We start from the raw sequence: 57671 nt of genomic DNA, 5'->3' as shown, positions 1-57671 counted from the left end.
CCGGCAGAATGCCCAAAACCAGCTTCGATGAAATTCATGATTTACAGGAGGTACACAGTATGCTTTCAGAACGTGTCAAAGATTGGACCAAAGACTGGAAACAACAGGGAATTGAGGAAGGCAAACAGATAGGTATCCGTGAAGGACGACAAGAAGGGCGATTGGAAGGACGACAGGAAGGACGATTGGAGGGCGAAGCAGAATTTTTCTTGAAGCTGCTGGAGCGAAAATTTGGTCCGGCAGATGAAATTACCCGAGCTCGTATCAGATCTGTAGATTCACGGACCCTGTTGCACTGGGGTGAACGAATATTGACAGCACAAACCATTGAAGAAGTGTTTGCTGACTGATAACCACTTCATTCTCCTTTCTCCGTTTGCCACTATCCTGGATCGCCATGATCCCAAGGGTCTCGCGATGAACTGTCCAGCCTTGTGGGTAGGTTGGAAAAGGGCGATTCGTATTGCGAGCAGCCTTGATGGCCAAAGATGAACCTGGTCTCTATCCCTTCTCCTCCTCGACTAAAATACGTCTACTCCAGATGAAGGTTCAAGCACAGGATGACGAAGGGGGAGCAGGGTAAGAGGGTGTGGCGGTGGGGTATTGGGTGAGCGTATAAAAAAAGCGCCGGTTGTCCGGCGCTTGAGTTTTATTAATAGTTACTTATTTTTGTAATTGTTCAGGCCTGTTTACGACGGCGATTCAGGCCAAATCCCAAAAGTCCGGCACCAAACAGCAGCAGGCTGGCGGGTTCGGGTATTTCGCTTCCACCGCCACCACCACCACCACCACCACCATTCTTGCCTGTGTCATAAAAGGTAAGATGTGACAGACCATAATTCTTATCATTTTTAGGGTTGATTGGCGTGCTCCAAGTACCTGTATTGTCACCACCCTCATTCTGGAACAGGTTAAAGAAACTCCCGCCTTTGGCTACAAAGAATGTGATGACCGGGTTGCTTATGCCGGGAGCATATGACCATGTTCCAGTTCGCCCTTCTTTGCTACTGTCAAATGTAAAAGAGAACTCATCACCCGTAATGCTGGGAAATAAATCTGTATTAACTTCAGTTGTCCATGTAGCCTTTCCTTTATCATCAAATTTGATAATAACAGGTGATTGCTTGGAGTCATATTTTTCTGGAATCTTGCAATTTTTGAATCCTTATCCAAACACCCCCGAACAATCGTTGCCTGCAATTTTTTCTCCTATTAATGGTTCAGCATTTACTGTTGAAGAAAACGCTCCCCCCCCAGCAAACCAACCAGTACTAACTCATATAGTCTTTTCATTAATTTTCCCTGATTAACTTTTAACTTTAAAATATCAAATATAATTAAGCAATAATCGTGCCAAAAAAATAACCATCTGATTGATAGTTATTTTTCTGGAACTGGAGCGGAATGATGTATGTGATTGTAAAATTTTTCGACAAAAACGCCCTGCGGGAGTAGGGCGCTGAATGCTGAGAATCAAAGGTAAGAAAATGATCAGGATATTTTTATCCTGGTATTACGAGACCCTCCAGGCCGTGGCGATTACCAACGCCGCTGGATTACTGCCTGCTTCTCTGCGCTCGCAGTCACAAAGACGATAGTAGCGGCGCCGGATTGCCTTAATCCTGCAGATTGTGTCAGGACAGGATTAAGGTTATACAGCCTCCCTAATTTCTGACGCTGACAGTTTGGCTGACAAATTCACCATCCACGTTACCAGCTTCCACAGTAACAGTAAGCGTGCTGCCGCGCGGGGAACTTTCCCAGGTATTCCAGCGGTAATTCAACGAGTTGCCGTCAATAGTGGTAAGGATGTTGCCATTCACTTTCAGATTGATTTTGCGGGTGTTGTTGTCGGCTTTCACTTTGACGTTCTCAAAAAGGCTGACTTTCTGTCCATCCTTGAGATTGAACTGGTTAATTCTGGGTAAAGGCGCTTTCTGTGGATTGTTGTCGGAATTTTTTACACTGACCACCACCGGTGAGGAAGTGCCCCGATTACCGGCAGCATCAAACGCATACGTCACCAGGGTATAGTTGCCATCCGCCAGCGTGGTGGTATTCCAGGTAAAACGGTTGCCCGGTTCGGTGTCTTCCATCGTCTGCTTGCCGTTAATGTGCAGTTCTGTACGTGCCACGCCGATGTTGTCGGAAAAATTTACACTTACGGGTACGTTACCGGAGACTGTGCCACCAGTGGGAGAGGTGATGCTGATGGTCGGCGGTGTGGTATCTGCCGCCGTATTTTTTACGGTGACTTTAACCGGGGCAGAGGTGCCCTGGTTACCGGCAGCATCAAACGCATACGTTACCAGGGTGTAGCTGCCGTCCGCCAGTGTGCTGGTATCCCAGGCGAAGGCGAAAGGCGGCTGGGTATCTTCGATCGCTTTTCTGTCGTTGACGTACAGCTCTACACGCACCACGCCCTTGTTGTCAGAATAATTGACATCCACCAACACATCTCCCAACACTGTGCCTCCAGTGGGGGAAGTGATGTTGATAACCGGCGCAATGTTATCTACGTTAAATTGTGCATAAGCAGCATTCACCGCGCCGGCAGCATTAATACGCCCGTGGCCGTAGTAGGCATCATGGCCGGGATCACCGAGATCGAGAGAGGTAGTTTTGAGTATCTGATCGACATCTGCCGGGGCCAGATCCGGATTGGCAGAGAACATCAGTGCAGCGGTGGCAGCGACAATCGGGCTGGAGAAGGACGTGCCGGAAACGGAGCCGTACCCGCTGCCGCGCGTAGTGGTGTAAATACTTGCTCCCGGTGCAGCAACATCCACTGCGGGGCCGTAGCTGGACCAGCTGGCGCGTGTATCGTTACTGCCTGTTGCCGAGGCAACGATCAGCGCATCGCTGGGGGCATAACTGATATATCCGCTGGAATTGCCTGCGGAAACGACCACCACTCCTCCTTTGCTGCGCATATAGTTGGCAGCAGATTGCACAGTCAAGCTGCCGGCTGCGCCTTCATAGCTGATGTTGGCAACACGCGCGCCGTGATCAGCCGCCCAGCGAATGCCATCCGCCATGGCGCTGAAATAGGCGTAAGCGTTGGGATTGGCAATGCGTATTGGCATAATGCGTGCATTCCAGGCTACCCCAGCGCTGCCAATACCGTTATTGGCCGCTGCTGTCGCTGAACCGGCCACTTTGGTGCCGTGGCCATGTACATCGCTGGCATCGTCGTTACCATTGTAAATATTCCAGCCGGGAACCATGTTGGCGGCCAGATCAGGATGGTTACTGTCCACCCCGGTATCAAGAACAGCAATGGTTACGCCATCGCCAGTAGCAATATCCCAGGCGATAGGTGCCTGGATTTTGGGTAGCGCCCAACTGCTGTTGAATGCGGGATCAGAAACCATTTGCGCTGGGCCAACCAGTTGATCCAGCTCAACCGCCTTGAAACGGCGATCTTTTTTGAGCTTGTTCATGACCTTGATTTCATCCACGCCATCGGGCAATTCGTAAATATGCGCACTTAGTCTGCTGAGTTTACGTTTGGATTTGATGCCATGCGGTCTGATGGCCTTATCAAACTCTTTTGCGGTCAAACCGGCACGCGGAATGAGCAGCAGACGACCTTTTTTCCAATGGGAGGGAGAAGCGGCGGTTTTACTGGTTGATTCAGATCTGGCAGCTTCCAGAATATCCTTGCTTGGATTGGCATGGCTATTGCTGGAGAAGATGATCAGGAGAAACAGAAGAATTGAAAAACTGAAGCAATGATATAAGTGATCTGAAAATGGCGAATGAATTAATCTTGCATTTGACATGCGCGGCTCCTTGGAAAGATGGGTTATAACGAAGCCGACCCGCAGTACGCATACCTGTATGAAGAAAGGGAGTGGATGCGAACTTCGGCAGTCCCGCTTTCCTGATGCAATCAGGATCGGAAACTTTGCGCCCCTGCTTCACGACAGGTTGGCCTTTGTCGGTTCTACATGATGCAAGACTGGATAACGACAGTTTCAGCGCTACTCTTTATACACATTGTGCTTGGCCAGTGTTGCACTGTGCTGGATTGCTTTGCACTGCCGTGCTCGCAAAGAGCGGGGTGGAATACCCATATCAATAAATGCATACCCTACGAATTATAATTTTGGTGGTTTCGTACCAGGTTGCTTGCTGTTGCCCGCAAAATAGTGTGGAATATGCTGCATGAAAAACGACCAAAAATACAACATCAAAGTGCAAGTGCGTACTACTTATCTGCAGGATCAATCCGATCCCGCGCAGGAGCAGTATGTGTTTGCTTATACGATTACGATCAATAATATCGGCAGCGTGGCTTCGCAGCTGGTGAGCCGTCACTGGATAATCACTGGTGGCGATGGGGAGACGCGGGAGGTGCGCGGGTTGGGTGTGGTGGGAGAGCAGCCGCTACTTAAACCCGGCGAAAGTTTTGAATACACCAGCGGCACTGCGATTTCCTCAATAGCGGGTTCCATGAAAGGTTCTTATCAGATGGTGGCCGAGGATGGTTTTCATTTTTCGGTGGAAATTCCTGAATTCATTCTGAGTGTGCCGCGCGTGCTGCACTGATTTACAAACATCATGCCTGCAGACGTTATGCCTTACGGTACGCTATATCTGATCCCGACCCCGTTGGGGGAAGGCGATCTTAGCTGGATACTCCCTGCCGGAGTTCAGCAGCGAATCAGCCTGTTGGGGCGATTCATCGTCGAACATCCTAAAACAGCGCGTCATTTTCTTAAACAGGTAAATCCACTGTGCGTTGTGCAAACGCTCAAACTGGAAGTGCTGGATGAGCATACTCCCGCCGCTGAGTTGGAGGCACTACTGGCGCCATTGCTTGCCGGGGAGGATATTGGTTTGTTGTCCGAGGCAGGTTGTCCGGCGATTGCTGATCCCGGTGGGATGCTTGTCCGGCTGGCGCATCGCAGGCAGATTCGGGTGGTGCCGTTTGTTGGTCCTTCTGCAATTTTGCTGGCGTTGATGGCTTCCGGGCTGAACGGCCAGCGCTTCCGCTTTCATGGCTACCTGCCGGTTGCCCCAGAGGTGCGCAATAAAAAGATTATCCAGCTGGAAAAGGCATCCATCGCGGCGGATGAGACCCAGATTTTTATCGAAACACCTTACCGCAACCGGAAATTGCTGGAGGCGCTGGTGCAGCAATGCCATGTGGAAACGGATTTATGTGTGGCCTGTAATCTGACCCAGGCAGATGAGGTTGTCCTGACGCAAATGATCAGTGAATGGCGGCCAAGCAGCAACTGGCCGGATCTGCACAAGAAACCGACGGTATTTCTGCTGCACGGGCGGAGATAAAGAAAGCTCTGAAGTTGCTGGATCGCTTTGGCGTGCCGCTTCGGGTGTTTAGGGAATCTCTGCACGGTGATTTTCGCCTGCTTTTTAAGCAGATCTGCTTTTCATCCAGCGCTCCATAATGACGACAGCGGTGAGATCGCCTGTGACGTTGATAGTCGTGCGGCACATGTCAAGGATACGGTCAACGCCGAAAATAATACCGATACCGGCGGGAGGTACGCCGATGCCGGATAAAATGGTGGCCAGCACGACAATGCCAACGCCAGGGGTGGCGGGAGTGCCGATTGATGCACCCACGATGACGCACATCAGCAAGGCCATCTCGGTAAAACTCAGATCCACGCCGAAGATCTGACACAGGAAAATAGTAGCTACAGCCTGATAAAGTCCGGTGCCGTCCATGTTGATGGTTGCACCAATGGGGATGACGAAGCGACTGATATCTTCACTGACACCCAGGTTGTTTTCTGCGGTACGGATGGATACTGGCATCACAGCTGCCGAGCTGGAGGTTGAAAAGGCCAGCAGTTGCACTTCACGGATCGCTCGTAAAAAAGTAGTTGGTGAATGGCCACCAAATACGGTTGCTCCGAACAGATACAAACTGAGAATAATGGCCAGCCCCGATAGTACAGAGGTCATATACCAGCCAATGGCGCTGAGGGCGTCAAAGCCCAGGTGAATCATGGCGTCGGTCATCAGGCCAAATACGGCATAAGGTGCTAATGCCATGGCCCAGTCGATAATTTGCATCGCGGCGCCTTGCCCGAACTGACATAGTGCCTCAAATGGTTTTACGATCTCGCGCGGCATGGTCAGCGCGGCAACACCAAAAAAGATGGCGATGATCACAATTTTGAGCATGTCGACGTGCAAAGCTGCTTCGACAAAATTGGAAGGAATCAGACGGGTAATGCGTTGTGGAACAGTCAGTTCATCCAGTATCGGTGTGCTGGAGGTCGATATTGCATCCGTTGCCATTGCATGGGCACTGGCACCCATCATGTGTCCCGGCTGGATAAAGAGAGAGAGTGCCAGGCCGATTGTGACTGCTACAAAAGAAGTCGCTATGAAATAGGGCACGATAAATGTACCCATCTTCTTTAGCTGCCGGGGTGAGCCGCTGCTCAGAATGCCCAGTACGATGGAGCAGATGATTAGCGGAATTACTACCATTTTCAGGATTTCCAGAAATACGGTACCGGGCAGGGCAATCCATTCTGCTGCAGTGAGTGCGATTTCATTTTCCAGCAATGCAAAGCCGCCGGGGGATAATGCAAGCCCTGTGATCGTGCCTAATCCCATCCCCAATAAGATCCTTGCCCATAGCTGCTGGGCAAGCAAAGAGCGGATGGATGTGAACATTTGCTGGTATCTGGAAAATATCACGGCTAGCTTAGAATCTGTTCAATATCTCACTGGAGGGCGTATTACGGCGTTGAAATTGAACTCAAAATGTTCACTCACATACTTCAAGTATGCTCTGCTTTCTCGTTCAATTTTGCCTTGCACTGCATCACTTGATCGAAACCTTAAACAGGTTCTTACAACATTGGTTGAATGATTGTTTCGATTTGCCGTTTTTTGATTCGCCCCAGGTGGGTATCGACGATCGTGCCATTGCGATCAATTGTGACGGTAAAAGGCAGGGCGCCTTGCGGGTTGCCCATAGCTTCTGTCAGGGTAAAGGCATCGAATTCTCCGACCAGTACGGGGTAGTTAATGTTGAATTCCTTGCTGAACGCGGTTACTTTTTCGGCATTGTCTATGGCAATTCCAACGATAACCAGATCTTTCTGGTGGTATGTTGCATAGGTATCAATCAATTCCGGAATTTCATCCCGACAGGGCAGGCACCAGGTTGCCCAGAAATTGATAACAATGATTTTTCCCCGCCATTGCGACATGGCCTGGGGGATACCTTCCGGGGTGGATAACGTTGTGTTGAAGAATGTTTCTGCTGCAGCTTTCTTGACGTTATCCGGCAGGGAGGTTGTGATACCCATTTCTCTGGATTTGTAGGCAATACCAGCGGCCAGTGAAAGAATGGCAACAATAATGTAGAACGAAAACTTGTTGGGCTTGGACATAAAGGATTCCGGAAAGAAGTAGATATTTACGCGGTACAACAGATACCGGATCAATTTGGCATTTGCTGTACCGGCGCACTCAAGACGCAGCGAGTATCGCTATGTCTGCAAAATGGTGTAAGTGTGGCTGGTTGCTGTCTGGTTGTCAGAGCAGTATTGCATCCAGCACGGTAACAAAGTCTTTTTTGTCGAGGTAGCCAATAATCTTGATGTCAGGAATCTCAACTCCCTGCTTATCAAAAAACAGAATTCCAGGTGGACCGAAGAGTTTGAAACGCTTGAGCAGTTCGGCGTCATCTGCTGTTCCTTCGGTTACGTTGATCTGAACCAGTTCGACATTCTTCAAACGCGCCTGGACCTGTGGATCGGTAAAGGTGAAGCGTTCCATTTCCTTGCAGGAAATACACCAGTCGGCGTAAAAGTCGATCATGACGTAACGTCCCTGCGATTGGCGGATGAGTTCATCCAGCTCTGCAACTGTTTTTATTTGCTTGAATGGCAGGGGAGCATTCGTGCCAGCCGGGGATTCAGCAAGCTGTGCGGAAGGGGGGGATGCAGTCAGGTTAAATTTCGACAAGGGTTGCAGGACATCCCGACTGCCGGAAAGTACGCCGATGAGTAATGCCACACCGGTCAGTAATGCAATAACGCCGATCCCCTTGAGAAATTTACTGAAGCCAGAGGCCTGATTGGGTAGTGGATCAAGCGCATGCAGGTAGATGGCTGAAATGATCAGTAACGCTGCCCAGAGCAGCATGTGGACGACTTCTGTAATTACGGGAGAGATCAGCCAGATGGCCACGGCCAGCAGCAGGACACCAAAAAATTGCTGAATGGATCTCATCCACGCCCCAGCTTTAGGCAATAGCGCGCCCGCAGAAACACCGAGCAACAGCAGTGGAACGCCCATCCCCAATGCCATGACAAACAGGGCGGATCCACCTAACACTACATCACGAGTCTGGCTGATATAGATCAATGCGCCAGCCAGTGGGGCGGCAACACAGGGGCTGACGATCAGTGCGGACAGTGCGCCCATCCCAAACACGCCAGCTAGTTGGCCACCCTTGAAATGACTGGTTTCTTCCATCAGCTTGTTTTGTATGAAAGCAGGCATTTGCAGTTCGTAGAAACCAAACATGGAGAATGCCAGTGCAGTAAAGATGAGTGCGAATGTTCCCAGTACCCAGGCATTTTGCAGTGCGGTGGATAGCATGGCCCCGGATAAGCCTGCGGCAGCACCAGCTGCGGCATAAGTGATCGACATCCCCAGTACATAGGCCAGTGCCAGTATGAAGCCGCGTGTTTTCGACATTTGCTGTCCTTTGCTGGCGATGATTCCGGACAGAATTGGCAACATGGGGAATACGCAGGGCGTGAAAGCGAGCAGCACGCCAATGCCAAAAAAGCCACTCAGAATCAGCCAGAAATTGCCGCTGGCGAACAGGCGTTCTATTTTGTAGGACTCTGTTTCAAATAATGGAGCAGGTTTGGCAGGTGGTTGAAATAATTTGGCAGTGGAATCTGTGCTGGCTGCTTGTACATTGCTGCTGATGGCACTGGCGGCTGTGTCCACCATGGCCTTCAGGGCGGGCAGCAGTAGTTCATTTTCCTTGTTGATCGGCGCATAGCACACACCGATTGGTTCGTTACAACCCTGGTAGGTAGCAGAGAGGGATAGCTGCTCCGGAGCAGATGATTCGCGGCGCAGTGTGATAACAGCTTCCAGTGGCTGGTAGTACACTTCAGTATTGCCAAAGAGCTGGTCATTCTTCATTTTCCCTGATGGCAGGGTGACTTGCTCGATGTGAATCCCTTCACTCTTTGATTCAAAAACAATCTTGTCACGATAAAGATAGTAATCCCTGGCTGGTGCCAGGCGGGCAATCAGTGTGTGATCATCCTGTACTTCGAGGGACAGCTTGAATGCCTCATCCGGTGGCAGTAATTCCTGCTCGGTCTGATCGGTACTCATCCCCAGTCGTTGCAAAATACTCATCAACCCCCCGGCCTGGCTTTCTTCGGCCATGGTGTGCGTACTGATCAGGCATAGTGACAGCAAAATCAAAATGAATTTTATCCAGCGCATTGGTTATCCCGGTTAGATATCTGTTTCGGTTGTTTCATTAGCTATCCACTGTAAGTAAGCGGGTAGCCCGCTATCGAGAGGGACAGCAATAATTTCGGGGAGTTCGTAGGGGTGTTGTGATTTGATCGTTTGTTCCACGTCTTGGTATCGTTGTCGGGTAGTTTTAATCAGAACCGGTATTTCACTGGCTGTTTCAATTTGACCCTGCCAGCGATAAATTGAAGTGCATCCCTGCAAGATATTGACACATGCTGCCAGCTGCTGGTCAACCAGTATTTTTGCCAGCTTCCTGGCGCTTGCTTCATCCGGGAAGTTGGTCAGAATGAGTAAAATCCGAGATGATTCGGTCATTTCATGTGGCTTTGGGTATTGCCGCCCCGACATAATGATCTGAGTTTCTATGATATTCTATTGTAGTGTAAATGCGGTTTCTCGTGGCAATGAGCAAGATAGTGTGAGACAGTACAATGAAGAATCTGTTTTTGTTACTCCAATCCTTAATGATCATTTTTCCGATTGGTGTTTTCTTTACCTATATCATTATGGATGAAGGTGATCAGTTTACCTATGAACATTATCTGATGACGACACTGAGTTCCCTTCCCTTTTTTCTGGTGCTATTGATTAAATATTTCATATCGGGATTTGATGACAACAAGTAGCGTTAGCGTTTTCAGATCAGATTCGTATGAAAACCGGATGTTCCGGCATGCGTTAACGATGGCCGTACTATTTTGTTTCCGGAACCAGCCACTATAAGTGAAATGAGTAGACTTACCCATCTTCTGATTATTTTTGTCGTTTTTGTGTGTGTATTGCCATTGGCGGCTCAGGCTGAAAAAGGCTATGCCAGTGATCAGGTGGAAGTGTTAGTACGGACAGGCCCCAGTCATAAACATGCAATTGTGAAGGTATTGAAAAGTGGCGCTGAGCTAGAAGTACTGGAGCGCGACCGGAGCAGTGGGCATGCCAGGGTCAGGACAGCTGGCGGTGCTGAAGGATGGGTGTTAACACGGCACCTGATGACTGAACCGGCAGCGAGAGTGCTGCTCGAAGCATTAAGCAATCAGTTTTCAGGCGATGAGAATCGCCCGGATAATCCGCGTGCACAGGCTGATCTTATCAGGCATGAGTATGAAACACTGATGCAGCGGGCAACGATGCTTGAGAAGAATAACAAGCAGCTGGCGGCCGAGTTATCCAAAATAAAGCAGCTGGCTGCCAATGCTGTACAGCTTGATAATCAGAATCAGGAACTGCGACAACAAACAGATGTTTTGACGGCAAAACTGGGCAAACTCGAGCAAGAAAACCAGACGCTGGGCAAACAGGTCGAGCGAGAATGGTTTTATGCTGGAGGATTGGTACTGTTTGCCGGTTTATTTCTGGGACTGATTATTCCACGTATTCAATGGCGCAAACGGTCACGCTACAGTGATTTTTCTTAAAGGTGCCTCATCTGAAAACCAATTTTCAGAAGTGCTCTTAATACAGAATCAATGCACTCGGATGCTGAATGCGTATTGAAAAATGGTTTTTCTTGCGTGATACCCAGCCACGTACCTCCAACGGCTTATTCAGATAAGTTTCCAGACGTGGGAACAGGGCCAGATCCTGGTTGGCAATAGTGAGGTCGATATTTTTGCCGATGATAAGGCGGCTGAACCGGCGGTTACGTTTGAGTGCTGTGACTTTTACCCGGTAGCGCTGCCAGCCAAATGGTTTTTCGGTTAGTTTGACCAGTTGACGTGGCTGGTATTGCTTCATTGACCAGACCCCGAGTTTCTTTGCTTCTGCCCGTTGCTGCGCCTTGATCAGGGTATTAGCATGCAGCAGATTGGGAGATATCAGCGTGACAACAGCCAGCCCTTTTTCCACCAGAGACAGGTTGATATGTTCTCCATCCGCAAGATATAGATGAGCAAGCATTCTTTTATAATGATCTTGCGTTTGCCGATCATGTTCCAGATAAACACTGCGCCCTTGTAGTTTCCCTTGCAGCCATTTTTTTGCTTCGATCCCGCCTGGTTCTGCCGGACGAAACCGGTTCTCGATCTCGGGTGCATTCACGCCCAGCAATCTTACCCGTTTGTTATTCTCAAGCACGACAGTATCGCCGTCGATAACCCTGGCGACTCGATATTTGCTCCGTGCTGGCTGGGCGGCAAGTTGCAGAGGTTTTGCGGTTGGGGTGGGGATATCAGAATAGAGAGTTCGACCATGGGGATCGGTAGAGCGATAGATGGTGTCGGCCAGCCCCGGTTGGGTGTGCACAACAATCAGAAAGATTGTAAAAAGACAAAATTTCAGGAAAGAGAGTGACGGGTTGGGTGGTATCCGGGGGGCTCTGGTAAAATGCATGAATTGGATTATGTCAGGGGAATGTTCGGGTTGGAATATCTGTGTGGCCAGCACTGGAATCGGGGCACAACCTTGGAGATGTTACGCATGTCACTGAAATTTTGGAAGTTAAAAGACAGAAACTGATGGTTACCAGTCCATTGATTGAATTCAGGAACGTTAATTTTGCCTATGGCACCCGGCCAATTCTGAAAGGTGCTGATATGAGCATATCGCGCGGGCAGGTGGTTGCCATCATGGGAGGGAGTGGGTCAGGAAAAACGACTCTGCTGCGGCTGATTGGAGGTGAAGTCAGGCCTTCGATTGGATCTGTCAGTGTAGCGGGGCAAGTTGTACATGAGCTCGGCCGGAATGAATTATTCAAGTTGCGACGTAAAATGGGCATGCTGTTCCAGTTCGGTGCATTGTTTACCGATTTGTCAGTGTTTGATAATGTTGCTTTTCAGATGCGTGAACACACGAATTTGCCTGAATCAATGATCCGGGATCTGGTGCTGATGAAATTGCACGCAGTTGGTTTGCGCGGTGCCCAGCACCTGATGCCGGCGCAACTTTCTGGCGGAATGGCGCGGCGCGTGGCACTGGCGCGTTCTATTGCACTGGATCCTATGCTGATGATGTTCGACGAACCGTTTACTGGTCTGGATCCAATTTCATTGGGCGTGATTGGCGGTTTGATTCGCCGCCTGACCGATACACTCGGCATGACTTCCATTATGGTGACACACGACATTCAGGAGTCGCTGCGGATTGTTGATTACGTTTATTTTCTGGCCGATGGGGTGATTGCTGCGCACGGAACGCCTGATGAGGTACGTGAATCAAAAGTACCATTCGTACACCAGTTCGTTCATGGTGAAATAGATGGCCCGGTGCCCTTTCATTATCAGGCACAGCCTTATTCTCAGGATTTGGGAGTAGGCGCTGGAAGCGATGTCTGACCGGATATTGTCAGCATGAATACAGGGAGTGATCAGTTTGCTTAGACGGATCAGAATCGTTATCGAGTCGATCGGGCACAGGATGGTTGATAGTATCTGGCGACTTGGATGCGCGACCCATTTTATGCTGTTGGTATTGCTGAAATCTGTTCCCGGTTTTCTGCGTTTTCGTTTGATTACGCGTGAGATCTATTATGCCGGAGTGATGTCGCTGATTATTATTCTGGTATCCGGGCTGTTTGTTGGCATGGTGCTGGGATTGCAGGGTTATGAAACGCTGCAGAAATTTGGTTCCGAATCGGCAGTGGGAACATTGGTGGCGTTATCTCTGGTGCGCGAATTGGGGCCAGTGATTGCTGCCTTGCTGTTTGCCAGCCGGGCAGGTTCGGCCATGACTGCCGAAATCGGGCTAATGAAAGCAACCGAGCAACTGGCCGCCATGGGCATGATGGCAGTGGATCCGATCGCACGCATCGTTGCGCCGCGATTCTGGGGTGGAGTTTTTTCAATGCCGCTGCTGGCAGCCATGTTTTCTGTGATGGGTGTGTTTGGCGGCTATCTGGTGACGGTGATTTTTATCGGTGTGGACGAAGGCTCTTTCTGGTCGCAGATGCAAAGCTCGGTTGATTTCCGTTATGACATTGTAAACGGTGTCATCAAAAGCTGTTTTTTTGGTGTGGTAGTGACGGCCATTGCCGTGTTTGAGGGATTTGATGCACCGCCAACGGCAGAGGGGGTATCGGGTGCAACGACTCGTACAGTGGTCACTTCCGCGCTGGCAATTCTGGGCCTGGATTTTGTTTTAACTGCATTTATGTTCAGAGGGGTAAGCTGATGCAACGTACCATGATGGATTTTTGGGTGGGCCTCTTCGTCATGGCGGGGATTGGTGCATTGCTGATTCTGGGGTTGAAAGTAGGTAACCTTATGGATTTTCAGGCAGATAAAAGCTATGTACTGGTCGGTAATTTCGAGAATATCGGTGGTTTAAAGGTGCGTGCCCCCGTTAAAAGTGCGGGTGTGGTGGTGGGGCGTGTCACAGATATTCAGTTTAATGTGCAGACCTATGATGCGGTGGTAACCATGAAGGTGGATACACGCTACCGGTTTCCCAAGGATACATTTGCCAGCATTCTGACATCAGGGTTGTTGGGGGAGCAGTACATTGGATTGTTACCAGGCGGGGATGAGGAGATGCTCACAGATGGTGAAAAGATTATGAAAACCAACTCGGCGATTGTGCTGGAGGAAATGATCGGGCGTTTCTTGTTCGATAAGGCGTCAGAGAAAAAAGATTCGGATTCCGAAATTTGAAACAGGCGATAAAACATGAAACTATTATTTAATAAGATTATTTTTCTGGTATTACTGGTTATTGCATTCCCTGCAGCAACACAGGATGTTTCACCTGATACGCTGATCAAAAATACAGTTGATGAAGTGATTACCATACTCAATCAGGATGATGGTATCAGGGCGGGCAACCAGGACAAGGTATTGAATCTTATCCGGGAAAAAATATTGCCGCATTTTAACTTCATACGCATGACCCAGCTGGCGATGGGTAAAAACTGGTCACTTGCAGGTCCAGATCAGAAAAAATCTCTGGTCAAGGAATTTCGCACGTTACTGGTGCGAACCTATTCCATTTCGCTGACCAGCTATCGTGATGAGATCATCAAGGTCAGCCCAAGTAATGTCAACCCGCAGGATACCAGGGCAACAGTCAAGACTCAGGTGATCCAGGGGAGCGGTAAACAGCCGGTGCCGATCGACTATTCCATGGAAAAAAGTAGTAATGGCTGGAAGGTTTACGATGTAACTGTTGCCGGTGTCAGCCTGGTAACCAATTATCGGGGCACCTTTAACAGTCAGATCAGAAACGGTGGCGTGGATGGTCTGATCACAACACTTGTGGAGAAAAATACATCCATGCAGGGCAAGTAAACAGGCATGGATACGGAAACCGGCATGCGCGTGGAGGAAGGCCGTCTTTTTGTTCGTGGTCCGGTAACTTACGATAATGTAGTTGGAATCACTCGTGCAGGTGTGGCGGCAATCAAGCTGGACAATGGGGTGATCAACCTGGCGGAGGTTACCCAGGTGGATTCTTCAGCTGTCAGTATGTTGCTTGAGTGGGTGCGTGCTGCCCAGATACACGGCCGGAAAATTGAATTCATCAACCTGCCGGCAAATCTGGCTGGCCTTATCGAGTTATATGACGTAGACGCTTTAATTCCATCCGGCTGTACAGGTAAATCCGGTTGATTGGGTAGGTGCTGCCGTTCCTTTGTTTTGTTCAATAAATTCTGATTGTTTCCCGTGATGAGATGACCCCGGCTATCGAGATACAGCGGCTAGGCAAGTGCTATGGTGCGCTGGTTGCGCTGGATAATGTCGATCTGGTTATTCAACCAGGTGAGTTCTTCGCGTTGCTGGGCCCTAATGGTGCAGGTAAAACCACATTGATCAGTATCCTGGCTGGTTTAACCCGTGCAAGTCATGGAACTGCCAGTGTTATGGGGTACGATGTCTTGTCCGATTATCGTGAAGCGCGAAAAAGGCTGGGTGTGGTTCCACAGGAACTGGTGTACGATCCCTTTTTTACTGTGCGTGAGACGCTGGTGATCCAGTCAGGCTATTTCGGCCTTAAGCAAAATGATGTCTGGATTGATGAAATTCTGCACCATCTTGATCTCACAGAAAAAGCACATACGAATGTACGCACCTTGTCAGGTGGCATGAAGCGGCGTTTGTTGATCGCACAGGCGCTCGTACATAAACCTCCGGTGATTATTCTTGATGAACCGACAGCGGGCGTAGATGTGGATTTGCGTCAAAGTTTGTGGCAATTCATCCAGCAACTTAATCTCCAGGGCCATACGATTGTTCTGACTACGCATTATCTGGAAGAGGCCGAAGCCTTGTGTAATCGTGTGGCAGTGCTCAAGCAGGGAAAAATTATCGCACTTGATAGTATGCATAACCTTGTGCACAGCACGCGAGGTTACACACTGGAGTTTCGTTTGTCTTCGGAGGAATTGCCATCCGGTTTGCAGGCATGGCCAGGTAAACAGGAAGGCTGTCTGCACAGCCTGAAAATAAAGGACAGTTCAGAGATCGAGACGGCATTGTCAATTTTACGAAAATCTGGAATACAAGTGCTTGATATTAAACTGCTTCAACCTGACCTTGAGTCGGTATTCATGAAGCTTATGGAAGCTGATTCGGCAGGTGGCGCGTGACCGGTTTTTATACTCTGTTTTACAAGGAATTATTGCGTTTCTGGAAAGTCAGCTTGCAGACGATACTGGCACCAATCTTGTCCAGCCTGCTTTATCTGCTAATTTTTTCTCATGTACTTGCTAATCGGGTGCAAGTTTATGATGGTGTTACTTATGCCGTATTTCTGATTCCCGGGCTGGTAATGATGACGGTTTTGCAAAACTCCTTTGCCAATTCATCTTCCAGCCTGATCCAGTCGAAAATAACCGGAAATCTGGTCTTTATCCTGCTGTCGCCACTTTCTTACCTGGAGATTTTTCTGGCCTATGTTAGCGCTTCAACATTGCGCGGATTGATTGTTGGCTCAGGGGTATATGCTGTTGCTCTCCTGTTTTATCCATTGCCGCTGCAGTCGTTGCTCTGGGTGATATTGTTTGCGTTGCTTGGCAGTGCTCTGCTGGGGGTATTGGGCGTCATTGCCGGGATTATGTCTGACAAGTTTGACCAGCTGGCTGCTTTCCAGAATTTTATTGTGCTGCCGCTGACTTTTCTTTCTGGTGTGTTTTATTCCATCCATTCCTTGCCGCCGATATGGCAGTTCCTGTCGCATCTGAATCCGTTCTTTTACATGATCGATGGTTTCCGCTATGGTTTTTTTGGCACTTCTGACATTTCACCTTATATCAGCATGAGCGTTGTGCTGTGCTGTCTCATTGTGATTTCAGGGTGGGCATTGTGGATGCTAAAAAGTGGCTACAAAATTCGCTCATGAGTAGGATGACAACTTTTATATTATTACGAATAAAGGAGTAGTTGTGGTTACAGCAGAGTCAATCGAACATTCAATTAAAACCGGGCTGCCTTGTACCTGGATCAAGGTAATAGGGGATGACGGCCATCATTTTAGCGCTGTGATCGTCAGCGAGCAGTTTCAGGGAAAGAATATCGTCAAGCAGCATCAACTGGTTTATCAGGCGCTTGGTGACCGGATGCGCGAAGAAATCCATGCGTTATCCATGAAAACCTACACGCCCGAACAGTGGGAAACTGCAAAAAAATCAGCTGATTGATTGTATAGCTGTTTCTGATTGTGTCAGTCCGCCCAAGGTGGATAACATGGTTTCCTCAATCATCAAATAACGGGCTGGCCGGGTATTCCAGTGCTTCCTTCATGGCTACCAGTGACAATACCGCTTCGCGTCCGTCGATGATGCGATGATCGTAGGAAAGTGCGAGGTAATTCATTGGCCGGATGACAACCTGGCCGTTCTCAGCAACAGGGCGCGGTTTGGTGGCATGGATACCCAGAATGGCGCTTTGTGGCGGATTGATGATCGGCGTGGAGAGCATTGATCCGAATACGCCGCCGTTGGTAATGGAGAAGGTACCACCTGTCAGCTCTTCTATTGTCAATTTTCCATCTTGTGCCCGCTTGGCCAGATCAGCAATTTGTTTTTCAATTTCGGCAAAGGTGAGTTTGTCGGCATCGCGAATGATCGGCACAACCAGGCCGCGCGGGCTGGCCACGGCAATACCGATATCGTAATACTCATGATAGATGATGTCGTTTCCATCCACCGATGCGTTGATGATGGGGAATTTTTTAAGCGCTGCAACGGCTGCCTTGACGAAAAATGAAGTAAAACCGAGTTTGATACCGTGTTCTTTCTCAAAACTGACCTTGTAACGGGCACGTAAATCTAGAACTGCCTGCATGTTGACTTCGTTGAATGTCGTCAGAATGGCAGCTGTGGACTGGGACTGTACCAGCCGTTCAGCGATACGTATGCGCAGGCGGGTCATGGGTACGCGCTTTTCTTGTCGTTCCGATTTTTCTGCATGAATTGTACTGACGGCTTGATCAACCTGTGAATCTGGTTGCTGATTGGTGCTGGCAGCAGCGCTACTCTTCTTGTTTGCAATGTGATTTAGTACATCTTCCTTGATAATCCGCCTATCACGGCCAGTGCCTTGTATGGCTGTTATTTCCTCGGTAGTCAGATCATTTTCGTCTGCAACTCTTTTTGCAGCCGGCATAAGCGGGCGGCCTGGTTGTGGTGACACGTCGTCGGTCTTATCAGCTGCTGGCTGTTCAGGATCGGTAGCGGATTCAGGCTGAGCGGTTTGTACGGCTTGCTGTGGGGCTGTTTTCGAGCCTTTTGCTGCAGTGTCGATACGGGCGATAATTTCTCCACTGGTGACGACAGATCCATCATTTTTGACGATTTCAGCCAACACGCCTGATTGCGGGGCGGGGAGCTCCAGAACAACCTTATCTGTTTCAATATCAATCAGATTTTCACCGCGTTCAATATGTTCTCCCTGTTTTTTAAGCCAATTGATCAGCGTACCTTCTGTCACTGATTCTGAAAATACGGGGACTTTGACTTCTATCAGCATGATAATTTCTCCATAACCTTGTCAGATTGTGTCGCGAAATGCTGCTTCAATTAATTCTTTTTGCCTGAATCTGTCCATTGCAAGATACCCGACCGAGGGGGAAGCAGATGAGGGTCGGAGTGCGTACCCCAGTTTTTGATCTGATCGCATGTGACGCAGCAAGTAGTGTTGGATACGGTGCCAGGCACCCTGGTTACCCGGTTCTTCCTGGCACCAAAGAATTTCTTGCGTGTATGCATAGTGATTGATTTCCGCCTGAAAATCCTCGTGCGGGAACGGGTAAAGCTGCTCCAGCCGGATGATGGCCATATTGGTGATGGCATGTTCACGTCTATAGGCGATCAGCTCATAGTATATTTTTCCGCTGCAGACGATCAGACGCTTTATTTTCTCTGCTGCAAATGTTTCTGTTTCGGAGATAATCGGCTGAAATTGGTCGTTTGCCAGTTCTTCCAGAGATGAAACTGCTTCCTTGTGACGCAGCATACTTTTTGGGGTAATGACGATCAGCGGTTTACGTATCGGCCGGATCATCTGTCGCCGGAGTAAATGAAAGATCTGTGCTGGTGTGGAGGGGATACATACCTGGATGTTGTATTCAGCACACAGCTGCAGAAATCGTTCCAGGCGTGCAGAGGAATGTTCTGGCCCTTGTCCTTCATAACCATGCGGCAATAATAAAACCAGCCCGCACAGACGCCCCCACTTGGCTTCACCTGAAGCGATGAACTGATCAATCACAACCTGAGCGCCGTTAGCAAAATCTCCAAACTGCGCTTCCCAAATGACAAGTTCATCCGGACGTGCCGTGGCATAACCATATTCAAAACCCAGCACTGCTTCTTCTGAGAGGATTGAATCAATCACAACAAAATCAGATTGTTGGGGGGTGATATAGCGCAGAGGAATATATATGCCATCTTCCCATTGATCTTGTTCACGGTTCTGATCATGCAGGACGGCATGGCGGTGAAAAAATGTGCCTCGTCCGCTATCCTGTCCGGAAATACGCACCGGATAACCTTCTTTCAGCAAAGCGGCATAGGCCAGGCTTTCGGCCATCCCCCAATCAAGCGGTAAGCTACCTTCACCCATTTTTCGCCGATCTTCAATCACTTTTTCAACCCTGGGGTGTAATTGGAACGTGGCTGGAATAGCGGTTAGGCGCTCCGATAGATGTTTCAGATCTTCGATAGGTACACCGGTTTTTACCGGTTGATTCCATTTTGTGGGAGATACGAAAGGCGCCCAGTTGGCTGTATTGGGTGATTTGTAGTCGTAGCAGATCGTGGTGTTAGGGTTGCGGCCTTCGTCCATGGCATCCTGATAGGATTGCACCATGGCTTCTGCATCGGCTTCCTCAATGACACCCTGTTGGATGAGCCGGTCAGCATAGAGTTTACGAATGCCCGGGTGTTGATGAATAACACGGTACATGGAGGGCTGGGTGACCATGGGCTCATCTTGCTCGTTATGGCCCAGTTTGCGGAAACAAACCAGATCAATTGCGATGTCTTTGCGGAACTGCATACGAAAATCAAGCGCTATTTCAGTTGCCAGTATGACTGCGTCCGGATCATCTCCGTTGACATGCAGAACCGGCGCATCAATCATCTTGACGACATCTGTGCAATACAGCGTGGAGCGGCTATCACGCGGATCTGAGGTAGTGAAACCAATCTGGTTATTGATGACGATGTGAACCGTTCCGCCTGTACCGTACCCCCGTGTTTGTGACAGATTCAGTGTTTCCATGACAACACCCTGTCCGGCGAAAGAAGCATCACCGTGGATTAGCACCGGAACAATCAGATCGCCATTTTTATCACCAATCCGATGCTGACGTGCGCGTGCGGAGCCTTCCACCACCGGATTGACGATTTCGAGGTGTGACGGATTGAATGCAAGCGCCAGGCGCATAACACCACCCGGCGTCATAACCGCGGAAGAAAATCCCTGGTGATATTTGACATCGCCGGAAGTCAGCTCCTGCGGTTGTTTGCCTTCAAATTCCTGAAACAGCTCGGAAGGCATTTTTCCTAGCGTATTGACCAGTACGCTTAAGCGTCCGCGATGAGCCATTCCCATGACAATTTCCTGTACACCTGCTGTTCCTGCGTGTTGCAGCAGTTTATCCAGCATCGGGATAAGGCTTTCATTGCCTTCCCCGGAAAAGCGTTTCTGGCCAACGTAACGAGTGTGTAGATATTGCTCCAGACCTTCTGCAGCGGTCAATCGCTCAAGAATATGGCGCTTGTATTCCGGGGTGAAATTGGGCTGGGAGCAGACGGATTCAAGCCGGTTTTGTAGCCAACGCTTTTGTTTCACATCCGTGATGTACATGTACTCCGCGCCAATGCTGCCACAATAGGTTTGCTGCAATCTATGTAAAATTTCCCGCAAGGTGGCATGTTCCGGGCCGACAAGAGAACCGGTATGAAATACCTTGTCCATGTCTACGTCAGTTAGCCCATGAAATTCCGGGTCAAGCTCGGGAACATCCTGTTTTTGCTGCAAATTGAGCGGGTCAAGGTTAGCCCTGCGCACACCCAGGAAGCGGTAGGTGTTGATCAGTTGCAGAACAGCAATTTGTTTACGTTCCTGTACTTCAAAGTCAATAGCTTGCTGTTCTGTCTGTTTTGAGGGGGTGCCAGAAAGGGAAGATTCATGTCGTGCAGCAGATCGAATCAGTGACTCGATAACCGGAGTATGGGAAATGTCCCGGATGGAAATACTTTCTGTTGGCTGCAGTGAGTCGAAATACAAGCGCCATTGATCCGGTACGCTGGTTTGATCTTCCAGATACTGGTCATAGAGCATTTCGATGAATGCTGCATTGGTACCGAACAGTTTTGAATCTTCTAAAAGTTGTTTTATCACGATAGCCACCTGAAGCCTGTGAAATTACCGCAACATATTTTCCGGGGGGCAAAGAAAAAGACAAATGGCGAGGTATGGGTAATCTGCTGCTTGTCTTTTATTCTTGCCAGCTGTAGCCGTCAGGCTTGTAAGTTTCCTGTTGATCAGATATGGCCATGGTTATTATGGTACATCTCTGCGCGGGGTTCCAACGTACAATTGGCGGGGTCTGCCTATTTTCTGTTCCGGATCAGAGATCATCTCGTTCCACTGTGCAACCCAGCCAACGGTACGTGCGGTAGCAAAAATGGCAGTAAACATGGATGTTGGAATACCCAGTGCTCGTTGTACGATTCCCGAGTAGAAATCAACATTGGGGTACAGCTTTCTGGTAATAAAGAAATCATCTTCCAGGGCGATTCTTTCCAGCTCCAGTGCAAGCTTGAACAGCCGGTCATTATGCAGCCCCAGTTCATCCAGTACTTCGTGGCAGGTTTCGCGCATCAGTGTGGCGCGCGGATCAAAGTTTTTGTAGACCCGGTGGCCAAAGCCCATCAGGCGGAAAGGATCATTCTTGTCCTTGGCGCGGGTGATATATTCATTGATGCGTGAAACATCTCCGATTTCTTCCAGCATATTGAGGCAGGCTTCATTCGCACCACCATGTGCCGGACCCCATAAGCAGGTAATCCCGGCAGAGATGCAGGCAAATGGATTGGCACCGCTTGAGCCCGCCAGACGGACTGTTGATGTGGAAGCATTTTGTTCGTGATCCGCATGCAGAATCAAAATACGATCCAGTGCCCTGACAATGACCGGGTTGGGAACATATTTCTCGGCTGGTGTGGCAAACATCATGTGCAGGAAGTTTTCCGTAAAGTCCAGATCATTACGAGGATAGATGAAAGGTTGACCGATATTATATTTATAGGCAATTGCCGTAATGGTTGGCAGTTTGGCAATCAGACGAAATATAGATTGTTCGCGATGTGGTGCATCAGAAACATCCATGGCGTCATGATAAAAAGCAGACAATGCACCCACCACACCAACCATGACAGCCATGGGATGCGCATCGCGGCGAAATCCGCTGAGAAACTTGATCATTTGCTCATGCAGCATCGTATGGTTTTTGATGTTATTGACGAATTGCTTTTTTTGGTCAGCTGTAGGCAATTCTCCATTCAGCAGCAGATAGCTGACTTCCATGAAGTCACAGCGGGTGGCCAGTTGTTCGATCGGGTAGCCGCGATACAGCAGGATACCCTGATCGCCATCAATGAATGTAATGGCTGATTTGCAGCTAGCGGTGGATACAAATCCGGGATCGTAGGTGAACATATTGCTTTGAGCGTATAACGAGCGAATATCAATAACATCAGGACCCTCATTACCGGACAGAATGGGTAGTTCAATTGTTTTCTTGTTTTCACCCGGTGACAAAGTGGCAACATCTTGTGGGGGCATAATTTTCTCCATTTATCCTGCAATTCAAATTTTCCTGATAGGTGACCAGGGTTTTGGTTAATTTTCCTGTAAAAATCTTAATATAGGCCGAAATGCTTCGTCAGGTACTCCCGTATTGCGGGAGATCATATTCCACAGATCATGGTCAGGGTACGTTAGCAACACTTCGAACAATTCACGCTGCTGCTCATCCAGTTGTTCATAATGAATATCCATGAAGCGCAACAGAACGATATCCAGCTCCAGCATGCCGCGACGACAGCGCCAGCGCATGCGAGCCTGGTGGTTCATACCGTTTTATTCAGCATCATGATTTTTATACTTTCTATCGCGGCAGTCGGGTTTAATCCCTTGGGGCAGGCATCAACACAGTTCATGATGGAATGGCAACGGAATAAACGGTAGGGGTCTTCCAGATCATCCAGTCGTTCAGAAGTGGCCTGATCCCGGCTGTCAGCCAGAAAGCGATAGGCTTGCAGCAATCCGGCCGGCCCGACAAATTTGTCGGGATTCCACCAGAATGAAGGGCAGGCAGTGGTGCAACAGGCACATAGAATGCATTCGTAAAGACCATCCAGACGAGCGCGTTCTTCCTGGGATTGTAAACGTTCGGTTTCTGGCGGCGGGTCGTTATTGATCAGATAGGGCTTGATTGAATGATATTGCTTGAAAAATTGGCTCATATCAACAATCAGATCGCGGATAATCGGTAATCCCGGCAGTGGCCGGATTTCTACAGGTTCACGCAGGCCAGCAAGCGGTGTGATGCAGGCAAGATTATTGCGACCATTAATATTCATGGCATCGGAGCCGCACACACCTTCCCGGCAGGAGCGGCGCAGACTGAGACTGTCATCAATGGCCTTGATACGTATCAGCGCATCCAGCAGCATTTTATCTGTCGGCGCGAGCTCAACGTCATAATCCTGCATGTACGGTTTTTTATCCTTGTCCGGATCATAGCGACTAATCGAGAACAGCATAATGCACTCCTTTTTCCGTTTATTTTAATTTGATCAGAAAAGTACCTTATCCCGAAAGAATACAGGTGATTTTACGATAACGTTAGGAAGATGATTGCAATGTACCAGGATCGGGGTCAGTTTTTTCGTTATCCGTGCCTCTGATGTGATGGCCCAACCTGATTGGCAATGAACCGTTTAACTTGTTCGGCATCTGCTGTCATATGTTCAAAACGCTGGGGCAGTTTCTCCAGGTTATCGTACCCATCAGGTCGTTCCGGTACGAATCCGACTGCTTCCTGGATGCTGTCCGCAAACTTGACCGGTAGTGCTGTTTCCAGACAGATGAGTGGAACATCAGGTTCGCGCAATTCCATACCTACTTTCAGCCCATCTGCTGTATGTGTGTCAATCAGGGTATTGAATTTGCGGTGTATCTCTCGAATAGTGGTGATGCGTTCAGCATGGTTGCTGGTTCCGGAAATGATGCCAAAATCCCTGATTTTTTTCCACAGATCAGTATCAGAAAGATCAAACGACCCTCCTTGATCAACCGATTTCCAGAGTTCCTTGACGCGAGCTGCATCCCGACCGGTCAGATCGAAAATAAACCGTTCAAAATTTGATGCTTTAGATATATCCATCGAGGGGCTGCTGGTTTGCTTCGTTTCAATCGTTGCGCGGGGGCGATATAAACCGGTACGAAAGAACTCATCCAGCACATCATTTTCATTGGTTGCCAGAATCAGTTGCCTGATAGGTAGGCCCATCATACGTGCAACATGGCCGGCAAAAATATTGCCGAAGTTGCCGGAAGGGATTGAAAAAGATACTGCTTCCCCGTAGGAGCTGGTAACCGCAAAATAGGCCTTGAAGTAATAGATAATTTGCGCAGCGATACGCGCCCAGTTGATTGAATTGACCGCACCGATTCGATATTTTTGTTTGAATGCCTGGTCGTTACTGACAGTCTTGACGATGTCCTGGCAGTCATCAAATACACCTTTGATAGCAATATTGAAAATGTTTTCATCCTGTAGCGAGAACATTTGTGCGGTCTGGAAAGCACTCATTTTTCCGTAAGGTGACAACATGAATACGCGGATACCCCGTTTGCCGCGCATGGCATATTCTGCACTGGAGCCGGTATCACCGGAAGTTGCGCCCAGGATATTCAGTTCATCGTTATTTTTTGCCAGCACATACTCGAACAGGTTGCCTAGGAACTGCATGGCAATGTCTTTGAACGCCAGGGTGGGGCCATTAGACAGGTGCAGCAGATGCAGATCGGGTTCCAGTGTCTGAATCGGGGTAACTTCCTTGCTGCCAAAAACTTCAGCCGTATAGGTGCGCGCAATCAAGGTGCGTAAATCGTCGGCGGGGATGTCATCCATGAAACGCGACAAAATCTCAAATGCAAGCGACGGGTAGTCGAGTGAGCGCCAGGATTCAAGTTCTGCCGGGCTTATTTCGGGATAAGATTCAGGCATAGCCAGCCCGCCATCCGGAGCCAATCCACCTAACAGAATTTCAGTAAATGTTTTGGGCGGCATGCCACCCCGGGTCGAGAGATATCGCATATTAGTCTGTGATAAACGGGGAAAGAAACAACCGGGTGCTTCACATTGGAAGCTGATCAATCCTGAAAGAAATCAGGGATTAAATTGAATATGAATAAAGCAAAATCTGAAAGCTGTGCAGCCTTAACCGCCAAGCTCCTCAAGTCGAATCCGGATGATTTTATCAGCCATGGCCGGAAGGTTCTGGATTTTTTCAATAGCTGTGTTGATGTTCTTTTCCCTGGTTTTGTGCAAAAGCATGATGATGTTGACCTTATCTTCCCTATCTGCATGCTCTTTCTGGATCATTGCACTGATGGAGATTTCATTGTCTGCCAGGATGTGGGTGATGTCGGCCAGCACCCCAGGTTTATCCGTGACTTGCAATCGCAGGTAATAAGCAGTTTCCACGACTTCCATCGGTACGATGGGTGTATCAGACAGCAGCTCCGGCAGGAATGCCAGTACGGGCACCCGGTGCTCCGGACTGGAAGTGAGCAGACGTGTGACATCTACCAGATCAGCGATCACTGCGCTGGCAGTAGGTTCTGCACCGGCCCCGGCACCATAATATAGCGTCGGCCCGACTGCATCCCCTTTTACGATGATCGCATTCATTACGCCTTCCACATTGGCAATCAGTCGTTTGACTGGAATCAGCGCCGGGTGGACACGCAACTCAATGCCATTGGCCGTGCGTTTGGTAATACCCAGCAGTTTGATGCGGTAGCCTAATTCTTCGGCATAACGGATATCGTCATTGGCCAGTTTGGTGATTCCTTCGATATAAGTTTGATCGAACCGAACTGGAATGCCAAAGGCAAGTGCTGCCATGATGGTGATTTTGTGAGCAGCATCAATGCCTTCTATATCATAGGTTGGGTCAGCCTCGGCATAACCCAGTTGCTGTGCGCTGGCCAGAACGGTGCTGAAATCCAGCCCTTTGACACGCATCTCCGACAGGATGAAGTTACTGGTTCCGTTGATGATGCCGGCAATCCATTCAATGCGGTTGGCTGCCAAGCCTTCTCGCAGCGCCTTGATGATGGGAATACCTCCCGCCACGGCTGCTTCAAACGCGACGATGATATTGCGTTGCTGTGCGGCGGCAAATATTTCATTACCATGATTTGCCAGCAGTGCCTTATTGGCGGTAATGACATGTTTGCCGTGAGCAATGGCTTCAAGTATCGCTTGTTTGGCGATAGTTTGTCCCCCGATCAGTTCGACGATGATGTCAATGTCGGGATGTCTGGCAATTTCAAGTGCATTGGATGTTACGACAACATCATCACCCGCGACCAGGTTGTGCGCCTTTTCCTGATCCAGATCGGCGATCATGCTAATGATGATATTGCGCCCGGTTCTGCGGGTGATTTCCTGCTGGTTGCGTTTCAGAACGGTATAAGTGCCGCCGCCAACGGTGCCAACGCCGAGCAGCCCTACATGAATTGGCTTCATAACAGAATTTGTTTGTGTATCAATAAGGATAAACCGAAGATTATATACGGAATAAAGCGGAGCAAGTCAGTTACCCGCTTGGTTACCGTGTTTTCCTGGCTGCAGGATTAGCAGCCGTGACGAGCGCGATAGCGGCCTAAAAACTGTGCAATACGGCCGATGGCTTCGGTCAGGTCGTCACTGTTAGGCAGAAATACAATCCGGAAATGATCGGGCTGCGACCAGTTGAATCCGGTTCCCTGAACGATCAGCACCTTTTCTTCCAGCAGCAGATCCAGTACAAATTGTTCATCATCTGCAATTGGATAATAGGCGGGATCCAGCCGTGGGAATAGATACAGTGCGCTTTGGGGCTTAACGCAGGTTACGCCCGGAATGTCGGTGAGCAATTTCCAGGCCAGATCACGCTGACGCTTCAGTCGCCCGGTGGGCATGGTGAGATCGTGAATACTTTGATAGCCACCCAGTGCAGTCTGGATGCCGAATTGTGCTGGAACATTGGCGCACAAACGCATGGATGCCAGCATATTGAGCCCGGTAATGTAATCCCGTGCGCGTGTTTTGTCGCCGGAGACAATTGCCCAGCCGGAACGAAAGCCGGCGGCACGATAATTTTTGGATAAGCCGTTGAATGTTACAAACGGAACATCATTGGCCAGCGAAGCAATCGAAGTATGGTGGGCAGAGTCATAAAGGATTTTGTCGTAGATTTCGTCAGCAAAAATGATCAGGTTATTTTGTCGGGCAATTTCGATGATATCGCGCAACAAATCATCCGGGTACAGTGCGCCAGTGGGGTTGTTGGGGTTGATAATGACGATTGCCCGGGTTCTGCTGTTGACCTTGGCTTTTATGTTCTCCGGATCTGGTAGCCAGTCAGATTGTTCGTCACATATATAATGCCGTGCGATTCCACCCGCCAGGGAGACAGCGGCCGTCCATAAGGGATAATCCGGCGAAGGAACCAGCACTTCATCATCATTTTCCAGCAGCGCCTGGGTAGCCAGCATGATCAGTTCTGATACGCCATTCCCGACGTAGATGTCATCCATCTGCACGTTGGCGATATTTTTTTCCTGTGTGTAGTGCATGATCGCTTTACGAGCAGCGAATAGCCCTTTGGAATCGCAATAACCGGATGCGGCAGAAAGGTTCTGGATGACATCCTGCAAGATCTCGTCCGGCGCTTCAAACCCGAAGGATGCGGGATTGCCGATATTGAGCTTGATGATACGATGACCTTCTTCCTCCATCTGTCTGGCGCGATCGAGAACAGGTCCCCGTATGTCATAGCAGACATGGTTGAGTTTGCTGGATTTTTTGATGGATTGCATGGACGGATAGAGAAAATTCTATTTAATACGGAAAAAGCATACCATGTTACGCTGATTTTTATTAAGGGGCATTTCTAAAAACCGGGGGTGCGGGATGAGGTGCAAGGCGTATGGAGCGCAGCAATGAGAGCTGTCAAATAGATAGATGAGGCAAGGAGTACCGGACAATGTTGCTGTTTGTCTGGAAAGCCAATTGTAATTGTTAGAGGTGTCCTGAAATGAAAATGGTTGGGCTGATTATCCAGTTGGATCAAAACTGAATTTTTCGTTACGAAGGGATTTACATGAAATTACATCTTTCGGATAACTCCGGTTTGAACATTTTTTCTGGCTACGGAGACGGTTATGTTGCGGTCAATCAGGTGCGGTATACAGATAGCATGATCGTGCTGCCGGAACAGATCGTTGAGCACTGGCCGGTAAGCAGTATTAACCAGTTGGAAATGGAGCATTTTGATCCATTGCTGGCAGTACAGCCGGAGATTATTTTGCTTGGAACAGGAATGTCATTGCAGTTTCCAAATGCATCGCTGATAAAAAAAATACTGGCTCGCGGAATCGGATTCGAGACGATGGATACGCAGGCAGCATGCAGAACCTACAATATCCTGTCATCTGAAGGGAGGCATGTTGCTGCCGCGATATTTGTTCGACCCGCAGACAGATAGCAATCCAAAGCTTATTCGGGTTATTTGTTTTGATAAAAGAAGACGACAGAGCGCAGATGTTATCGTATCCGTTCTGTTTTTCGATGGGGGTAAATTATGGCTGGTCATCCTGATTATATTTTGTGGCTGGATCAGGTAGATATGAACGATGTAGCAAGCGTAGGGGGCAAGAATGCCTCGCTGGGGGAGATGATCGGAAATCTTTCTCGCGCCGGGGTGAAAGTGCCTGGTGGATTTGCTACGACAACATACGCTTATTGTGAATTTCTCAGGGTCAATGATTTGAATGACCGCATCAATCAATTATTGACACCACTGGATGTGGATGATGTGGCGGCGCTGGCCGTTGCAGGTAAACAGATTCGCTCTTGGCTGCTTGCTGCTACGCTGCCGGATGATCTGGTAAAGGCGGTGACTCAGGCATACCAGAAACTCATTGCCGATTCGGGCGATGAGGTCTCCTTTGCGGTGCGTTCATCGGCAACAGCTGAGGATCTGGCAGACGCATCCTTTGCTGGCCAACAGGAGACGCTGCTGAACGTGCAGGGACTTGATAACCTGTTCAATGCGCTCAGAAGAGTGTTTGCCTCACTTTATACGGATCGGGCGATTTCCTATCGGACCCATCATGGATTTCATCATAATCAGGTGTTCTTATCTGCAGGCGTACAAAGGATGGCGCGCAGCGATAAAGGTGCCAGTGGTGTGATATTTACACTGGATACTGAATCCGGCTTTCGGGATGTGGTGTTTATTACCTCTGCTTATGGTTTGGGAGAAACCGTTGTGCAGGGAATAGTCAACCCGGATGAATTTATCGTTTATAAACCTAATCTTGAGGCTGGGTTGCCCGCAATTCTTTCCCGCCGGTTGGGAGCCAAGGCAACAGAGATGATCTATAACAATGAGCAGGCAGGGCAGGCGACCGTGGTACAACCAGTATCGCTGGAACGAAGCCAGCGTTTCAGTTTGTCCGATGAGCAAATTGAATCATTGGCCCGGCAGGCAGTTATTATCGAGCAGCACTACAACCGGCCAATGGATATCGAATGGGTGCTGGATGGAATAGATGGACAAATTTATATTGTCCAGGCTCGCCCGGAGACAGTGAAAAGCCGTGCCGAGCAATCAGTAGAACAATTTTATCTGAGCGAACGGAGTCCGGTGCTGGTGCAGGGGCGTGCGATCGGTCAGAAGATTGGGCAGGGAACAGCGCGAGTCATTATGAATGCCGGGCAGATGGCGGAGATTCAACCGGGTGACGTGCTGATAACAGATATGACTGATCCGGATTGGGAGCCGATCATGAAACGTGCCGCAGCGATTGTGACCAATCGTGGCGGGCGCACCTGTCATGCGGCGATTATTGCGCGGGAGCTGGGTATTCCGGCAGTGGTCGGGTGTGAACAGGCTACAACAAAAATCAGCGATGGTCAGATAGTAACTATATCCTGCGCGGAAGGAGATATTGGTTTTGTGTATGAAGGCCTGCTTCCTTTTCAACATACTTGTTCAGAGATCAGTAAGCTGCCCGAATTGCCGGTCAAGATTATGCTGAATATTGGAAATCCTGCACAGGCTTTTGCATTTTCGCAACTGCCCAATCATGGAGTGGGGCTGGCGCGCCTGGAATTTATCGTTGCCAATAATATTGGTATTCATCCCCGGGCTGTACTGGAATTTGATGCACTTCCGAACGCTCTGAAAGCGTCTGTCAGCGAGCGAGCGGCGGGTTATCCTGATCCGGTATCGTTCTATATTGAGAAACTGGTGGAAGGAATTGCCACGCTGGCGGCGGCTTTTCACCCGCATCCGGTGATTGTGCGCTTATCTGATTTTAAATCCAATGAATATGCCAATCTGATTGCAGGCGATCGTTTCGAGCCGCACGAAGAAAATCCAATGCTCGGATTTCGCGGTACTTCGCGTTATCTTGCCGATTCTTTTCGTGCTTGCTTTGAGCTGGAGTGTCTGGCTTTACGCAAGGTGCGTGGTGAAATGGGCTTTACCAATGTTGAGGTGATGGTTCCTTTTTGTCGAACCTTAGAGGAGGCGCGGCAGATTACAGAATTACTGGCGGCTAATGAATTAAAACGCGGAAGCAACGGATTGCGCTTGATCATGATGTGTGAGATTCCTTCCAATGCTGTGTTGGCTGAAGAGTTTCTCGAATACTTTGATGGATTTTCCATCGGATCTAACGATATGACCCAGCTGGTACTCGGGCTAGATCGTGATTCGGGGTTAGTTGCCCATTTATTCGATGAACGTAACCTGGCTGTAAAGCGGTTGCTGGAAATGGCTATTAACGCATGCCATAAACAGGGGAAATATATTGGCATTTGCGGCCAGGCGCCTTCCGATTATCTGGATTTTGCGCGCTGGCTGGTTGAGCAGGGGATCAGCAGCCTTTCTCTTAACCAGGATACGGTGGTGAGCACCTGGTTGCATCTGGCGAGCCAGGAGCAGTAGGGCGATGTTACAACTACAACGCAGCGTTTTTTTCCTGTCTGATCGTACCGGCATTACAGCGGAAACACTGGGTCATAGTCTGTTGACCCAGTTCGATGGAATAGAATGGAAGAAGCACTATGCTTCTTTCCTGGATAGTGCAGCCAAGGTTCAGGAGATCATTGATCGTATCAATACAATTGCGAAGCAGGAGGACCAGCCGCCATTAGTATTTAGCACATTGCTGGATCCGGTTATCCTCGCTTCTGTCCGTCAGGCCGATTGCTATCTTATTGATTTCTTTGAGTCCTGTCTTGGTGTGCTGGAAGCGGCGCTGCAACAGTCGCCCGTGCGCATACCCGGACGCTCCCATATTCTTGGCCAGGATGCTTCCTATTTCCGACGTATTGCTGCGATTCAGTATGCGTTGAACAGTGATGATGGCAGTAATTCCAAAGTTCTTGCCGATGCCGACGTGATTCTAGTAGGCGTATCGCGTTCTGGCAAAACCCCGACATGCGTGTACCTGGCTTTACAGTATGGCGTACTTGCCGCTAATTATCCGTTTACGCCAGAAGATATGGGAGCCATGCGTCTTCCTTCACTGTTGCAGCCGCTGCGTGAGAAATTGTTTGGATTGACGTTGAGCGCGTCACGGCTTCAGGCTGTTCGCGTGGGGCGTTATCCGGGCAGTCATTATGCTTCATTCGTTGAATGCCAGCATGAACTTCAGTGGCAGAATGAGTTGTACCAGCAGTTTAATATCCCGTTTATCGATACTACCGGAGTATCAATAGAAGAGATCAGCGCATCAATTATCAACCAGATGCGGCTGGAAAGACGCCTGTATGGAACCTGAATAAGCATTCGTTCCGGATATGACAGGTGGCAGTATGATTTTTATATCCTGATTGATTTCCAGTATCTGGATTTCCAGTAGGTATTATCTAGGCTGGATATAGTGACGCCTTGACTGGATGAGGCATGAAGAAATTTCTTGCTATCCAGATAGATTCCTACATGCCAGGAACGTCCACCTGTTTTGAAAAATATTAGATCTCCCGGCATAAGCTCATCCCGACTGATTTTTTCACCAAATTCTGCCTGAGAAAGTGCTGTTCTGGGTAATGTGAAGCCGAATTCTTCCTTGAAGATAATTCTGACAAGTGCAGAGCAATCTACTCCAGTGTGATCTGTGCCTCCCAGCCGATAGCGTGTGCCACGCCATTCCTGATATTGGCTGTACAGACGATTCCGCACGAAAAACGGATCATTTTCCAGAATTCCCTGAGGAATCGCAAATCCGGGTTTATGTGAATATCGTGAAATTTCATCACGCGTTGAATCTTTGGGAACCGAGCTGCATCCAGCTATCATACCTGCGCCGAGCAACAGAATGACAATGTGTTTTAAGGACATGTTTCAATTCATGTTGTTGGAATAAGGGGCAAGTATAACAAGAAAATAATCTGGTTGTGAAATAAGAAAGGTTCTTTTTAGTGAATGCCCTGATGATTTGTCATATATGCAAATGTAATTCATGCAATTGCTGGTTATCCACTGTGCTCCGATTTGTCCGTGATTTTCACCCAGGTATTGCGTAGTGATACGGTTCGATTGAATATCGGCTTTCCCGGCTTGGTATCTGCCAGATCAGCTACAAAGTAGCCATGACGCTCAAACTGAAAACGTTGTTCTGCTTGCGTTTCAAGCAAAGAAGGCTCGATGTAGCCGGTAATAATTTTCCTGGAATCCGGATTTAACGAGGTTTTGAAATCTTTGCCTTCCGTGTCGGGATGTGAGTCGCTGAACAGGCGGTCATATAACCTGATTTCAACAGCCTTGGCATAAGTGGCCGACAGCCAGTGGATATTGCCACGGACTTTTCGGGTTTCAGCCCCGGCAGTGCCGCTTTTGGTAGCGGGATCGTAAGTGCAGTGAATCTCCAGGATCTTTCCCTGACCATCCTTGACAAGGTGTGTACATCTTACGATATATGCATAACGTAACCGCACTTCTGCCCCAGGTGTCAGGCGGAAAAAACCTTTGTCTGGCACCTCCATAAAGTCTTCACGGTCGATATAAAGCTGTTTTGTCAGCGGTAGTTCGCGTGTACCAAGCTCTGGTTTTTTTGGATGATTGGGCGCATAGCAGGGTTCCTTCTGATCATCTGGAAAGTTATCAATGACCAGCAGCACCGGATCAAGGACAGCAATGCGGCGCAGGGCACTTTCATTAAGATCTTCACGCAAACAATCTTCCAGTGCCGTCATGTCAATCCAGGAATCTGCCTTGCTGATGCCAATTCGTTCCGCGAACAAGCGGATTGATTTTGGTGTATAGCCCCGGCGGCGCAGGCCTGCCAATGTATTCATGCGTGGATCGTCCCAGCCATCTACCAGTTTATTCTCTACCAGGTCGATCAGTTTGCGCTTGCTCATGACACTGTAAGTCAGATTGAGTCGCGCAAATTCGATCTGCTGCGGGTGGCAGGGAACTTTTTCACTTAACTGATTTAGTATCCAGTCATACAGTGGCCGATGATCTTCAAATTCCAGTGTGCAAAGGGAATGCGTGATCCGTTCCAAAGCATCGGAAATACAATGGGTGTAATCGTACATCGGGTAGATACACCATTTATCGCCCGTGCGCTGGTGGTGGATATGGCGGATACGATAGATAACTGGATCACGCAGATTGATGTTGGGGGATGCCATATCAATTTTCGCGCGCAGCACATGCGCCCCATCGGGAAACTCTCTTGCACGCATGCGCCGGAACAAATCCAGACTTTCGGCTGCCGGGCGATCACGATAAGGGCTGTTCGTGCCTGCTTCAGTCAAGGTTCCACGTAACCGGCGGATTTCGTCTGCTGATAGGCTGTCCACATACGCTTTATCTTGCGTGATCAGATATTCTGCGAATTCATATAGCTGATCAAAATAATCGGAAGCGTAGTAAAGATGTTCCTGCCAGTCGAAGCCCAGCCAGTGGACCGATTCTATAATGGCATCGACGTATTCCTGGGCTTCTTTTTCCGGGTTCGTATCGTCGAATCGCAGATGACAGGCGCCGTTATATTCGAGCGCAAGCCCGAAATTCAAGCAAATGCTTTTTGCATGGCCGATATGCAGATAGCCATTTGGCTCGGGTGGGAAACGTGTTTCTACGCGTCCGTTCCATTTGCCGGTGCGGTTGTCTTCTTCAATAATATTACGAATGAAATGAGCAGGGGCTGAAGGCGTGTTCACAGATATTTTTCAGTTAAATTCAATGAGATGTTGATTGTTCCCATGGGATAAATGACAGTACATAGATCGGAATATGTGCCCAGGCAGCGCGCGATGCCGTGTAACTGTAAGTTTCCTGCCAGATGGTTTTTCGTGAGCCCGCTAGAATGGAGCAGGCAAAGTAACTATATAATACACGTTGATTACGCATACGGCAGCGGCTCCAGGATATCCGTGCCGCTTGGTACGATACAGAGAGATTTTATACCAATAAAAATTACATAAAATTTGGAATAGATATGACCCAGGAAGATACATCCGGTATTTCCCAGGATGAAAACAGCCTTATTGCAGAGCGTTATTCAAAATTGACTGCGTTGCGCCAGATCGGCAATGCTTTTCCGAATGATTATCGTCGGGACAGCCTGGCTCATGACCTGCATGAAAAGTATGATAATGATTCAAGAGAAGAACTGGAAAGTGAGCAGGTTAAAGTAAAAGTCGCAGGGCGCATGTTGTTTAAGCGTGTCATGGGAAAGGCGAGCTTTGCAACGATCCAGGATATGAGCGGACGGATACAGCTCTATATCTCCAATGATCATACCGGAGAATCCGCTCACGAAGCATTCAGGCATTATGATCTGGGGGATATTCTCGGCGCGGAAGGTATTTTGTTCAAAACCAAGACGGACGAATTGTCATTACGGGTTACCCGGCTTCGTCTTCTGACTAAATCCTTGCGCCCGTTACCGGGGAAATTTCATGGCCTTACTGATCAGGAACAGAAATACCGGCGGCGTTACCTTGATCTGATTACAAATGAAGAAACACGCAAGGTGTTCTTGGTTCGCTCAAAAATTATTCAGGCGGTACGTGAACTTCTTGTTGACCGAGGCTATCTTGAAGTTGAAACACCGATGATGCACTCCATTCCAGGAGGAGCTACTGCGCGACCTTTTGTTACGCATCATAATGCACTGGATATGTCGCTGTATCTGCGTATCGCACCGGAACTTTACCTGAAGCGGTTGGTAGTGGGTGGTATGGAAAAAGTTTTTGAGATTAATCGTAATTTCAGGAATGAAGGTATATCCACTCGTCATAATCCGGAATTCACTATGCTGGAGTTTTATGAGGCTTATCAGGATCATCATTACCTGATGGATCTGACGGAATCCATGCTGCGTGAAGTTGCACTGAAAGTATTGGGAACCACTTGCATCGTCTATCAGCAGCGCGAAATGGATCTTGCCCGACCTTTTGCCCGGTTGACTGTCACGCAAGCTATCCTGAAATACCACTCTGAATATTCCGAAGCGCAACTTAACAGCAGAGATGATTTAATCAAGATTTTGCAGGCGAAGGGAATTGGATTCAATCCCGGCAGCGGAGTCGGCGGACTGCAACTGGCTCTGTTCGATGAAACAACCGAACACTTGCTGTTTGAACCCGTATTTATCGTTGATTATCCAGCCGAGGTATCGCCCCTGGCACGCCGCAATGATCAAAACCCGGAGATTACGGATCGTTTTGAGCTTTATATTGCCGGGCGGGAAATTGCGAACGGCTTTTCCGAGTTGAATGATCCTGAAGATCAGGCCAGTCGCTTCCTTGAACAGGCCAGAGCTAAAGAGGCAGGTGATATGGAGGCGATGCACTATGACGCCGACTATATCCAGGCACTGGAATACGGATTGCCGCCAACGGCAGGCGAGGGAATCGGTATCGATCGGCTAGTGATGTTGCTGACAGATTCTCCAAGCATTCGCGATGTCATTCTGTTTCCGCAGTTACGCAAGGAAGATTAGACGACAGGTGATGACCCCGTGGTGCGGCTCGGGATTCTTCCTCAAGCACGGGGTGTGATTGTCGATATGACTTTGTTTGCGCCGAGTCATGGAGTTCAACTATGTTTACTGGTTCGCTTGGCAAACTGATATTCACCGTGCTGCTCTTGATGATTGATACGGGATTGATGAGGGTTACGCTGGCTTCCAGCGCGCGGCAAGACAAGATCGTGAACAGCCGGGAAATAGCCGGAGAGTATTCAAAACCCCGTCAACAGGGAAAATCTAGTGTAACGGTTACTACTTCCTCTCCCGATAAGATTGATGAGAGTGCAGGCAGGCGGAAACAGTCAACCTATCGTCGTATACGCAGCACCGATGCTTCCGGAACCTCGATTGACCCTGCACGACTTCCAGCTGAGTATTGCGGAATAGTGGAACACATCGCCCCCGTCATGCTTAACTCCGCCAATGGTGGCAATACGGATACATTTATTTCAGGGATAGTCGCAATTCCCTTGGGCAGACATGGGGGAAGTTTTTTTACTGAAGTCGATGTCCCGGGTAATAGCGGCTACGTTCCTTCCGAGAGGAACATTACCGAACCTGTTTATTACAGAATCAGCTTGCTGGCAAATGATGGCAATCGCTATGTGATAACCCAGCAAGTGCCCCCCGGGTTTCAGCCGGGAGAGACAATCAGATTCAATGACGATGGTTTTCTGGAGAAAGCCGGTTGTGTGATGCGCCAGCCCGATCCGCATCAGCCGGACTAGTAAGTTTCTCTTGCGAATTCAGTCTCCTCGCGTAGCCCGGAGCATCCTTTTCTTTCTTATCCTTTTACTCAAATAAACTCTTCTTTATTAGGCCCTGTTAACACTATTTCTGTTAGAGTTGCTGGATGGAAATATATGCATCGCAATTCAAGTTTATTGAAAATCTACTGCCGATACAACGAGGTAATGTCACTCTCTCGAATTTGGAAGTGCTCAACGCGATTCTGTATGTTGCAGAACACGGTTGTAAGTAGCGCGGTCTGCCTGTGAAATTCGGCAATTGGCACAGTATTTATACGCGCGCCAATCATTGGGCCAGGAATGGTGTCCTGGATCGGGTTTTTCTCACGCTCCAGCAAAACAAACTGATACAGCTGGAAGTGGATCACATGTCGCTGGATAGTACGATAATCAAAGTCCATCCTGATGGTACTGGTGCACTAAAAAAACGGTGTTCAAGCTATCGGTAAATCATGAGGGGCTGGACTACCAAAATTCACCTGGTTGCGGCAGATGCCAGAACCGCAGTAGTGTTTTCGTTATCTCCTGGTCAGGCCGGTGATGCGCCAGAAGGACGAAAATTTCTGAAAACCCTGGAGAATAAGGGGTTCTCTGACACTCACGTGATTATGGATAAAGCGTACGAAGAGGATGAAACCCGGCAGTTGGTACTTGATCTGGGGATGATTCCAGTGGTGCCACCAAAAGCAAATCGTGTGTCGCCTTGGGAGTACGATGTTGAAATATACAAAAAGCGCAATGAGGTGGAGCGACTGTTTCGTCGCCTGAAGAGTTTCAGAAGAATCTTCTCTCGCTTTGACAAGTTGGATATAGTTTTCCGATTCTTCATCCATTTCACTCTGGTTGTAGATCATTTAATTAGTGTTAACAGGCACTGGGGGTTTGTCGGACTTAACGCGCAACCAATTGATTTATAACGAACCATAATTTATGCCAATGACAAGCAGTGTTGGTAAAAACAATGGGTTACGTTGCATTCAGACCTTAAGTTCGACGGGCTGCTAGATTATGTAGTCACGGGATACATACCCATAGGGCGATACATCTGATTTGTACATCAGTAAGGAAAGAAGAGGTGTTTTTGGCGTATCCTGTAGCAACACCTCGCTATCCTTTGAGATGCAGGAAGGCATTCTCAACAAGATGTCTCAATTTATATAGTTCTTTATCATAAGAGCTTTGCATTTTGCGATTCTTCCTTGGAGGAATAACGATCTCCATAGCCTGTTTTTCTGCCTGCTCAATAATCGCATTGCTGTCATAGCCACGATCTGCCAGCAGATAATCTGCGCTGATTCCTTCAATCAGGCGGCCAGCCTGTGTGCAGTCAGCAGTGGTACCTTGTGTAATAAAGATTCTGACCGGGATACCATACGCATCCACGGCCAGATATATTTTGGTGTTGAGCCCCTTTTGTTCGGCCCATATCCTGATTACTCCCTTTGGCTCCATTGGCATGAGGGTGAACCTTGCAATGGCTGGCATCGATCATTAGAGCGTTTTTGTTTTAGTTGCATACATATCCGGCTGCATTGAAATAGTTTTGGCACTCGACAGGTGAAAAGGTGTCGATAATCCTGCCGATCTCGTCCCACAATGTCTGTCTGGTGCGTCTGGCTGCTTTGCGCAGCATGGCTTTGAATTTGGAGAACAGTTTTTCGATAGGGTTGAGGTCAGGGGAGTAAGGTGGCAGATAGCGGATTATTGCTCCTGTTGTCTCGATTGCTTCTTGCACGCACGTTGCCTTATGGCTCGATAGATTGTCAGCTACAACGATGTCACCAGGACGCAGCGTCGGACATAGAAAGTCACGCATATATGCCAGAAATAATGCGCCATTCATTGAACCATTGGTGCAGTCACACTGCATAACGCAGCATTCTCCGCGGGGCGCGCAACCGCGCAAACGTGTCATGTTGGTCGTTGCCCATGTCTCATCCAGAAACACCAGTCTGGATGCATCCCAGTAAGGCTGTTTGTACTGCCATTCACTGCGTGCCTGCTGCACATCCGCGCGTTCTTGCTCGCTGGCATGTAGTGTTTTTTTAAAGCTCAGCCCCCATTTGTTCAGCTGATGCCACAAAGCTGGAGCTTTGATCTGAATGCCTTGTTCGCACAGACGCTCGCACATTTCCACCAGCTTCAGATCGGCTTGTTCCCTGATCCACCCGAAGTGTCTGTTCCATGTGAGCAACCCGGGAACGCCGATATCCACCTACTTGCAATGGGCCGCGCTTGCCTTCCTTATAGAAGCGATCACGTACCTGATACACCCACACTCGACTCACTCCAAAGCGTGCTGCTATATCGGTCGGCCGTTCTCCTCGCTCCAATGCATTGAGTATACGATCCCTGAAGATAGTGACCTTGTTTAATCCTGCAAGCTGTTCTGGCTGATACATCGGACAAACTGGCAAAATCAGCTTGTGGGCTCGGATTGAATCGGGTGCGACGTTATGTCACATTCCAAATCCTGCTTCTGTTCTGTATAACTTCTCCGCATTAAGTATACAGCTAGCTGTACATCGCCGATATCCATTATGAATGTCAGTCACGACATTGTGCTCAATTTTATCGCCAACACCACGACGAAAGCGGGTCTTAAAATCCAGGCCGACTCGATCGAGGTGAGTACCCAGCCGGAATCAAAATGATCAGGATGATCAGGAGAAAAAAGAATGGAAGAATCCTCTACCACCCTACTGTGGGTGCTCTTAGGAACGACTCTAAGCAATCCATTGTTTGGAGCTGAAGAAAACCGCGTAGTGAAAGAGGAGCAGGATGTGAGGGAAACGTCTGCTTTAGAACAAGGGCGGGCGCATCTGGCGCAGGGCATAAAGATGAGATCCGATTCCATAATGCAAGGACAGGAGACTGCAGATGGTCCCGAGGGAAAGGATGCTGGGCAGGTAGCTCGTGATGTAGAAGTGGCAGTACCCACTGGGTATGTCACGCAGTTGCCGGCGATGACAGTTACTGGCGCCCCTGCTTATCCCGAATCGAGTGGCTACACTACTAACCGCGCTAACAGCCTCACCAGGACGGATCTGCCTCTGAGCGACATCCCCGCCTCAATCCAAGTGGTACCGCATGAAGTGTTGCGCGACCGCGCAGTGACCCAGCCCGGCCAACTGCTAGAAAACGTCAGCGGTGTGCAGACCGAAGCCAGCTACGGTGGGAATCACGGAATGTTCTTCAATATACGCGGCTTCACGACCCACAGCAGCAGTCGCGATGGATTCCAATACAACGGCAACCTGGTTACCCGCGATGTGCAGAACATCGAACGGATCGAAGTGATGAAAGGGCCGTCCGGTACGCTCTATGGCGGCGTTGGTTCGCTAGGTGGCCAAGTTAACACGGTTTCAAAACGACCACTCTACTATAATTATGGTGCAATCAATCTGCTGTGGGGGAATTACCAGCAATGGCGACCGACCTTTGACATCAACCGCGTCCTGGGTAAGGGTTTTTCCGTGAGATTGAACGGTGCGTACGAGAACAACGGTACCTTTCGTGATGGTGGTGGATTCGAATCATATTCCCTAGCCCCGGCAATATCCTGGCAAGGGGAAAGAACCAGCGTCACGTTATTAGCGGAATACAATCGCTTCGACCAGGATCTATTCGACTTCGGCCTGCCTAATCTGCCGAATTTCCGTCACCTCTCCCGTACCCGTTACTTCGGGCTGCGTAAAGGAGACTACCCTGACCTTCCAGGCGATAGCGGACTCAACGAGACTTACGTAGGTACTGCTATCCTCCATCATCAGCTGAGCCAGACCTGGGGTCTTCGGATTGCCACACAGTACCATAGAGCCACTCAGGATTCGACCCAGTCCTTTCCTGACAACTACCTGTACACTGGCGACAATAAGCTACACTTCACCCATTACATGAATGGCCATGAGTGGTCCCGAGGACACGCTGTGCAAGCTGAGTTGCGCGGACAGGTCTATACTTGGAACTTTGAACACAATTTGCTGTTCGGCACGGAATACAGAAAGGTCGTAAACCGGTTTAACAATACCGACCAAACGGGTTTTGTCCTCGACCTGTTTGATCCTGGCATGCGCCCTGTTCATCACGAACCCATCATTCTGGGTGAAGGTTATAACGAGGGTCGGGGAGACGATATTGGAATTTATGCACAGGACCTATTGACACTGACATCTGCAGTGAAGCTGTTAGCCGGTCTTCGACTGGATCGTTTCCATAACGAAGCCAAGAGCAGCGGTTATACGAATAGCGCGAACCAGATGACGCTATCTTGGCAGGTCGGTGCGGTGTGGGAGTTAAATCCGACAGCTGCGTTGTTCACCCGTGTGGGTCGATCGCACTCGCCAAATATTACACGCAGCATCGATGCCAGCGTGTTTGACGCCGAAGTTGGTACCCAGAAAGAAATTGGTGCCAAATTTAACTTTTTTGACCGGCGACTGAACGCTACGCTAGCAGCCTACAAGCTAACCCGCCGTCACATTCTGACCAGCGATCCGAATGACCCCCTACGAAACATCCTTGCAGGACGTCAATCCAGCCACGGCTTCGAACTTGATGTCAGTGGTGAGTTGACACGGCGCTGGAAGGTAATTGCCAGCTATGCCTATACCCACGCCGAAGTGAAAGCGGATGGCTTCTTCCCAGTCGGCGATAAGCTGCCCGATGTGCCTCGGCACAGCGGCAATCTGTGGACGACCTACGAACCCGGTGGTGTTCTGCAAGGCCTCGGTGTGGGCGGTGGCATCTATGCTGCCTCATCGCGTCAGGCAACTCTACCGAATTCCCACAAACTGGGTGCCTACGTACGTATGGATACCACCGCCTACTACGACACTGGTAACTGGCGCACCCAGTTTAACGTCAACAATCTGTTCGACACCAAGTACTACTACGGCGGCGCGAGCGGCGTCTACAACTACGCCCTAATCCCCAATCCGCCGCGCACATTTTTACTAACGCTGTCTTACCGCTTATGAATCGGGTGCTGGTGTTTACTCGATTACGATCTGAATGAAACCGGCACCACTCTGCTTCCACATTCATCTCGGGGTGCGAATAGCATGGTGGATTCAAGCAAAGTCAGTCCCTTGATTCGGATTTTAGTACAGCAGGTAAGTATACAAAAACTACCAAAGGAGACATAACTCATGAAAATGATTGAACAGTGGTGGACTGAACCCGATGCTGGTGACCAGTCGATGGAGGACGAGCATGGCGAGTTCTGGGAGCGAGTTGCCTCGCAGACCTTTGACGTCAGCCTTACGGACAAAATCCTGCTGGATTTTGGTTGCAACCAGGGTGGATTCCTGCGCAAGCTGTACGACGAGCACGAATTCCGCCAGGCCGTTGGCGTCGATCTGGCCCGTAGTTCGATCGAAGTTGCCCGTTCGCGATGTGGTGATCGCCCGATCGAATACATTGCCACCGACACTATAGCCAATTTTGAGAGCCGGTTCGATATTGCCATCAGCACGGCGGTGATCTATCTGATAGAAGATCTGAGAGACCATGCTCAACAGATATACCGGGCACTGAAGCCTGGTGGTATCTATTTCGCCACACACCCGGACTACATGAACGCCGCCGCCGGTACCGAACTGCGAACGGCGATCAATCGCTTCGCCGCCATCAAGGTTAAGGAGCACACCCTGGATGATATCGCCGATGCCTTCATCGGGGTCGGCTTCAAGACCAGCATCAAGCGCATCGTGCCCAAGGGCTATACCTCGCTCTCCAAACCGAGCGCATGGTACCAGAAGGTTATTAACCATGTCGACGCGGAGTATGTCCACAACTATGCATTCCGCTGTGAGAAGGTACGATGAAAGAGACTGCGCAGATCTTTAGTGACCACCTTCTTGTGCAATTTTCACTCCCATCATCTTAAACAGGATTAGCGAGTTACGGACTATGAAAAACATTCATCTATCTGACAGCACCGTCGATCTAAAACGGCATATCCTGGAAGCTGGAGAACGCATACTCGCATTCGGTGCTTGTGGCCCGGAGAATGAGCAGTTTCATCAAGCCCGCTACAAGTTGTACTCCATCGCTAGCTCCGACGTATCGGTTAGCGACGCGAGCGTGATCGCCGCTGACGCGGACGTTCTTGCGCTAGCCCGCGACGTCTTTCCTATCTCCTGCGACGCTGGTGTTCTCGAAGAATGCCGGATTGCAGAAAATTTATTAGGGGAATCTAACCTGACCTTCGGCAAGATCTATCGCGCCTACCATGGACAAATCTATCAGGGCCTGATGGAGGACGAGCTGACCTGGCTCGAACGAGAAGGCCAGCTACGCTCCTGTACTGAATCTACTTATCCGCCCGCTGCTACTCAATGCTGTCGCATCGGCTACATAGGCGGTGGTGCGCTGCCGCTCCCGGCCATGCTGTTGGCGCAGCGACTCGGCTATCAGGTGGTGGTGTTGGATCCTCATACCAGATCCACCGCCTTCGCCACGGAGTTGATTGCCAAGGTGGGGTTGGACCATTTGGTCCGTGTGATTTGTGTCGATGGCAGTAAGTACGATTTCAGCGATTGCGACTTGGTGTTCGTGTCGAACTGGATCGCCGACAAGCAACCTTTGTTACGCCATCTGCGGAAGTTCACCAATATCCAGCACTTCATCTTCCGCAGCGCGCCCCGTAATAGCCTGGGTTTTATTATCAATGACATGATTGATCCCAATCGTGTCTGCGAGCATGGTTTCAGGTTCCGACATCAGACAGAGAAACGACCAGGCCTCTCCCTGATCTCGCTGATATTCAGCCTGCTGAGTCAATCGGAAGCTACCGAATCGACAGAGACCATCCGTCGTGCCGATGACGAGCCAGCCAAGATGGCTACTAGCAGGAAACGACTGGTGGTCGATTCGATCACCGATCTGATCGGTAATACGCCGATCTTGAAATTGAATCCAGCCAAGACTAGCCTGACGAATATCGACTTGTACGCCAAGCTCGAGCACCTCAACCCGTTCGGCTCGATCAAGGATCGGACGGCATGGGCAATGCTACGCCCACACTTGGGCACTCTGCAGTCCAGTAACAAGCAGCTGTTGGAGCTATCGAGCGGCAATGCAGCGCGTGCACTTCAGGCAGTGGCATCTATCTATGGCAGCGCCCTTGAGACCATTACCAACCGTATCCGTATTCAGGAGATGCGCCGCATGCTGGTGGTACAGGGCGCCAAGGTTTCACCGATGGCGGGAGACGTCGACCCCACCGATGCCATGGCAGCCTTGCTGTACGTCGATGCGCGCGCATACGAACAGCGCGATCGTTATCTCTATACCGATCAATACCGCAATCCCAACAATGACTGCACCCACTACGCCACCACGGCGCGGGAGATCCTGGAGGATCTCGGGCCGGTCGACTACTTTTTTGCACCAGTCGGCACTGCGGGTTCCAGTATCGGTATCGGCCGGCGCCTTCGGGAAGCGAACGAGAAATTGAAAGTGTCCGGTATCGTTTCGACCAAGGACAGCGCCATCCCCGGCATCCGTCACATGGATGAGATGTTCTACGTCGGCCCCTTTGAGGAACAAAAGTATGACCAGTTAGTTGGCATCACGGCGAGCGAGGCACTTGATGGCATGCTCGCCCTAATCCGTGACTATGGAGTGATGGCAGGCCCTTCCAGTGGCGCCACCTATCTAGCTGCACTGCGCTACCTGCGAGCCATTGATGCCAAGCAGACAGAGCGCAAGAGCGCTGTAATCATCATCTGCGATCGGGTGGAACTGTATCTGAGTTGGATCGAGCAGATGCGTCCCGCGCTGTTCGAGGATTATGAGGCACCCGAGGCAGAGCACGCCACCGTTGCAACCTCTGCGACACTGGGGGCTTGAGATGAGCGGAATCGCTGGGTTCGTTGGGCGCGAGACTCCGGCGGCCTTGCGCATTAGGGTAGTCGAGGACATGGTGCGAACCGATGCCATGCAACGGCGCGGGCCGGACAGCCGAGGTACGGTGGTCGCGGATGAACGGGTCGTACTGGGCAATACTCGTCTGCGCGTGACCGATATACACAATTCTGAGGCAGACATGCCAATGCAGAGTGCCGACGGCATGCTGACCCTGACCTTCAACGGTGAAATTTACAATCATCTCGATCTGCGACGCTTGTGTCCGGACTATCACTTCCGTACCAAATCGGATACCGAGAGCCTGCTTGCCATCTACCAACGTCATGGCCTGGACATGCTAAGCATGCTCGAGGGCATGTTTGCCTTCTGTCTGCACGATCGGTCGGCCAGACGAACGCTGCTGGCTGTGGATCCAACGGGACAAAAGCCACTGTACTACACGCTTGGGGCCGGGGACGAACTGTATTTTGCCTCGGATATTGAGACCATTTTGCGTATCCCTCATCTCAACTTCAGCTGGGACCGCGAAGGTTTGGCCCAGGCCGCAGGCATCATGTTCGTATTTGGCCCCCATACTCATATCCGCGAGATCAAGAAGCTTGAGGCTGGATGTTGCCTGGTCGTCGAACAGGGTGAACGCCCGCGTCATCGGCGCTATCACAAGATCGTCATCGGTGATGAATTGCAACAGGATGTCACCGCAATCACCGAACGTATTCGGGACGCAGTGGCTGCAGGCTGCACACGCTGTTTCGACCTGGAGGTTCCGTATGCCTATTTATTAAGCGGCGGCATTGATTCGTCCAGCGTGGTAGCCCGAGCTAGGAGCCAGGGCTTGGAACTGCACACCTATGCTATCGGTTTTCCCGAATCTGGGTTGAGGGCAGGTGCCATCATGCATAACGAGTTCAGCTACTCTCGGCTGGTGGCCGAAGCCTTCGGCACGGAGCACCGGGAAATTGAGGTGACGAGCCAGATCTATTGCGAGGCCATGGACCGTTGGTGGTCGCTGTGCTGCGAACCGAATGGTGCACCCGAGGCGGTCTGTCTGTTCCTGCTGCTCGAGCAAATCGCCGCCGACGGTCATCGCGTGGCGTTTTGTGGCAGCGGGCCGGACGAGGTATTCGATGGTTACAGTCATGGACACAGGCTGAAAACCACCCCCTCGAGGCTGGTAGCGGGTGCCTATTTCGATTATTTCAATGCGGTGGGGGATATCGACCTCGGGCAACTGATGCTTGAGGTCGATGCCCGCGCCGCCTTCATTTCCGCCGTGCAGCCCTATCTCGATCTGTACGCACATGATACGCAGGACAGCCAACAGCTCACTTGCCTGCTCGATTATCACGGCGAGTGCGTAGTCTCTGAATATCGTCAGATAGACATGGCCAGCATGGCGCACAGCATTGAAGTCAGAATCCCACTAGCTGACCAGCAGGTCATTCAAAGTGCGTTTTCCTTTCTACCGAGGCTCAAGCACTATGAGGATTCGGAAAAATGGATCTTCAAGCAGGCGATGTCACCCTGGCTCCCTAGCGCAATCTCGAGCCGAAAGAAGATCGGCTTTCCAGTGCCGCAGATGGTATATGCGTCGCCCGAGTTTGAGGCGCGGATGGAGAGTTCGCTGGAGCCGGATAGCGGCCTTGATAAGCTTGGTCTGTTTGACATGGCCTATCTCCGACGGGCTTGGCGCGAGCGAGGGAGCCGTGGCTATGACATCTTCTACCGCTTGCACGGTATGGATGTCATAGCACGCCGCCACTCGTCTTACCTAAGTCCCAAAGATCCGACGGCATACCAGTGATAAATACCGCTCAATTCAGCATAAATGGAGGCACCCAGAAAGACCAGCTCGATCTGATGTCAGTGATGTCTACGTTATCCCTATGCGGATTACGACACCGACGGCAGGTCGAGGCTGAACCTCTGGCGATCCAACTTTACCAGAGACGGCTGCCTAGGCTGGCTATTCCGTGTCCAGCATAGCGGCCAAGGCCACGCGGCGCGAATGGATCGGCTTAGCAGTAATCGCCCTGCCATGTCTGCTGTACTCCATGGATCTGACGATCATGACCTTGGCACTACCGACCATCAATGTAGCGCTGAATGCCACTAACGCACAGATGTTATGGATGGTGGATATCTATGGCTTCATGGTTGCCGGCTTCCTGATCACCATGGGTACTATCGGCGACCGCATCGGGCGACGGCGACTGTTATTGATTGGTGCAGCGGCTTTTGGCATTGTCTCGATCCTCGCTGCACTGGTCAAAAGTGCCGGCACCTTGATTCTTCTTCGTGCCTTGCTCGGAGTGGCCGGCGCAACGTTGGCGCCGTCCACGCTCTCGCTGATTCGCAACATGTTTCACAACAAGAACGAACGGACGACAGCTATCGGCATCTGGATGGCTAGCTTCTCGGCCGGAGCAGTGATTGGCCCCTTGCTGGGCGGGATACTGATTACACATTTTCATTGGAGCTCGATATTTCTCATCTCCGTACCTGCGATGTTGCTGTTGTTGGCACTGGGTCCCTGGCTGCTGCCTGAATATCGCGATCCGGCCCCGGGCCGTGTCGACCTGTGTAGCGTACTGTTATCGCTAGGCGCCGTATTGGCTGTTGTGTACGGTATGAAAGAGGGGGCAGGACAAGGGCTGAGTTGGTCGCCTGTTTTGTCGCTGCTCGTTGGTGTGGCGTTGGCTGGAGTATTTCTGCATCGTCAGACGCGACTGGCCTATCCCATGGTGGATCTGCAGCTGTTCAGCAGGCCTGGCTTTTCTGCGGCCATGCTCAGCTACGCATTCGGCTTCTTTGTGTTGTTCGGACTCTCAATCCTTCTGACCCAGTATCTGCAACTAGTGCTCGATCTTTCGCCATTCAAGGCCGCCTGCTGGCTTGCGCCCTGGGGGGGCGCCTTCATGATTGGCTCCGCCACGGCACCGCGCATCGCACGCTATTGGCATCCCCGCCGCATCACCACCTGTGGCCTGCTGCTGTCGGCATTGGGATTTGCCCTGTTGACGCAAGTAGGTGGTTCGTCTGACAAGGAAGTAATTATTACCGGGACAGTGATGCTGGCGCTGGGGCTGACACCGCTGTTCACCTTCAGCGTCGAGCTAATCATCGCCCAAGCCCCTTCGGAGCGGGCGGGGGCTGCGGCAGCATTGTCCGAGACAGGCTCCGAACTCAGTGGTGCGCTGGGCATCGCCCTGTTGGGCAGCCTCGCTAGCCTGATCTACCGCATGGAGTTTTCTCCTGAATCATTATCGGGCGTGCCCGAAGACGCTCTTACGTACGCAAATGGTTCCCTGAGCGCGGCGGTCGCCATCGCTGACAAATTACTGGAACCCGCAAGGATCGAGTTGCTTACTGTCTCACGGCACGCATTTACCGCCAGCATGCAATTCATTTCCGCAACGTCGATGCTGATCGTACTGGTGGCGGCGCTGATTTCCTGCCGCACATCTTGAGTCGCGGCAAACGAGCTTAGAGCCTGTTCAAAATCTTTTAAGCAAAAGAGTCCAGAATGCCAGATAAATGAATTGCAAGCTGGTATTGAGTTTACGCTCGCAGTTTTTCCACAGCCGTCGACTTTTCTTTAGCCAGGCAAATTCGCTCTACCACTCAACGCTTGGGATAACGGCGAAGGTATGCAATTCACTGCGCTTGGCAATCTGCACCGTGACAAGTTTACCCAGAATTTCTCGCACGCCTTCGGCAAATGGTTCTCCGGTATAGCCGCTGTCGCACAGCAGACTTTGTATTTTCCCCAAGCTCGGCCTACAGTGCTCCAAAGCTTGCAACGCCCCTTTGCGGTCAGTCACTTCCGCCATCGTCACCGCAACGGCATGCGGCAAACCTTGGGTATCTACCACGATATGACGTTTGATGCCCGATACCTTCTTGCCCGCCGTGTCCGTGTTCTTTACACTCTGCGCGTCCACGATCAAGAGCGTGCTGCAAGCGTTGCGCCCCTGTCTGGTACGAACCTTGCCAACGGATTTTTTAGCGCCGGCTTCAGCACAGGCTCACTCCCTCCGCATTCGGCTCGCTCCAGATCGTGAAGTATGCATGCACCGTGCGCCATTTCGGAAAACCATCTGGTAACAGACAGGCGCAATTGCTCAAACTGTTCGCGACTAATGTCGCTCGGATAGTGTTTTCCCATATTGCGGATACTTGATTAAGAGTAACTTTTGAGAGGGTTACCCTATTTCTGATCGCTACTGATAAAGTTATTTGATGTTATACCCAATCGAGAATGCGACAATTTGTCGCATTCTCGGTTAGCAGATTTGAAGGGATAATTGTTATTAAGGTATGAAAAGCGATGATAAGCAGTGTATAGGTGCCACTGTAAGGTTAAATTTTGTTAAACAAGGTTATTTATTATGACCGCATTAAAACGTTCTTTCTGGGTTTGGCTGCACCGCTGGGCAGGGTTGTTCATGGCTGGTTTTTTGATTATCGTGGGGGCGACGGGCAGTTTACTGGCGTTCTATCCAGAGCTGGAACGCCTGATCAATCCTCAGTTTTACCCCGAGCAGAGCCTGGCTAATAAACTGGATATTGCGGCACTGGCTGAGCTTGCGCAGCAGCGAGTCCCGCATGGCCGGGTCGATTGGGTCGTTGTAGAAGGTAATCAGCATGCTACTGTAGTCAGTATGAGCGCACGTTCGGATGAAAGCGGTCAATCGAGCGAACTCGGGTTCAACCAGCTGATTCTCAACTCGTACACCGGTGAAGAACTGGGGCGGCGCCAGTTTGGAGCGATTTCCGAAGGGATGATCAACTTCATGCCTTTTGTTTACAAGTTGCACTACGAACTGGCATTAGGCAAGTTCGGATTATGGGTATTGGGCATTTGTGCGCTGATCTGGACGATCGATTGTTTTGTCGGGTTTTATCTGACCCTGCCGCAGCGGTGCAGACAATCCACGAAATCCGCCCCTGATCAGAACACCTGGTGGCAACGCTGGCAGCCGGCCTGGAAAATTCGCTGGCAATCGAGCAGTTACAAACTCAATTTTGATTTGCATCGCGCCAGTGGCTTATGGCTGTGGCTGATTTTGCTCACTTTTGCTTGGTCCAGCGTCTACATGAATCTGTGGGATACCGTGTATACCTGGACCACTCGCGCAGTGATGGAATATAAGACACCTGAGACTGAACTGGAGAAACGGGATGTCCCTCTGGCAGAAGCTGAGATAGGCTGGCGGCAGGCGCAATCCATCGGTGAAAAACTGATGGCTAAGCAGGCAGAAAAATATGGTTTTGCGATCGAGCGGGTTATTGCGTTGGGGTTGAATCGTATGAATGGGACTTACCTATATATGGTTCGCAGCTCAAAGGATATTCAAAACAAGCGAGGAGGAACGAGCGTATTTTTTGATGCCAATTCCGGTGAACTCAAATTGGTGTTGCTGCCGAGCGGTCAGTACAATGGCAATACAGTGACCACTTGGCTTACTGCGTTGCACATGGCCAATGTGTTCGGATTGCCATATCGTATCTTTGTCTGTGTGCTCGGCCTGGTCATAGTCATGCTGTCAGTAACCGGCATCATTATCTGGATGAGAAAACGGGCAGCACGCCTCAGCCCGAAAAATCATCAGCATGATTCGCGTTACCTGGGGCCATCGATACATCGTCATCCGTAGTCATCTCCGGAGAGGAAAATTGATCCGTTTCAAATGGACTGTCGTGCTGGGTTTGATAATTCTGATCGGCGGCTGTAATACAGTACCGGCACGGTAGGAGAACAGGCTTGATGTTTCCGTTCTCGCTGTGTGGAGTGCTTCTGCAAATACTCCTCCTCTTGCAGGACAGAAATGGGTGGAATCGTTCAATGATCTGGTACATGTATTCATGTCAAGTCCCGGTTGGTTATAAACGTTTTTCTTGAACGATTCAGGTTTTTGGGTGTGCCGGTTTTAGGTGATATGTGTTTGAGTGCGCGTTGAGGGATCAAGTGGTTGTAGTTCTTAACGTATTGATTGAGTGTGGTTTCCAGATCTGCAGCCGATGCGGACGGGTTTGATTGATCATTTTGCTGATTCTGGCATTGAATCACTCGACCATGCCATTAGTCTGCGGGTGGCGCGGCAGACATAGACGGTGTTCGATATGGAGGGTTTTGCAACGCATATCAAACTTGTGGGTTCCTGCAGGTTCGTGTTCTTTGCTGGTGAAACGATCCGTGAACTGGCTGCTGTTATCGGTGAGCAGCGTGTGGCACGATCAATAGCCACGAACAGATAACGCCTATGGTTTTCATCGGGCATCTGTGGAGGTACCTGATGTCCATGTGCAAGAAGCCAGGCTCGTAATCTGAAGATCTTGAACGTAGGCCTGATTTCTCCCGCATCGGCCAGCGCCTTGGCCTGGAGCGCTCGCAAACTGGCTACACCATGCCGACGCAGGTATCGATCCAGGCCGGCGCGCGAAACAGCCGGATTGATGAATTCCCGAACCACTGCGATCAGATCGTCGAGCGGCAGCAGCACCATACAACGCAACTCCACTACAATGGCTTCCTGAGCAGGCGTCAGTGTCGTATGCGGACGATGTGAAAGATCTTCAGCGCTCTCACGGTGCTTCCACTTACGTACCGTCGCTTGGCTGATGTTGTATAGTTGATCCCAAAATAAATCAGACTTACGCTATTCTCCCCCTTGAACCTGGAGCAAGTTATGGCCTATAGCGAGGACTTGAAGCAAAGGGTGGTGTCGTTTGTGGCTGCTGGCGGTAGCAAGAAAGAGGCGGCGCAGCTGTTTGCGGTGGCGCGCTCGACCGTCTTCGTGTGGCTGGGCCAGCCACCTGATCACCAAAGGCGCAAGCCTGGGTCCAGGACAGGCCACAAGCAAGATCGATCGTACCAAGCTCAAGCTGGCTCAGCTCATCGAGGCGCAACCCGGCCTACTGCAGCGTGAGATGGTCCAGATCATGGGTGTGAGCCTCAATGGCATTAGCCGCGCGCTCATGGCCATGGAGGTCACGCGTACGAGCAAGCCTTCAGCCCGGCAGCCGCCCTTAAGCGCAAGAAATACCTGCTGCGCCACTGGCGAGCGCACCTCAAGAGGTGCCCACTGGTGTACTTGGATGAAACCGGCTTTGTGCCCCCAGCAGCCATCGCTCGCATGGCTGGGCACGCAGGGGGCAGAAGATCCATGGCCTGCAAAACAGCCAGCAAAGACCCCGCACCAGCCTCATTGGCGGCTATCTCGATCACCAGCTGATTGCGCCCATGCTGCTGCCCGAGTTGCAATCATCTGGGTCAGGCAGAAGAATGTTAAAGATTTTTCCGTAGCAGTGATTGCATCGCTTGCGATGTTGTCTCTGGTACGTTTGCTGCCCGATGAAACATTCTGGTGCGAATATGCGCATCAGCAGATCGGCACCGTTCTCTGCAGCTCTTGCTTCACTGTAATCAACCCGGATTCAGCTTGTCATACAGCGCGCCGGGAAAAACGGTGAGGAGATAGTCGAATCGATAGGGGAGAATTTTTTTATGATGGCCGCGCTTGCGGTGCTGGCGGATCTTATTGACTCATATGATTGTTGAAAAATACCCATTGTCAATCAGGGATGGAAAATGAGGATACAAAACGTTACCGATGTTTTTTCTAATTATATGCAGCATGTTTGCTGTTTCCAGGTTGCGGTAATGATGGCGATATTTTTTTCCGTGCAGGTTTATGCACAGGAAACCAGCCCTTCATCTTTATTGTTGCACGCTGCGCGGGTTTTTGACGGAAATGAAATGCACAGTGGTTTGTCGGTACTGGTGAAAGATGGGCATATTGCAAAAATCGAGCCGCGTCATTCATTCAAGGCGGGTGATGCATCAACTGATATTGATCTGGGCGATGCAACCTTGTTACCAGGGTTTATCGAATTACACGCACATTTGACTTTTCGGAAAGTGCCGGCAGATATCGTATTGAGACATGGAGTGACCACGGTGCGGGACGTGGGCGGGCCTGTTCATCAACCTTATGGCGGGGATGGTAGTCTGCGTGTGCTTACTTCGGGCCAGATTATTACTGCACCGCATGGGTACCCGATTGTTACGATGGGTGCCAGGGATCTGGCGATTCCCGTTGCCAGTGAAGCTGAGGCGCGTGAGGCTGTGCGTCGCCTGATTAGCCAGGGAGCGGTAATCATCAAGATTGCACTTGAACCCGGCAGCGAAGCAGGTGCTCCCTGGTCTTCTCACCATGATCACGCGCATGCTGCCCCACATGGCCAGTCGGCATGGCCCATGTTGCGGGAGTCCATTGTTAAGGCTGTTGTCGATGAAGCCCACCGGCATCAGCGTAAGGTGTCGGCTCATGTGGCGGAGCCATCAGGTATACAGGTGGCGTTGAACGCCGGGGTCGATGAATGGGCGCACATGCCTTGTAACCGGATTCCTAAATCATTGCTAAAACAGGCCAGGGCGCAGAATGTCACCATCATCAGTACGATCGATACCCTCTCAAAATGTGGCGGGATTGCCCACAATACGACTGTCTGGTCAGAACTCGGCGGTGAGTTGCTCTATGGGACGGAAATTGCTCACCCTGATATTCCCTGGGGGATCGATGCGCAAGAGCTGATGTACCTGATGCATTTGGGGAAGATGAAGCTGTTGGATGCCCTGAGAGCTGCGACAGCTAAGGCTGGCCAGTATCTTGGTATTCCCTTGTTGGGGACGATACAGCCCGGGGCTCCGGCTGATCTGATTGCAATCCGAGGTGACCCCGAGCAACATCTGAAACGGCTGGAATATCCTGATCTGGTGATCTCCGGCGGGCAGGTTATCGTTAACTATTTTGACCCACAGTAAGTAGGGTACTCCGGATAAATCATCCGTTAAGTGCATTAACTTTGCTGCGGGAAGATTATAGAGGGATACAGGTTTGTGCAGCAGGCGGACAGCTTATTGGATTAGCCTGCAACCTGGTCTGGTTGCCTGAGAGTCTGTTCCAGCCAGATTTCAAGTCCCTGTGCATTGAGTCTGATATCGGTTTGCAGTAGCGAGAGAGCAGCGTCCCGAGTGAGGGCGCACTGATGGGCGGTCAGCCGCTCCCAGAGAAAATCCTGTAATGCTTTCATGATGAAGGGTTGCCTATCTGGAATTTCTGCGGCTTGCTGTACGATACTGACAAAGGCATCGATGAGTGCGTGCATTTGTGATGCATGGTGCAGAAGGTTGCGGATGCGCCCGTAATGTGTGAGAAATGCTTGTTTCGGGCGCAACGCCATGAGCCGGTTAATGGAAGCATGTGCGGCTTCAGGGTCAAACTGCACTGGTGAAGTGGTTGGAAAAACGAATTCCAGTCCGTTGGCATCGAGTTCACGATACGACACACCAAAGGTGTCGCCAGTGAAGATGGATGCGCTGCGGGCATCATGAATGCAATAATGGTGCCGCGCATGTCCGGGGGTATCCAACAATCGCAGTGGGCGGCCGTTCAGTTCGATCAGGGTGTCATCAGGTGCTTCGATGATACGACCGACAGAGATCGGCCGGATTTCACCATAGACACGCCGGAATTCCGATTCACCGTATACGGCCATGACACCAGCAATCAGCTTGACAGGGTTGGCCATATGTGATGCGCCACGCGGATGTACCACCAGTCTGGCATTGGGTAGCTGCTGCATGAATTCACTAGCGCCACCAGCATGATCAAGGTGGATATGAGTGAGAAAGATATAGTCGATCTGTTCAGGGGTAATTTGTTTGTGCGCTAGCGCTGCCATGACGCCGGGAACCGAGAAACGGGTGCCGGTATCTACCAAGGCGGCTTTATCTCCTTCCGTGATCAGATGGATGGCAGCACGGCCCGGACGGTGGTAGCGGGCATCGATGACGCTGATGCCGTCCGGATAATCGATGATGGCTGGGAGTTGTTCCATAAATTGACAGATTCCGGTTATATCGTTTGACTGAGTTGTTCGAGAATCATCGGATTTTCCAGTGTTGAAATGTCTTGAGTAATGGTTTCGCCTCTTGCCAGGGTCCGCAGGAGACGTCGCATGATCTTGCCGGAACGCGTTTTAGGCAGATTCTCACCAAACCGAATTTCTTCGGGTCTGGCAATTGCGCCAATCTCGCTGGAAACCCATTCGCGCAAAGTTGCGGCAATTTCGGCGGCTTGTTGGTCGTCAGGTAATTTTCCCCTGAGGACAACGAATGCTACAATCACTTCCCCCTTGATCTCATGTGGTTTTCCGACAACAGCTGCTTCTGCAACCAGAGGATGCGCTACCAGTGCAGATTCGATTTCCATGGTGCCCAGGCGATGCCCGGAGACATTTAAAACGTCATCAATCCGTCCCATGATCCATAAGTAGCCGTCCTGATCGCAGTGAGCCGAATCCCCCGCAACATAATAACGGCCACCAGCAATATCTGCCGGGAAATAGGTATTCCTAAAACGTTCAGGGTCGTTCCACAGAGTGCGCAGCATTGAGGGAAAGGGGCGCTTGATAACTAAAAAACCGCCTTTTCCCTGTTTTACCGGAAGCCCCGTTTCATCTACCACTGCTGCATCAATGCCAGGTAATGGAAGCGTACAGGAGCCTGGTTTGGTTGGTATCGCACCAGGAATAGGGGCGATCATGTGACTGCCGGTTTCAGTCTGCCACCAGGTATCAACAACCGGGCAGCGTGACTGACCAACGATTGTGTAATACCACATCCATGCTTCCGGGTTAATCGGCTCACCAACTGATCCAAGCAGACGCAGTGAAGAGAGATCATATTTCTCAGGTAAATCAGGGCCTAGCTTGATCAGTGAGCGGATAGCAGTGGGCGCGGTATAAAAGGTTGTGACTCTGTGTTTCTGGATGATTTCCCAGAATCGCCCGGCATGGGGATAGGTTGGAGTTCCCTCAAAAATTACCTGGGTTGCCCCAATTGCAAGCGGTCCGTAAGTAACGTAGCTATGTCCGGTAACCCAGCCCACATCAGCTGTACACCAGAATATGTCGTCTGGATGATAGTCAAATACCCACTGCATGCTGACTATCGCTCCAAGTAGATAGCCGGCTGAGGAATGCTGTACTCCTTTCGGTTTTCCGGTTGATCCTGAGGTGTAGAGTGTAAATAAAGGGTGTTCGGCATTGATCCATGTCGGCTCGCATTCATCAGATTGGTCGGCGACGAGGTTGTGCCACCAGTGGTCTCGTTCTGGCTGCCAGGGGATATCAGTACCGGTATGCTGAAAAACAACAACACTATGTACTGAAGCTGTATCGCCCATTGCTAATGCCTCGTCTACAGTTACTTTCAGCGCATGGCGTTTGCCCCCGCGAGTTTGCTCATCTGCAGTGATTACAGCAGACGCACCGGCATCAATGATACGTTCATATACACTTTTCGCCGAAAAACCGCCGAATACTACTGAGTGAATTGCGCCAATGCGCGCACATGCCTGCATGGCAACCACGGCTTCAATCCGCATGGGCATGTAAATGACGATGCGATCGCCCTGACGGATTCCGAGTGCTTTCAATCCGTTAGCAAAACGGCATACCTGCTGGTGTAACTCACGGTAGCTGCAGCGTATTACTTCACCTTCATCAGATTCAAAAATGATCGCGGTTTTGTTGGCATTTGTTGTCAGGTGCCGATCAAGACAGTTCCACGAGATATTCAGTTCGCCATCATCGAACCATTTATAAAAAGGTGGATCGGTGTCATCAAGAATACGAGTGAAAGGTTTGTGCCAGGTAATGTACTGTTTTGCAAGTTTTGCCCAGAAGCCGGTGTAATCACGTTCAGCTTCCTGGCGTAGGACTTCATAGGTTTTCATCCCGGCAACATTGGCCTGCCTGACAAATTCATTGGCAGGGGGAAATATTCGATTTTCACGCAAAATAGATTCAATTGTAGCCATATTGCTCCCCGTTTAGCAGACTAACGCTCCAGTAAGAACCTGTTCAATATCTCATTGAATGGTGCATTACGGTGTTGAAATTGGATTCAAAATGCTCACATATTTCAAGTATGTTCTGCTTTCTCGTTCAATCTTGCCTTGCACTGCATCCCTTGATTGAGACCTTGAACAGGTTCTAAGAAAAGTGCTTAATTGTATCATTCGCCCCTTTTATTCGTATATCTTACGAAAAGAAGGTTCGGGAGCTGAAGGCCATAAAAAAGATGTTCAACACTTGGAAAATGAAGCGAAATGAGCTGAATTAAAGTAATTTATGCTTGATGCAATTCATATAATTTCCCATTCAAAATGAATTATCCGGTGTGTATTTCGGCTGAATTGTGTAACCGATCTTTGCAATAAGCTGGAAATGAAAGTAAAATCGCGCGGTTCGAAGCATTGATGAGCAGCGTATTAAAAATTTAACAGGGAATAAAAGAATCATATGGCAAATACAGCACAAGCTAAAAAGCGGGTGAGGCAAAATATCAAGCAGCGTGAGCGAAACTCTGGATTGCGATCCAAGCTACGCACCGCGATTAAAAGCGTCAGAAAGGCAATAGTGGCTGGTGACAAAAGTCTGGCCGAGACTGTATTCAGAAAATCAGCAAGTGTTATTGACTCGATCGCAAGCAAAGGAATAATCCACAAAAATAAAGCATCAAGACATAAGAGTCGTCTTTCTGGTGCAGTTAAGGCAATGGGTTGAGTTACTGAGACTGAAGCCTGCGCATCAGAAAAATTTCCAGAAATGGAAATATAAAATGTTGATAAAACAGCTATAAAGGAGAGAGAGATGAGACTAGGGGAGTATTTGAAGGGGATGCTGCTATGTGCGGGCCTGCTGCTGATTGGGCCGGTACAGGCGGACATATCGACGGTGC

Annotated in this window: 51 protein-coding genes, 5 pseudogenes and 1 riboswitch (1 of these 57 running past the window's edge); of the genes and pseudogenes, 31 read left to right on the top strand and 25 right to left on the bottom strand. The window is 50.0% G+C overall.

What is annotated here, in order from left to right; genetic code table 11:
- Window positions 1-350 carry part of the coding region annotated (locus tag BM331_RS09910; protein WP_371265355.1) for a DUF4351 domain-containing protein on the top strand (this coding region is incomplete at its 5' end). Its footprint begins 37 nt before the window's first position, so 350 of the 387 annotated nt are shown.
- A 329-nt stretch (window positions 351-679) separates the two neighbouring features.
- On the opposite strand, the gene BM331_RS12430 is transcribed toward BM331_RS09910, so the two are convergent.
- Window positions 680-760: a PEP-CTERM sorting domain-containing protein gene (locus tag BM331_RS12430; RefSeq protein ID WP_074929239.1), complete on the bottom strand. Its 81-nt coding sequence runs from the start codon at window positions 758-760 to the stop codon at window positions 680-682.
- Window positions 761-947: 187 nt separating this feature from the next.
- On the opposite strand from BM331_RS12430, the gene BM331_RS12275 reads away from it, so the two are divergent.
- Both BM331_RS12275 and BM331_RS12270 read left to right on the top strand, forming a co-directional pair.
- Window positions 948-1310 (top strand): hypothetical protein, encoded by a 363-nt coding sequence (locus BM331_RS12275; protein WP_256214894.1) that lies wholly within the window; start codon window positions 948-950, stop codon window positions 1308-1310.
- A 153-nt stretch (window positions 1311-1463) separates the two neighbouring features.
- Entirely contained in the window at window positions 1464-1598 is a 135-nt protein-coding gene (locus BM331_RS12270; RefSeq protein WP_256214893.1) for a hypothetical protein, read from the top strand.
- 66 nt (window positions 1599-1664) lie between these two features.
- Here BM331_RS12270 and BM331_RS09900 read toward each other — a convergent pair whose 3' ends face one another.
- A complete protein-coding gene (locus BM331_RS09900; RefSeq protein WP_074929229.1) occupies window positions 1665-3785 on the bottom strand; it encodes a S8 family serine peptidase in 2121 nt (706 codons plus the stop codon).
- A gap of 83 nt (window positions 3786-3868) precedes the next feature.
- Window positions 3869-3949: riboswitch (cyclic di-GMP riboswitch) on the bottom strand.
- Window positions 3950-4170: 221 nt separating this feature from the next.
- Between BM331_RS09900 and apaG the strand changes: the two genes are divergently transcribed.
- On the top strand, window positions 4171-4554 hold the full coding sequence (gene apaG / locus BM331_RS09895; protein WP_074929227.1) for a Co2+/Mg2+ efflux protein ApaG: 384 nt from the start codon (window positions 4171-4173) through the stop codon (window positions 4552-4554).
- Window positions 4555-4566: 12 nt separating this feature from the next.
- Window positions 4567-5301 carry an SAM-dependent methyltransferase gene (locus tag BM331_RS09890; protein WP_083414750.1) on the top strand — a complete coding sequence of 245 codons (735 nt, stop codon included), beginning with the start codon at window positions 4567-4569 and terminating at the stop codon, window positions 5299-5301.
- An 84-nt stretch (window positions 5302-5385) separates the two neighbouring features.
- Here BM331_RS09890 and BM331_RS09885 read toward each other — a convergent pair whose 3' ends face one another.
- The 4 genes from BM331_RS09885 to cutA all read right to left on the bottom strand — a co-directional run bounded on the left by BM331_RS09885 (window position 5386) and on the right by cutA (window position 9831).
- Complete coding sequence (locus BM331_RS09885; protein ID WP_074929223.1) at window positions 5386-6666, bottom strand: dicarboxylate/amino acid:cation symporter; 1281 nt, start codon at window positions 6664-6666, stop codon at window positions 5386-5388.
- Between the two features lie 179 nt (window positions 6667-6845).
- Window positions 6846-7391, bottom strand: a complete 546-nt coding sequence (locus BM331_RS09880; RefSeq protein ID WP_074929220.1) for a TlpA family protein disulfide reductase — start codon at window positions 7389-7391, stop codon at window positions 6846-6848.
- Window positions 7392-7536: 145 nt separating this feature from the next.
- Window positions 7537-9480 carry a protein-disulfide reductase DsbD gene (gene dsbD / locus BM331_RS09875; RefSeq protein WP_074929218.1) on the bottom strand — a complete coding sequence of 648 codons (1944 nt, stop codon included), beginning with the start codon at window positions 9478-9480 and terminating at the stop codon, window positions 7537-7539.
- 12 nt (window positions 9481-9492) lie between these two features.
- Window positions 9493-9831, bottom strand: coding sequence for a divalent-cation tolerance protein CutA (gene cutA / locus BM331_RS09870; protein ID WP_074929216.1), 339 nt, complete (start codon window positions 9829-9831; stop codon window positions 9493-9495).
- 116 nt (window positions 9832-9947) lie between these two features.
- On the opposite strand from cutA, the gene BM331_RS09865 reads away from it, so the two are divergent.
- Both BM331_RS09865 and BM331_RS09860 read left to right on the top strand, forming a co-directional pair.
- Window positions 9948-10142, top strand: a complete 195-nt coding sequence (locus BM331_RS09865) for a hypothetical protein (RefSeq protein ID WP_074929214.1) — start codon at window positions 9948-9950, stop codon at window positions 10140-10142.
- 102 nt (window positions 10143-10244) lie between these two features.
- A complete protein-coding gene (locus BM331_RS09860; RefSeq protein ID WP_074929213.1) occupies window positions 10245-10928 on the top strand; it encodes a TIGR04211 family SH3 domain-containing protein in 684 nt (227 codons plus the stop codon).
- A 37-nt stretch (window positions 10929-10965) separates the two neighbouring features.
- Here BM331_RS09860 and BM331_RS09855 read toward each other — a convergent pair whose 3' ends face one another.
- Window positions 10966-11841, bottom strand: coding sequence for a thermonuclease family protein (locus BM331_RS09855; protein ID WP_074929211.1), 876 nt, complete (start codon window positions 11839-11841; stop codon window positions 10966-10968).
- A 125-nt stretch (window positions 11842-11966) separates the two neighbouring features.
- On the opposite strand from BM331_RS09855, the gene BM331_RS09850 reads away from it, so the two are divergent.
- The 8 genes from BM331_RS09850 (at window position 11967) to BM331_RS09815 (ending at window position 17077) form a co-directional block, all read left to right on the top strand.
- The gene (locus BM331_RS09850; protein WP_074929237.1) at window positions 11967-12782 is read left to right on the top strand and encodes an ABC transporter ATP-binding protein; all 816 of its coding nucleotides are present in this window, start codon (window positions 11967-11969) and stop codon (window positions 12780-12782) included.
- Window positions 12783-12819: 37 nt separating this feature from the next.
- On the top strand, window positions 12820-13617 hold the full coding sequence (mlaE, locus tag BM331_RS09845; protein WP_074929236.1) for a lipid asymmetry maintenance ABC transporter permease subunit MlaE: 798 nt from the start codon (window positions 12820-12822) through the stop codon (window positions 13615-13617).
- Window positions 13617-14096: an outer membrane lipid asymmetry maintenance protein MlaD gene (gene mlaD, locus BM331_RS09840; protein ID WP_074929209.1), complete on the top strand. Its 480-nt coding sequence runs from the start codon at window positions 13617-13619 to the stop codon at window positions 14094-14096. The genes mlaE and mlaD overlap by 1 nt, the downstream gene beginning before the upstream one ends.
- Before the next feature lie 15 nt (window positions 14097-14111).
- Window positions 14112-14729 (top strand): MlaC/ttg2D family ABC transporter substrate-binding protein, encoded by a 618-nt coding sequence (locus tag BM331_RS09835; RefSeq protein ID WP_074929207.1) that lies wholly within the window; start codon window positions 14112-14114, stop codon window positions 14727-14729.
- Between the two features lie 6 nt (window positions 14730-14735).
- Complete coding sequence (locus BM331_RS09830; RefSeq protein ID WP_074929205.1) at window positions 14736-15050, top strand: STAS domain-containing protein; 315 nt, start codon at window positions 14736-14738, stop codon at window positions 15048-15050.
- A gap of 62 nt (window positions 15051-15112) precedes the next feature.
- Window positions 15113-16027 (top strand): ABC transporter ATP-binding protein, encoded by a 915-nt coding sequence (locus BM331_RS09825; RefSeq protein ID WP_074929203.1) that lies wholly within the window; start codon window positions 15113-15115, stop codon window positions 16025-16027.
- The gene (locus BM331_RS09820; protein ID WP_074929201.1) at window positions 16024-16779 is read left to right on the top strand and encodes an ABC transporter permease; all 756 of its coding nucleotides are present in this window, start codon (window positions 16024-16026) and stop codon (window positions 16777-16779) included. Before BM331_RS09825 ends, BM331_RS09820 begins: the two co-directional genes overlap by 4 nt.
- 43 nt (window positions 16780-16822) lie before the next feature.
- On the top strand, window positions 16823-17077 hold the full coding sequence (locus BM331_RS09815; protein WP_074929200.1) for a BolA family protein: 255 nt from the start codon (window positions 16823-16825) through the stop codon (window positions 17075-17077).
- Between the two features lie 55 nt (window positions 17078-17132).
- Here BM331_RS09815 and odhB read toward each other — a convergent pair whose 3' ends face one another.
- From odhB to BM331_RS09775, 8 genes are all read right to left on the bottom strand, one after another.
- The gene (odhB, locus tag BM331_RS09810) at window positions 17133-18407 is read right to left on the bottom strand and encodes a 2-oxoglutarate dehydrogenase complex dihydrolipoyllysine-residue succinyltransferase (RefSeq protein ID WP_074929198.1); all 1275 of its coding nucleotides are present in this window, start codon (window positions 18405-18407) and stop codon (window positions 17133-17135) included.
- 21 nt (window positions 18408-18428) lie between these two features.
- Complete coding sequence (locus tag BM331_RS09805) at window positions 18429-21287, bottom strand: 2-oxoglutarate dehydrogenase E1 component (protein WP_074929196.1); 2859 nt, start codon at window positions 21285-21287, stop codon at window positions 18429-18431.
- A gap of 162 nt (window positions 21288-21449) precedes the next feature.
- Window positions 21450-22733, bottom strand: coding sequence for a citrate synthase (gltA, locus tag BM331_RS09800; protein WP_074929234.1), 1284 nt, complete (start codon window positions 22731-22733; stop codon window positions 21450-21452).
- A 57-nt stretch (window positions 22734-22790) separates the two neighbouring features.
- Window positions 22791-23024 (bottom strand): FAD assembly factor SdhE, encoded by a 234-nt coding sequence (locus tag BM331_RS09795; RefSeq protein WP_074929194.1) that lies wholly within the window; start codon window positions 23022-23024, stop codon window positions 22791-22793.
- Window positions 23021-23716, bottom strand: coding sequence for a succinate dehydrogenase iron-sulfur subunit (locus BM331_RS09790; RefSeq protein WP_074929192.1), 696 nt, complete (start codon window positions 23714-23716; stop codon window positions 23021-23023). Before BM331_RS09790 ends, BM331_RS09795 begins: the two co-directional genes overlap by 4 nt.
- Before the next feature lie 128 nt (window positions 23717-23844).
- Window positions 23845-25275: a threonine synthase gene (thrC, locus tag BM331_RS09785; RefSeq protein ID WP_074929190.1), complete on the bottom strand. Its 1431-nt coding sequence runs from the start codon at window positions 25273-25275 to the stop codon at window positions 23845-23847.
- A gap of 123 nt (window positions 25276-25398) precedes the next feature.
- Entirely contained in the window at window positions 25399-26715 is a 1317-nt protein-coding gene (locus BM331_RS09780) for a homoserine dehydrogenase (RefSeq protein ID WP_074929188.1), read from the bottom strand.
- Window positions 26716-26822: 107 nt separating this feature from the next.
- Window positions 26823-28049, bottom strand: a complete 1227-nt coding sequence (locus tag BM331_RS09775) for a pyridoxal phosphate-dependent aminotransferase (protein ID WP_074929187.1) — start codon at window positions 28047-28049, stop codon at window positions 26823-26825.
- 284 nt (window positions 28050-28333) lie between these two features.
- Here BM331_RS09775 and BM331_RS09770 point away from each other — a divergent pair, with 284 nt between their 5' ends.
- The 3 genes from BM331_RS09770 to BM331_RS09760 all read left to right on the top strand — a co-directional run bounded on the left by BM331_RS09770 (window position 28334) and on the right by BM331_RS09760 (window position 32027).
- Window positions 28334-28717, top strand: coding sequence for an Mth938-like domain-containing protein (locus tag BM331_RS09770; protein ID WP_074929185.1), 384 nt, complete (start codon window positions 28334-28336; stop codon window positions 28715-28717).
- Window positions 28718-28813: 96 nt separating this feature from the next.
- Window positions 28814-31189 carry a phosphoenolpyruvate synthase gene (gene ppsA / locus BM331_RS09765; RefSeq protein ID WP_074929183.1) on the top strand — a complete coding sequence of 792 codons (2376 nt, stop codon included), beginning with the start codon at window positions 28814-28816 and terminating at the stop codon, window positions 31187-31189.
- A 4-nt stretch (window positions 31190-31193) separates the two neighbouring features.
- Window positions 31194-32027 carry a pyruvate, water dikinase regulatory protein gene (locus tag BM331_RS09760; protein WP_074929181.1) on the top strand — a complete coding sequence of 278 codons (834 nt, stop codon included), beginning with the start codon at window positions 31194-31196 and terminating at the stop codon, window positions 32025-32027.
- A gap of 41 nt (window positions 32028-32068) precedes the next feature.
- Here the strand turns inward: BM331_RS09760 and BM331_RS09755 are convergent, their stop codons facing one another.
- Together BM331_RS09755 and BM331_RS09750 are read right to left on the bottom strand one after the other, a co-directional pair.
- Window positions 32069-32587 (bottom strand): NlpC/P60 family protein, encoded by a 519-nt coding sequence (locus BM331_RS09755; protein WP_074929179.1) that lies wholly within the window; start codon window positions 32585-32587, stop codon window positions 32069-32071.
- A 134-nt stretch (window positions 32588-32721) separates the two neighbouring features.
- Entirely contained in the window at window positions 32722-34419 is a 1698-nt protein-coding gene (locus BM331_RS09750) for a glutamine--tRNA ligase/YqeY domain fusion protein (protein ID WP_074929177.1), read from the bottom strand.
- 278 nt (window positions 34420-34697) lie between these two features.
- On the opposite strand from BM331_RS09750, the gene lysS reads away from it, so the two are divergent.
- From lysS to BM331_RS11665, 3 genes and pseudogenes are all read left to right on the top strand, one after another.
- The gene (lysS, locus tag BM331_RS09745) at window positions 34698-36206 is read left to right on the top strand and encodes a lysine--tRNA ligase (protein WP_074929175.1); all 1509 of its coding nucleotides are present in this window, start codon (window positions 34698-34700) and stop codon (window positions 36204-36206) included.
- Window positions 36207-36307: 101 nt separating this feature from the next.
- A complete protein-coding gene (locus tag BM331_RS09740; RefSeq protein WP_074929173.1) occupies window positions 36308-36961 on the top strand; it encodes a hypothetical protein in 654 nt (217 codons plus the stop codon).
- 125 nt (window positions 36962-37086) lie between these two features.
- A pseudogene (locus BM331_RS11665) lies at window positions 37087-37899 on the top strand (IS5 family transposase).
- Between the two features lie 97 nt (window positions 37900-37996).
- Here BM331_RS11665 and BM331_RS09725 read toward each other — a convergent pair.
- From BM331_RS09725 to BM331_RS09710, 4 genes and pseudogenes are all read right to left on the bottom strand, one after another.
- Window positions 37997-38477 (bottom strand): annotated as a pseudogene (locus tag BM331_RS09725) (IS5 family transposase); the annotation flags it as partial.
- 12 nt (window positions 38478-38489) lie between these two features.
- Complete coding sequence (locus BM331_RS12455; RefSeq protein WP_442753235.1) at window positions 38490-38825, bottom strand: transposase; 336 nt, start codon at window positions 38823-38825, stop codon at window positions 38490-38492.
- Between the two features lie 35 nt (window positions 38826-38860).
- Window positions 38861-39020 (bottom strand): annotated as a pseudogene (locus tag BM331_RS12450) (IS630 family transposase); the annotation flags it as partial.
- A gap of 7 nt (window positions 39021-39027) precedes the next feature.
- Entirely contained in the window at window positions 39028-39384 is a 357-nt protein-coding gene (locus BM331_RS09710; protein ID WP_074929169.1) for a helix-turn-helix domain-containing protein, read from the bottom strand.
- A gap of 276 nt (window positions 39385-39660) precedes the next feature.
- Between BM331_RS09710 and BM331_RS09705 the strand changes: the two genes are divergently transcribed.
- From BM331_RS09705 to BM331_RS09685, 5 genes are all read left to right on the top strand, one after another.
- Window positions 39661-41961 (top strand): TonB-dependent siderophore receptor, encoded by a 2301-nt coding sequence (locus BM331_RS09705; RefSeq protein ID WP_074929168.1) that lies wholly within the window; start codon window positions 39661-39663, stop codon window positions 41959-41961.
- A 171-nt stretch (window positions 41962-42132) separates the two neighbouring features.
- Window positions 42133-42810, top strand: a complete 678-nt coding sequence (locus tag BM331_RS09700; RefSeq protein ID WP_074929166.1) for a class I SAM-dependent methyltransferase — start codon at window positions 42133-42135, stop codon at window positions 42808-42810.
- 85 nt (window positions 42811-42895) lie between these two features.
- Window positions 42896-44839: a pyridoxal-phosphate dependent enzyme gene (locus BM331_RS09695; protein WP_074929164.1), complete on the top strand. Its 1944-nt coding sequence runs from the start codon at window positions 42896-42898 to the stop codon at window positions 44837-44839.
- 1 nt (window position 44840) lies between these two features.
- Window positions 44841-46661, top strand: a complete 1821-nt coding sequence (gene asnB / locus BM331_RS09690; RefSeq protein ID WP_074929162.1) for an asparagine synthase (glutamine-hydrolyzing) — start codon at window positions 44841-44843, stop codon at window positions 46659-46661.
- A 250-nt stretch (window positions 46662-46911) separates the two neighbouring features.
- Window positions 46912-48327, top strand: coding sequence for an MFS transporter (locus BM331_RS09685; RefSeq protein WP_256214892.1), 1416 nt, complete (start codon window positions 46912-46914; stop codon window positions 48325-48327).
- A 27-nt stretch (window positions 48328-48354) separates the two neighbouring features.
- On the opposite strand, the pseudogene BM331_RS11475 reads toward BM331_RS09685, so the two are convergent.
- Window positions 48355-49025 (bottom strand): annotated as a pseudogene (locus BM331_RS11475) (IS5 family transposase).
- 223 nt (window positions 49026-49248) lie between these two features.
- Between BM331_RS11475 and BM331_RS09670 the strand changes: the two are divergent.
- A complete protein-coding gene (locus BM331_RS09670) occupies window positions 49249-50517 on the top strand; it encodes a PepSY-associated TM helix domain-containing protein (RefSeq protein ID WP_074929153.1) in 1269 nt (422 codons plus the stop codon).
- A gap of 207 nt (window positions 50518-50724) precedes the next feature.
- On the opposite strand, the pseudogene BM331_RS12260 reads toward BM331_RS09670, so the two are convergent.
- Window positions 50725-51495, bottom strand: a pseudogene (locus tag BM331_RS12260) (integrase core domain-containing protein); the annotation flags it as partial.
- A 54-nt stretch (window positions 51496-51549) separates the two neighbouring features.
- Here BM331_RS12260 and BM331_RS12425 point away from each other — a divergent pair.
- The 3 genes from BM331_RS12425 to BM331_RS09650 all read left to right on the top strand — a co-directional run bounded on the left by BM331_RS12425 (window position 51550) and on the right by BM331_RS09650 (window position 53687).
- Entirely contained in the window at window positions 51550-51789 is a 240-nt protein-coding gene (locus BM331_RS12425) for an IS630 transposase-related protein (RefSeq protein ID WP_074929152.1), read from the top strand.
- A gap of 13 nt (window positions 51790-51802) precedes the next feature.
- On the top strand, window positions 51803-52333 hold the full coding sequence (locus tag BM331_RS11655) for a hypothetical protein (protein WP_143100954.1): 531 nt from the start codon (window positions 51803-51805) through the stop codon (window positions 52331-52333).
- A gap of 190 nt (window positions 52334-52523) precedes the next feature.
- A complete protein-coding gene (locus BM331_RS09650) occupies window positions 52524-53687 on the top strand; it encodes an amidohydrolase family protein (protein WP_256214890.1) in 1164 nt (387 codons plus the stop codon).
- Between the two features lie 101 nt (window positions 53688-53788).
- On the opposite strand, the gene BM331_RS09645 is transcribed toward BM331_RS09650, so the two are convergent.
- Window positions 53789-54763: an MBL fold metallo-hydrolase gene (locus tag BM331_RS09645; protein ID WP_074929146.1), complete on the bottom strand. Its 975-nt coding sequence runs from the start codon at window positions 54761-54763 to the stop codon at window positions 53789-53791.
- Between the two features lie 17 nt (window positions 54764-54780).
- A complete protein-coding gene (gene acs, locus BM331_RS09640) occupies window positions 54781-56748 on the bottom strand; it encodes an acetate--CoA ligase (RefSeq protein ID WP_074929144.1) in 1968 nt (655 codons plus the stop codon).
- A gap of 484 nt (window positions 56749-57232) precedes the next feature.
- Here acs and rpsT point away from each other — a divergent pair, with 484 nt between their 5' ends.
- Window positions 57233-57496 (top strand): 30S ribosomal protein S20, encoded by a 264-nt coding sequence (gene rpsT / locus BM331_RS09635; protein ID WP_074929142.1) that lies wholly within the window; start codon window positions 57233-57235, stop codon window positions 57494-57496.
- Window positions 57497-57671: the final 175 nt, after the last annotated feature.

The organism is Nitrosomonas eutropha (genome assembly GCF_900116685.1).
Classification (GTDB): Bacteria; Pseudomonadota; Gammaproteobacteria; order Burkholderiales; family Nitrosomonadaceae; genus Nitrosomonas; species Nitrosomonas eutropha_A.
Note: the sequence above shows the minus strand (reverse complement) of the source record. Positions and strands in the feature narration are given on the sequence as shown.

What these genes read in the sequence shown, in the direction of transcription:
- BM331_RS12275 (WP_256214894.1), top strand. Translation starts at nt 948, where the DNA reads ATGACCGGGTTGCTTATGCCGGGAGCATATGACCATGTTCCAGTTCGC.
- BM331_RS12270 (WP_256214893.1), top strand. Translation starts at nt 1,464, where the DNA reads ATGCTGAGAATCAAAGGTAAGAAAATGATCAGGATATTTTTATCCTGG.
- BM331_RS09900 (WP_074929229.1), bottom strand. Translation starts at nt 3,785, where the DNA reads ATGTCAAATGCAAGATTAATTCATTCGCCATTTTCAGATCACTTATAT.
- apaG (WP_074929227.1), top strand. Translation starts at nt 4,171, where the DNA reads ATGAAAAACGACCAAAAATACAACATCAAAGTGCAAGTGCGTACTACT.
- BM331_RS09890 (WP_083414750.1), top strand. Translation starts at nt 4,567, where the DNA reads ATGCCTGCAGACGTTATGCCTTACGGTACGCTATATCTGATCCCGACC.
- BM331_RS09885 (WP_074929223.1), bottom strand. Translation starts at nt 6,666, where the DNA reads ATGTTCACATCCATCCGCTCTTTGCTTGCCCAGCAGCTATGGGCAAGG.
- BM331_RS09880 (WP_074929220.1), bottom strand. Translation starts at nt 7,391, where the DNA reads ATGTCCAAGCCCAACAAGTTTTCGTTCTACATTATTGTTGCCATTCTT.
- dsbD (WP_074929218.1), bottom strand. Translation starts at nt 9,480, where the DNA reads ATGCGCTGGATAAAATTCATTTTGATTTTGCTGTCACTATGCCTGATC.
- cutA (WP_074929216.1), bottom strand. Translation starts at nt 9,831, where the DNA reads ATGACCGAATCATCTCGGATTTTACTCATTCTGACCAACTTCCCGGAT.
- BM331_RS09865 (WP_074929214.1), top strand. Translation starts at nt 9,948, where the DNA reads ATGAAGAATCTGTTTTTGTTACTCCAATCCTTAATGATCATTTTTCCG.
- BM331_RS09860 (WP_074929213.1), top strand. Translation starts at nt 10,245, where the DNA reads ATGAGTAGACTTACCCATCTTCTGATTATTTTTGTCGTTTTTGTGTGT.
- BM331_RS09855 (WP_074929211.1), bottom strand. Translation starts at nt 11,841, where the DNA reads ATGCATTTTACCAGAGCCCCCCGGATACCACCCAACCCGTCACTCTCT.
- BM331_RS09850 (WP_074929237.1), top strand. Translation starts at nt 11,967, where the DNA reads ATGGTTACCAGTCCATTGATTGAATTCAGGAACGTTAATTTTGCCTAT.
- mlaD (WP_074929209.1), top strand. Translation starts at nt 13,617, where the DNA reads ATGCAACGTACCATGATGGATTTTTGGGTGGGCCTCTTCGTCATGGCG.
- BM331_RS09835 (WP_074929207.1), top strand. Translation starts at nt 14,112, where the DNA reads ATGAAACTATTATTTAATAAGATTATTTTTCTGGTATTACTGGTTATT.
- BM331_RS09830 (WP_074929205.1), top strand. Translation starts at nt 14,736, where the DNA reads ATGGATACGGAAACCGGCATGCGCGTGGAGGAAGGCCGTCTTTTTGTT.
- BM331_RS09825 (WP_074929203.1), top strand. Translation starts at nt 15,113, where the DNA reads ATGACCCCGGCTATCGAGATACAGCGGCTAGGCAAGTGCTATGGTGCG.
- odhB (WP_074929198.1), bottom strand. Translation starts at nt 18,407, where the DNA reads ATGCTGATAGAAGTCAAAGTCCCCGTATTTTCAGAATCAGTGACAGAA.
- gltA (WP_074929234.1), bottom strand. Translation starts at nt 22,733, where the DNA reads ATGCCCCCACAAGATGTTGCCACTTTGTCACCGGGTGAAAACAAGAAA.
- BM331_RS09795 (WP_074929194.1), bottom strand. Translation starts at nt 23,024, where the DNA reads ATGAACCACCAGGCTCGCATGCGCTGGCGCTGTCGTCGCGGCATGCTG.
- BM331_RS09790 (WP_074929192.1), bottom strand. Translation starts at nt 23,716, where the DNA reads ATGCTGTTCTCGATTAGTCGCTATGATCCGGACAAGGATAAAAAACCG.
- thrC (WP_074929190.1), bottom strand. Translation starts at nt 25,275, where the DNA reads ATGCGATATCTCTCGACCCGGGGTGGCATGCCGCCCAAAACATTTACT.
- BM331_RS09780 (WP_074929188.1), bottom strand. Translation starts at nt 26,715, where the DNA reads ATGAAGCCAATTCATGTAGGGCTGCTCGGCGTTGGCACCGTTGGCGGC.
- BM331_RS09775 (WP_074929187.1), bottom strand. Translation starts at nt 28,049, where the DNA reads ATGCAATCCATCAAAAAATCCAGCAAACTCAACCATGTCTGCTATGAC.
- BM331_RS09770 (WP_074929185.1), top strand. Translation starts at nt 28,334, where the DNA reads ATGAAATTACATCTTTCGGATAACTCCGGTTTGAACATTTTTTCTGGC.
- ppsA (WP_074929183.1), top strand. Translation starts at nt 28,814, where the DNA reads ATGGCTGGTCATCCTGATTATATTTTGTGGCTGGATCAGGTAGATATG.
- BM331_RS09760 (WP_074929181.1), top strand. Translation starts at nt 31,194, where the DNA reads ATGTTACAACTACAACGCAGCGTTTTTTTCCTGTCTGATCGTACCGGC.
- BM331_RS09755 (WP_074929179.1), bottom strand. Translation starts at nt 32,587, where the DNA reads ATGTCCTTAAAACACATTGTCATTCTGTTGCTCGGCGCAGGTATGATA.
- lysS (WP_074929175.1), top strand. Translation starts at nt 34,698, where the DNA reads ATGACCCAGGAAGATACATCCGGTATTTCCCAGGATGAAAACAGCCTT.
- BM331_RS09740 (WP_074929173.1), top strand. Translation starts at nt 36,308, where the DNA reads ATGTTTACTGGTTCGCTTGGCAAACTGATATTCACCGTGCTGCTCTTG.
- BM331_RS12455 (WP_442753235.1), bottom strand. Translation starts at nt 38,825, where the DNA reads ATGAATGGCGCATTATTTCTGGCATATATGCGTGACTTTCTATGTCCG.
- BM331_RS09710 (WP_074929169.1), bottom strand. Translation starts at nt 39,384, where the DNA reads ATGTATCAGCCAGAACAGCTTGCAGGATTAAACAAGGTCACTATCTTC.
- BM331_RS09705 (WP_074929168.1), top strand. Translation starts at nt 39,661, where the DNA reads ATGGAAGAATCCTCTACCACCCTACTGTGGGTGCTCTTAGGAACGACT.
- BM331_RS09700 (WP_074929166.1), top strand. Translation starts at nt 42,133, where the DNA reads ATGAAAATGATTGAACAGTGGTGGACTGAACCCGATGCTGGTGACCAG.
- BM331_RS09695 (WP_074929164.1), top strand. Translation starts at nt 42,896, where the DNA reads ATGAAAAACATTCATCTATCTGACAGCACCGTCGATCTAAAACGGCAT.
- asnB (WP_074929162.1), top strand. Translation starts at nt 44,841, where the DNA reads ATGAGCGGAATCGCTGGGTTCGTTGGGCGCGAGACTCCGGCGGCCTTG.
- BM331_RS09685 (WP_256214892.1), top strand. Translation starts at nt 46,912, where the DNA reads ATGGATCTGACGATCATGACCTTGGCACTACCGACCATCAATGTAGCG.
- BM331_RS09670 (WP_074929153.1), top strand. Translation starts at nt 49,249, where the DNA reads ATGACCGCATTAAAACGTTCTTTCTGGGTTTGGCTGCACCGCTGGGCA.
- BM331_RS12425 (WP_074929152.1), top strand. Translation starts at nt 51,550, where the DNA reads ATGGCCTATAGCGAGGACTTGAAGCAAAGGGTGGTGTCGTTTGTGGCT.
- BM331_RS11655 (WP_143100954.1), top strand. Translation starts at nt 51,803, where the DNA reads ATGGGTGTGAGCCTCAATGGCATTAGCCGCGCGCTCATGGCCATGGAG.
- BM331_RS09650 (WP_256214890.1), top strand. Translation starts at nt 52,524, where the DNA reads ATGATGGCGATATTTTTTTCCGTGCAGGTTTATGCACAGGAAACCAGC.
- BM331_RS09645 (WP_074929146.1), bottom strand. Translation starts at nt 54,763, where the DNA reads ATGGAACAACTCCCAGCCATCATCGATTATCCGGACGGCATCAGCGTC.
- acs (WP_074929144.1), bottom strand. Translation starts at nt 56,748, where the DNA reads ATGGCTACAATTGAATCTATTTTGCGTGAAAATCGAATATTTCCCCCT.
- rpsT (WP_074929142.1), top strand. Translation starts at nt 57,233, where the DNA reads ATGGCAAATACAGCACAAGCTAAAAAGCGGGTGAGGCAAAATATCAAG.